Annotated in this window: 48 protein-coding genes, 1 tRNA gene and 1 pseudogene (1 of these 50 running past the window's edge); 40 read left to right on the top strand and 10 right to left on the bottom strand. The window is 28.3% G+C overall.

Annotation, left to right across the window (positions count from 1 at the left end; all coding sequences use genetic code 11):
- From selA to HMPREF9629_RS12085, 4 genes are all read right to left on the bottom strand, one after another.
- Positions 1-826 carry the 5' portion of an L-seryl-tRNA(Sec) selenium transferase gene (gene selA / locus HMPREF9629_RS02905; RefSeq protein ID WP_009524832.1) on the bottom strand. Its footprint begins 635 nt before the window's first position, so only the first 826 of its 1,461 coding nucleotides appear in the window; the start codon lies at positions 824-826; its stop codon lies off the left edge, out of view.
- 12 nt (positions 827-838) lie between these two features.
- Positions 839-1,885, bottom strand: a complete 1,047-nt coding sequence (selD, locus tag HMPREF9629_RS02900; protein WP_081466036.1) for a selenide, water dikinase SelD — start codon at positions 1,883-1,885, stop codon at positions 839-841.
- Between the two features lie 188 nt (positions 1,886-2,073).
- Positions 2,074-2,910: an aldo/keto reductase gene (locus tag HMPREF9629_RS02895; protein WP_009524830.1), complete on the bottom strand. Its 837-nt coding sequence runs from the start codon at positions 2,908-2,910 to the stop codon at positions 2,074-2,076.
- A gap of 464 nt (positions 2,911-3,374) precedes the next feature.
- The gene (locus tag HMPREF9629_RS12085) at positions 3,375-3,878 is read right to left on the bottom strand and encodes a ribonuclease H-like domain-containing protein (protein ID WP_009524828.1); all 504 of its coding nucleotides are present in this window, start codon (positions 3,876-3,878) and stop codon (positions 3,375-3,377) included.
- A gap of 582 nt (positions 3,879-4,460) precedes the next feature.
- On the opposite strand from HMPREF9629_RS12085, the gene HMPREF9629_RS02885 reads away from it, so the two are divergent.
- Complete coding sequence (locus HMPREF9629_RS02885; RefSeq protein WP_009524827.1) at positions 4,461-5,225, top strand: WecB/TagA/CpsF family glycosyltransferase; 765 nt, start codon at positions 4,461-4,463, stop codon at positions 5,223-5,225.
- Between the two features lie 86 nt (positions 5,226-5,311).
- On the opposite strand, the gene HMPREF9629_RS02880 is transcribed toward HMPREF9629_RS02885, so the two are convergent.
- The 4 genes from HMPREF9629_RS02880 to HMPREF9629_RS02865 form a co-directional block, all read right to left on the bottom strand.
- Positions 5,312-6,133 (bottom strand): SH3 domain-containing protein, encoded by an 822-nt coding sequence (locus HMPREF9629_RS02880; protein WP_009524826.1) that lies wholly within the window; start codon positions 6,131-6,133, stop codon positions 5,312-5,314.
- A 264-nt stretch (positions 6,134-6,397) separates the two neighbouring features.
- Positions 6,398-7,306 carry a VCBS repeat-containing protein gene (locus tag HMPREF9629_RS02875; RefSeq protein ID WP_009524825.1) on the bottom strand — a complete coding sequence of 303 codons (909 nt, stop codon included), beginning with the start codon at positions 7,304-7,306 and terminating at the stop codon, positions 6,398-6,400.
- 67 nt (positions 7,307-7,373) lie between these two features.
- Entirely contained in the window at positions 7,374-8,312 is a 939-nt protein-coding gene (locus HMPREF9629_RS02870; RefSeq protein ID WP_009524824.1) for a hypothetical protein, read from the bottom strand.
- Between the two features lie 115 nt (positions 8,313-8,427).
- Positions 8,428-9,204, bottom strand: coding sequence for a hypothetical protein (locus HMPREF9629_RS02865; RefSeq protein ID WP_009524823.1), 777 nt, complete (start codon positions 9,202-9,204; stop codon positions 8,428-8,430).
- A gap of 1,005 nt (positions 9,205-10,209) precedes the next feature.
- Between HMPREF9629_RS02865 and HMPREF9629_RS02860 the strand changes: the two genes are divergently transcribed.
- The 8 genes from HMPREF9629_RS02860 to HMPREF9629_RS02830 all read left to right on the top strand — a co-directional run bounded on the left by HMPREF9629_RS02860 (position 10,210) and on the right by HMPREF9629_RS02830 (position 18,894).
- Complete coding sequence (locus tag HMPREF9629_RS02860) at positions 10,210-11,376, top strand: 1-deoxy-D-xylulose-5-phosphate reductoisomerase (protein WP_009524822.1); 1,167 nt, start codon at positions 10,210-10,212, stop codon at positions 11,374-11,376.
- A 55-nt stretch (positions 11,377-11,431) separates the two neighbouring features.
- Entirely contained in the window at positions 11,432-12,430 is a 999-nt protein-coding gene (gene rseP, locus HMPREF9629_RS02855) for an RIP metalloprotease RseP (protein WP_009524821.1), read from the top strand.
- Positions 12,431-12,449: 19 nt separating this feature from the next.
- A complete protein-coding gene (ispG, locus tag HMPREF9629_RS02850; protein ID WP_009524820.1) occupies positions 12,450-13,496 on the top strand; it encodes a flavodoxin-dependent (E)-4-hydroxy-3-methylbut-2-enyl-diphosphate synthase in 1,047 nt (348 codons plus the stop codon).
- 80 nt (positions 13,497-13,576) lie between these two features.
- Positions 13,577-13,741: a hypothetical protein gene (locus HMPREF9629_RS12080; RefSeq protein WP_009524819.1), complete on the top strand. Its 165-nt coding sequence runs from the start codon at positions 13,577-13,579 to the stop codon at positions 13,739-13,741.
- Positions 13,686-15,188 (top strand): tellurium resistance protein, encoded by a 1,503-nt coding sequence (locus HMPREF9629_RS02845; protein WP_009524818.1) that lies wholly within the window; start codon positions 13,686-13,688, stop codon positions 15,186-15,188. The genes HMPREF9629_RS12080 and HMPREF9629_RS02845 overlap by 56 nt, the downstream gene beginning before the upstream one ends.
- Before the next feature lie 308 nt (positions 15,189-15,496).
- A complete protein-coding gene (locus HMPREF9629_RS02840) occupies positions 15,497-16,582 on the top strand; it encodes a toxic anion resistance protein (protein ID WP_009524817.1) in 1,086 nt (361 codons plus the stop codon).
- A 298-nt stretch (positions 16,583-16,880) separates the two neighbouring features.
- Positions 16,881-17,567: a 2,3-diphosphoglycerate-dependent phosphoglycerate mutase gene (gene gpmA / locus HMPREF9629_RS02835; RefSeq protein WP_009524816.1), complete on the top strand. Its 687-nt coding sequence runs from the start codon at positions 16,881-16,883 to the stop codon at positions 17,565-17,567.
- Positions 17,568-18,099: 532 nt separating this feature from the next.
- The gene (locus HMPREF9629_RS02830) at positions 18,100-18,894 is read left to right on the top strand and encodes a class I SAM-dependent methyltransferase (protein WP_009524814.1); all 795 of its coding nucleotides are present in this window, start codon (positions 18,100-18,102) and stop codon (positions 18,892-18,894) included.
- Between the two features lie 330 nt (positions 18,895-19,224).
- Here HMPREF9629_RS02830 and HMPREF9629_RS02825 read toward each other — a convergent pair whose 3' ends face one another.
- Positions 19,225-20,442: a carboxylate--amine ligase gene (locus HMPREF9629_RS02825; protein ID WP_009524813.1), complete on the bottom strand. Its 1,218-nt coding sequence runs from the start codon at positions 20,440-20,442 to the stop codon at positions 19,225-19,227.
- A gap of 368 nt (positions 20,443-20,810) precedes the next feature.
- Here HMPREF9629_RS02825 and tig point away from each other — a divergent pair, with 368 nt between their 5' ends.
- The 15 genes from tig to thrS all read left to right on the top strand — a co-directional run bounded on the left by tig (position 20,811) and on the right by thrS (position 38,638).
- Entirely contained in the window at positions 20,811-22,097 is a 1,287-nt protein-coding gene (gene tig, locus HMPREF9629_RS02820; protein ID WP_009524812.1) for a trigger factor, read from the top strand.
- A gap of 54 nt (positions 22,098-22,151) precedes the next feature.
- The gene (gene clpP, locus HMPREF9629_RS02815; protein ID WP_009524811.1) at positions 22,152-22,754 is read left to right on the top strand and encodes an ATP-dependent Clp endopeptidase proteolytic subunit ClpP; all 603 of its coding nucleotides are present in this window, start codon (positions 22,152-22,154) and stop codon (positions 22,752-22,754) included.
- A 14-nt stretch (positions 22,755-22,768) separates the two neighbouring features.
- On the top strand, positions 22,769-24,022 hold the full coding sequence (gene clpX / locus HMPREF9629_RS02810; protein ID WP_009524810.1) for an ATP-dependent Clp protease ATP-binding subunit ClpX: 1,254 nt from the start codon (positions 22,769-22,771) through the stop codon (positions 24,020-24,022).
- Between the two features lie 99 nt (positions 24,023-24,121).
- On the top strand, positions 24,122-24,661 hold the full coding sequence (gene hpt / locus HMPREF9629_RS02805) for a hypoxanthine phosphoribosyltransferase (RefSeq protein ID WP_009524809.1): 540 nt from the start codon (positions 24,122-24,124) through the stop codon (positions 24,659-24,661).
- A gap of 15 nt (positions 24,662-24,676) precedes the next feature.
- Positions 24,677-25,438 (top strand): class I SAM-dependent DNA methyltransferase, encoded by a 762-nt coding sequence (locus HMPREF9629_RS02800; RefSeq protein ID WP_009524808.1) that lies wholly within the window; start codon positions 24,677-24,679, stop codon positions 25,436-25,438.
- Between the two features lie 41 nt (positions 25,439-25,479).
- The gene (gene hslO / locus HMPREF9629_RS02795; protein ID WP_009524807.1) at positions 25,480-26,361 is read left to right on the top strand and encodes an Hsp33 family molecular chaperone HslO; all 882 of its coding nucleotides are present in this window, start codon (positions 25,480-25,482) and stop codon (positions 26,359-26,361) included.
- 141 nt (positions 26,362-26,502) lie between these two features.
- Positions 26,503-27,654, top strand: a complete 1,152-nt coding sequence (locus tag HMPREF9629_RS12075) for a TMEM165/GDT1 family protein (RefSeq protein WP_009524806.1) — start codon at positions 26,503-26,505, stop codon at positions 27,652-27,654.
- Between the two features lie 328 nt (positions 27,655-27,982).
- Positions 27,983-30,013, top strand: coding sequence for an NAD-dependent DNA ligase LigA (gene ligA, locus HMPREF9629_RS02780; protein ID WP_009524805.1), 2,031 nt, complete (start codon positions 27,983-27,985; stop codon positions 30,011-30,013).
- Between the two features lie 9 nt (positions 30,014-30,022).
- Entirely contained in the window at positions 30,023-31,000 is a 978-nt protein-coding gene (locus HMPREF9629_RS02775; RefSeq protein WP_009524804.1) for an AIR synthase family protein, read from the top strand.
- Between the two features lie 100 nt (positions 31,001-31,100).
- Positions 31,101-31,541 (top strand): ACT domain-containing protein, encoded by a 441-nt coding sequence (locus HMPREF9629_RS02770; protein ID WP_330364370.1) that lies wholly within the window; start codon positions 31,101-31,103, stop codon positions 31,539-31,541.
- A gap of 3 nt (positions 31,542-31,544) precedes the next feature.
- The gene (locus tag HMPREF9629_RS02765) at positions 31,545-32,456 is read left to right on the top strand and encodes a hypothetical protein (RefSeq protein WP_009524802.1); all 912 of its coding nucleotides are present in this window, start codon (positions 31,545-31,547) and stop codon (positions 32,454-32,456) included.
- Between the two features lie 43 nt (positions 32,457-32,499).
- Positions 32,500-32,958: a hypothetical protein gene (locus HMPREF9629_RS02760; protein WP_009524801.1), complete on the top strand. Its 459-nt coding sequence runs from the start codon at positions 32,500-32,502 to the stop codon at positions 32,956-32,958.
- 27 nt (positions 32,959-32,985) lie between these two features.
- The gene (ftsY, locus tag HMPREF9629_RS02755; protein WP_009524800.1) at positions 32,986-34,326 is read left to right on the top strand and encodes a signal recognition particle-docking protein FtsY; all 1,341 of its coding nucleotides are present in this window, start codon (positions 32,986-32,988) and stop codon (positions 34,324-34,326) included.
- A gap of 227 nt (positions 34,327-34,553) precedes the next feature.
- Entirely contained in the window at positions 34,554-36,536 is a 1,983-nt protein-coding gene (locus tag HMPREF9629_RS02750) for a fructose-bisphosphatase class III (RefSeq protein ID WP_009524799.1), read from the top strand.
- A 179-nt stretch (positions 36,537-36,715) separates the two neighbouring features.
- Positions 36,716-38,638 (top strand): threonine--tRNA ligase, encoded by a 1,923-nt coding sequence (gene thrS / locus HMPREF9629_RS02745; protein WP_009524798.1) that lies wholly within the window; start codon positions 36,716-36,718, stop codon positions 38,636-38,638.
- Positions 38,639-38,762: 124 nt separating this feature from the next.
- Here thrS and HMPREF9629_RS02740 read toward each other — a convergent pair whose 3' ends face one another.
- Positions 38,763-39,068, bottom strand: coding sequence for a DUF1292 domain-containing protein (locus tag HMPREF9629_RS02740; RefSeq protein WP_009524797.1), 306 nt, complete (start codon positions 39,066-39,068; stop codon positions 38,763-38,765).
- A 365-nt stretch (positions 39,069-39,433) separates the two neighbouring features.
- On the opposite strand from HMPREF9629_RS02740, the gene pfkA reads away from it, so the two are divergent.
- From pfkA to HMPREF9629_RS02660, 16 genes and pseudogenes are all read left to right on the top strand, one after another.
- Entirely contained in the window at positions 39,434-40,393 is a 960-nt protein-coding gene (gene pfkA, locus HMPREF9629_RS02735; protein WP_009524796.1) for a 6-phosphofructokinase, read from the top strand.
- A gap of 255 nt (positions 40,394-40,648) precedes the next feature.
- The gene (pyk, locus tag HMPREF9629_RS02730) at positions 40,649-42,406 is read left to right on the top strand and encodes a pyruvate kinase (RefSeq protein WP_009524795.1); all 1,758 of its coding nucleotides are present in this window, start codon (positions 40,649-40,651) and stop codon (positions 42,404-42,406) included.
- Positions 42,407-42,763: 357 nt separating this feature from the next.
- A complete protein-coding gene (locus HMPREF9629_RS02725) occupies positions 42,764-44,047 on the top strand; it encodes a methionine gamma-lyase family protein (RefSeq protein ID WP_009524794.1) in 1,284 nt (427 codons plus the stop codon).
- Between the two features lie 164 nt (positions 44,048-44,211).
- Positions 44,212-46,131 carry a type I glutamate--ammonia ligase gene (locus HMPREF9629_RS02720; protein ID WP_009524793.1) on the top strand — a complete coding sequence of 640 codons (1,920 nt, stop codon included), beginning with the start codon at positions 44,212-44,214 and terminating at the stop codon, positions 46,129-46,131.
- Positions 46,132-46,188: 57 nt separating this feature from the next.
- The gene (locus HMPREF9629_RS02715) at positions 46,189-46,626 is read left to right on the top strand and encodes a GNAT family N-acetyltransferase (RefSeq protein WP_009524792.1); all 438 of its coding nucleotides are present in this window, start codon (positions 46,189-46,191) and stop codon (positions 46,624-46,626) included.
- Positions 46,627-46,839: 213 nt separating this feature from the next.
- On the top strand, positions 46,840-47,913 hold the full coding sequence (prfA, locus tag HMPREF9629_RS02710) for a peptide chain release factor 1 (RefSeq protein WP_009524791.1): 1,074 nt from the start codon (positions 46,840-46,842) through the stop codon (positions 47,911-47,913).
- A gap of 10 nt (positions 47,914-47,923) precedes the next feature.
- The gene (locus HMPREF9629_RS02705) at positions 47,924-48,943 is read left to right on the top strand and encodes an L-threonylcarbamoyladenylate synthase (protein WP_009524790.1); all 1,020 of its coding nucleotides are present in this window, start codon (positions 47,924-47,926) and stop codon (positions 48,941-48,943) included.
- A gap of 14 nt (positions 48,944-48,957) precedes the next feature.
- Complete coding sequence (gene rpiB, locus HMPREF9629_RS02700; RefSeq protein ID WP_009524789.1) at positions 48,958-49,401, top strand: ribose 5-phosphate isomerase B; 444 nt, start codon at positions 48,958-48,960, stop codon at positions 49,399-49,401.
- Positions 49,402-49,511: 110 nt separating this feature from the next.
- Positions 49,512-50,141: a uracil phosphoribosyltransferase gene (gene upp, locus HMPREF9629_RS02695; RefSeq protein WP_009524788.1), complete on the top strand. Its 630-nt coding sequence runs from the start codon at positions 49,512-49,514 to the stop codon at positions 50,139-50,141.
- A gap of 196 nt (positions 50,142-50,337) precedes the next feature.
- Positions 50,338-51,387 (top strand): glycosyltransferase family 4 protein, encoded by a 1,050-nt coding sequence (locus tag HMPREF9629_RS02690; RefSeq protein ID WP_009524787.1) that lies wholly within the window; start codon positions 50,338-50,340, stop codon positions 51,385-51,387.
- A 4-nt stretch (positions 51,388-51,391) separates the two neighbouring features.
- Positions 51,392-52,507, top strand: coding sequence for a non-hydrolyzing UDP-N-acetylglucosamine 2-epimerase (gene wecB / locus HMPREF9629_RS02685; RefSeq protein WP_009524786.1), 1,116 nt, complete (start codon positions 51,392-51,394; stop codon positions 52,505-52,507).
- Positions 52,508-52,813: 306 nt separating this feature from the next.
- Positions 52,814-55,333: a DUF6240 domain-containing protein gene (locus HMPREF9629_RS02680; RefSeq protein ID WP_009524785.1), complete on the top strand. Its 2,520-nt coding sequence runs from the start codon at positions 52,814-52,816 to the stop codon at positions 55,331-55,333.
- Positions 55,334-55,390: 57 nt separating this feature from the next.
- On the top strand, positions 55,391-55,681 hold the full coding sequence (locus HMPREF9629_RS02675) for an EscU/YscU/HrcU family type III secretion system export apparatus switch protein (RefSeq protein ID WP_009524784.1): 291 nt from the start codon (positions 55,391-55,393) through the stop codon (positions 55,679-55,681).
- 147 nt (positions 55,682-55,828) lie between these two features.
- Complete coding sequence (locus HMPREF9629_RS02670) at positions 55,829-56,806, top strand: flagellin N-terminal helical domain-containing protein (protein ID WP_009524783.1); 978 nt, start codon at positions 55,829-55,831, stop codon at positions 56,804-56,806.
- Positions 56,807-57,076: 270 nt separating this feature from the next.
- Positions 57,077-57,163, top strand: a tRNA-Leu gene (locus HMPREF9629_RS02665).
- 207 nt (positions 57,164-57,370) lie between these two features.
- Positions 57,371-57,671 (top strand): annotated as a pseudogene (locus HMPREF9629_RS02660) (pur operon repressor); the annotation flags it as partial.

The raw sequence follows: 57,671 nt of genomic DNA, 5'->3' as shown, positions 1-57,671 counted from the left end.
ATTTTGAAAAATCTGTAAGATTGCCACTTCCTAAGTCTTCAAAGAGAATTAAATCATTTCTTTTACAGATATTTGACAATTCTTTTGTAGATACTTCGTTTGTAAAGCCTGTGATTTTATAATTGCTTTTATTTACCTTCAGTATAAGGCTTGTGTTTTCATCTATATTTTTTTCGTAATCATCCGTATAGGTTCTGTTTGTACTACCTATTTCTTTTATATTAACATCAGTGGATGAAATTATATCTAATATTCTAAAATTGTCACCGATTTCAATGAGTTCTCCTCTTGATATTAAAGCGTTTTTGTTTTTGCAAAAAGTGTCAAATACAAGCAGTAGTGCCGCAGCATTATTATTAACTACGATTGCATCTTCACAACCTGTAAGTAATTGCATAATATTTTTTATAGGTTCATTTCTGTCAAAGCGTGAAGAATTTTTTATATCATATTCTATATTCATATATAAACTTGCAATATTTACAGTTTTTTCAGATATTTGTTTATTTATTGGACTTCTGCCGAAATTTGTATGTATTGCAATACCTGTTGCATTTATTATTTTTTCATATGATTTATTTTCTAATTTATTTATTTTTTGATTTAACATATATATTATATATGAAAAAATATCTTCTTTATTTTCAAAATTTTCAAAGTAAGAAATATTAGACGAACTTATATTTTCTCTAAGTTCGTCCAATATTTGTATGATAATCTTTTTTAATATTTCTTTTTTGTATTTTTTTGTTATGTTCTTTGATTCACAAAAATTTAATATTTCGTGAACTGACGGAATATTTTTAAATAATTCTTTTTTTTGCATAATATTCTCTTTTTATTCCAAAATTATATTTTTATCTGTTTTTTCTATGGTTTTACCTATAACCGAATAAGATAGACAGCCATAATCTTTTAGTTCTGATACAAGAGATGATGTATATTTTTCATCTACACAAATCAATAAACCGCCTGATGTCTGAGGGTCGAAGAGCACATCATACAAAGGAGTTGTTTTAAGATTTTCATCCATACACTTTATATGCGGTTCTACGAATGATTTATTTTGATATGCACCACCTGGAATTATACCCATTGATGCATAATACTCTGCACCTTTAATCACAGGTATTGAAGATACATCTATTTTTATTGAAATTTCGTTTCCTTCGCTCATCTCTTTTAAATGTCCCAATAGAGAAAAACCCGTAACATCAGTCATAGTGTGTATGTCATACTTTTGCAGTATCTCTTTAGGATAAGAGTTGAGTTTGGACATAACTTTGATAGATTCTTCAATTTCTTCTTTTTTTGCCATTTCAGCTTTTACAGCTGTGTTTATTATCCCTGTTCCTATAGGTTTTGTAAGAATTATATTTTGATTTATTTTTGCAGAATTATTTTTACAAATATTTTTAGGATTGATTAAACCACATACACTTAGACCATATTTAGGTTCATCATCTTTTATGGAGTGTCCACCGACTAATACGGCACCTGATTCGATAACTTTATCCTGACCTCCACGAAGTATTTCACCTAAGATGCTCATATCAAGACAAGTTGGAAAACATACTATATTAAGAGCAAGTACAGGTTCTCCTCCCATTGCATATACATCTGAAAGTGCATTTGCAGCTGCAATTTGTCCGAATATATATGGATCATCTACAACAGGTGTGAAAAAATCAAGTGTTTGTATCATAGCTGTGTCTTCATTTATTTTATAAACAGCAGCATCATCAGATGTGTCAAAACCTACTAAAAGATTTTGATTATTTACTTGTTTTAAATTTTTAAGTGCGTTCGCCAAATCCATTGGCGATAGTTTAGCCGCTCATCCGGCAGATTTTGACATATGTGTAAGTTTTACAATATCGCTCATTTCATTTACCTCCTTTAAAAAATATGTTAGACTTGTTCTATTATTTACAGCTATAATAATAAAAAGTCAAATAATCTGATAAAGTAAATTATCTTCATTACTTATAATTGTAATATAATTTATAATTTTTTTGATAATATTATTAAACAAGTTTATATGAACTTGATTTATAAATAAGCAGCTTTTTATTAATTGCCGTATCTTAACTGTTTTAGCCAATCTTCTTCATTTGAGCTGTGGCTTATTGTCTTTTTTTCATCAAGTGATTTTATATTTTTCATATCATTATCATCTAATTCAAAATCAAATATATCTATATTTTCTTTTACTCTATGTGGAGTTTTTGTTTTTGGAATAACCACAAAACCTTGTTGTATATGCCATCTAAGAACTATTTGTGATATTGACTTATCATATTTTTTTGCAATTTCACACAAAATAGGTTCATTTAAAAGTTTGTCTGTAGCTTTTGCAAGCGGAGACCACGATACAATCTGTATATCTTTTGATTTAAAGTAGTCTGTAAGTTCTGTGGATTGATTATATGGATGTAATTCTATTTGATTTATTACAGGCTTTATATTGGCAGATATTGTCAGTTTTTCATAATGTTTAGGCAAAAAATTTGCGACAGCGAGATTTTTTATAACTTTTTCATCATACATTTTTTCAAATGCCTTCCACGATTGCTCCATATCATCTCCGGGCCAATGTATATACATTATATCAATATAATCAGTCTGTAAAGATTTTAACGAACGCTCTATAGAATACATAGTATTATCATAACCGAAGTCACTCGGCCATACCTTTGTAGCAAGAATTATATCGCTTCTTTTTTTATTTTTAATTATTTTTCCGATTATGTCTTCATTTTTATAAAAATAAGCTGTATCTATCATGGTATAGCCATATTCAAATGCAATATTCAATGCTGTATAAAGCTCATTTTCATCTGTCATCTTATAAGTTCCAAGACCAATGCACGGAATACTTTTGGAGTTGGATAATTTAAAGTTTTGCAATCTAAATCCTCCCTTTAATTTTTAGTTTTATATTATACTGAACGTCCTTTTAAACTGTTGATTGTATCTTACCCTATAAAAATAGATATACCTGAAGTCATTTGATATATTTGTGGTAAATACTTAAAATATAGTATATATTTTTATATATTATATCATTTTTTATAAAGATAGGTATATATTCGTTTTCAGTTTCATATAATATAATACTGTCATTTTGTTCATATAAAGTTTTTGTAAATATTTCCAATTGTATGTTATTTTGAAATATTATTAATTTTTCACCGTTTTGCATGAAAAAATTGGAAAATTTATATTTTTTATCTGACTTGAAGTATAATTTGGTGAGCTGCTTTGATATTTCAAAATTATATATATATAAGTGTGTATTATTTATAACAGCTTTGTTTGAATATTGAAAATCGTATATTTTTTTGTAAAGTTGCAATAGAGTATGTATCTCATCAATATTGTGATTTATAAGACTTTCGCTTGGATTTAAGGATTTTTTTTTCTATATCTTTTATCAGCAATTTCATATCATAATATCTGTCACGCTCAACATTAAAATGATTTTCAACAGCTTGCCTTGAAAAATGTTTCAGATTTATAAAATTGGAGTAATTTTTAAGTATATTTTTTATAGATATGAAATTTATATTACCTAAATCGTAATATATATCATATTTTTTCAATTTTTGATTTATAAATTTTTCCTCAAACTCATATCCGTTAAAGCTATATATTTCATATATTCCTATTATGCTTGTCAAAAACTCGATTAATATTTCTTTTTCATCATTTTGAGATATTATTTGCAGTATTTTGACTTTTTTATCATCAAAAAATTTTGCTATGGATATGATGAGAATATCATCATTTATTGGAGATAATCCACTTGTTTCAATATCAACAAAAGCAGTATTTTTCGGAATATCAAAGCTTTCAAAAAATTCTTTCTTTATCATAAATAATCTCCACTTTTTGCAAAATTAAAAAATTGTTATAATACTAAACACTATTTAAAACTTAATATAGTATTGTTTGAATGTGTTTGCTTAAGGTTGTTGCTAACAATATCGTAGATCTAAAATGCCATTAACCTTAGCATTTTTATCATACATCTAATTTAATTGGATGATAGTATAAATTTAGTTTAATATACTGTAATATATTTTAACATATATTTTAAAAATAATAGAAAGATTTTTTGCAAATATCAATAATAATTGAAAAAAAACAGTTTTTTTGTTATACTTTTAAAAAATGTAATTGCATATAATCATTTATGTATATTAATTTAAAAGCTAATGCAAGCTTATACTCAAAATCTCATAATGATATATTGACTATTTTTAATAGAATAATAGATAATTTATATTAATAAATCTGTAAATAATATTTTATTAAATTTATAAAATATTATTTTTCTATCGTTCTATTGTAACTTAGTATAAAATATAGATATTATTTTATAATGTATTGATATTATATTAAAAAATCAATAATTTTTTGAGTATATGAATTACAATAAAAATATGAGGGAAATAATGGAAAAAATAAATATACTTGGTGTAGAAGTTGATAGAGTAGATATGAAACAAGCTACTGAAAATTGTATAAATGCAATAGAAAATAATAAAAAATTATTTATAGTAACACCAAATTCAGAGATAATAGTAAATGCCGGAGAAAATAAAACTCTATTTGATATAATAAAATCGGCAGATATGGTTGTACCTGATGGAATAGGACTCGTGATAGCATCAAAGATGATGAAAAAACCTCTAAAAGAGAGAGTAACAGGTATAGATCTTATGGAAAGTCTGCTTAAATATTGTAACGAAAAAGGCAAATCAATATTTTTATTAGGAGCGAAACATGGTATTGCACAAAAAGCCGGAGAAAAAATAAAAGAAAAATATCCAAATATAAGATTGGCAGGAACATATCATGGTTATTATAAAGGGATTCACAGCGGTGCAAAAGGTAGCGAAGAAGAAAAAGAAGTAATAGATATGATAAACAAGAGCAAGCCGGATATATTATTCGTTGCGTTTGGCTCTCCAAAGCAAGAATATTTTATAGACGCATATAAAGATATTATAAATGCGAAAGTTTTTATAGGAGTAGGGGGCTCACTTGACGTATATTCAGGAACCATAGAAAGAGCGCCGAAGTTTTATCAGGAACACGGTTTGGAATGGTTGTACAGATTATCAAAAGAACCCCAAAGAATAACAAGGATGGGTGCATTACCTGTATTTTTAACAAGAGTTTTGCTTAAAAAAGATAAGAACAAATTCAGTAAATAATAATTGTACAAAAAATCACTTGTATGATTTTTTATACAAGTGATTTTTTGATATATTTTAGTATTATCTTAATAAAAATTTTAGTATTAATTGAATTGTATATTTGCAACTTCAAACGGATTGTTCTGATTATAATCCTTTTCATATTGCTTAAGTGCTTTTATTGAGCCACCGTTTATTTCTTTGTCTGTTATTACTATAGGAACATAACCTATTTTACCTGACGATGTTTTTATTTTAAAATAATCCGCTTTGGTGTTGAATGCCAATATTGTTATAATTTCGCCAGGTTTTACAGTTTCACCTGCTTTTTTCATCTTTGCATCTGAAAATGTGTTTAGAGATTTACTCATTTTGTATTTCAGTATCTTTTTAGGATGTGGTTCTGAGAATAAGTTTTTTTCATCAGGAGTTATGTTTTTTAATTTACCGTTTTCTATTGTATATTTTTCATAATATTGTACATAATCTGATGCAAAATTAGTGTATTTTTGTATTTCTACTCTGTTCAACTTTGTGTTTACCTGTAAATCTCCACCTTTTACAGAAAGATTGCCTATTTTTTCCAAATTTTTGTTTTTGTATGTGAATATATACGCATCTCCTATAGAATCTTCACCCATAGATGTGAATACAATCTCTTTTTGCTTATCTTTTGAATTTATATCCAACACACTGAATTTATTTGCATTGTATTGTGATAAATCAAAGCTTTTGCCATTTATGCTTATGCTTTTGTATAATTGTCCGAAAAAAGCATCTTTTTCAACAGTCAATACAATATTGTCTGTTTTTCCGTCCATATCCAAATCTTCTGATTTAGTTACAGTTTGGGCATTTGATGTATAAGAACTTAATCCCACAATTAAACTTACCAATAAAACTATTTTTGATAAATTTTTCTTCATTTTAAATCTCCTATTTATATTTTTATTTTCGATTCTTTATAAAAATAATATTTCTTGCTTCATATACAATACATTATTCACTCATACTGATATTCGCTTAATTAATTAAAATATATAAGCTTTTTAGTTTAAGTATGCAATTTGTTCAGTTAATAAATATATTAAACTCCCAAATATCTATATATTATATTAATTTTTAGTATTATATAAACAGTATAATTTATTTTTTGAATTAATTTTTATGTTATAGAATATTAGTATATATTAATCCCATACTTTTTCAGAATCTTTTGTATTTATTGTATAACAAGAGTTTATATTCGGATATTGTTTTAGAGCTTTGACGGCATTCCAAGAATAGCTATAGTCATAATTATTGTTTTCTTCAAGAGTTATTAAAGGTCTTGGTTCCTCGCTTAATAAAATTGGAACATATCCTATATTTCCTTTAGAGTTTTTAACTTTCAAGTATTTTCCTTTTAAATTTCCTGATAGTATAGTCAATTTTTCACCGCTTTTAGATGTGAACAATTTTTTTGTGGCTTTAGTATCTTTATACACATCTACAGGCTTTAACAATTTTACATTCCAATTTCCTTTACTGGTATTAAAATTGGTTTCATCAGGTGTTACATTTTTTAATGTATTGTTTTCTAATTTATATTTTGTGAAGGTAGTAGGCCATGATCCGAAAAATGAATTATATTCATAAGGAAAACGGACTCCCCAAGAATTTCCTGCTAACAATAAATTATTTTTTGTATCTATTTGAAAATCCATGTCATCAGATTGTATTTCTGCAATTTTTTCTATCTTATTATTTTTATATGTCAATATAATGCTGTTACGTCCAAGTCTTGTTGAACTATAAATCATTACTATTTCTTTTTGATTATCTTTTTTGTTTATGTCTATTATATCTACTGCATAAAATTTATGCATTTCAAAAAGTATATAATCAGATTGTATATCAAAAGTCTTATTGTTTATTTTTATACTGTTCGGTTTTGCCACAATTTTATCAGCTTTTCCATCCATATCCAAGTCGACAGATGTCGTAACAGTATCATTGCCAAACTCACCACTATCGTATATGGTAACCATTGCATCAGACAAAGATATACTTAGCGATAATATCAAAGCGGATAATAATATAGTTTTTAATTTAAACATAGAAATAGCCTCCTTTTTAAATAAATTTAATTACTAAATAAAAATATTATATTAAGAGCTCATATAGTTATCTTAATCTGTTGTTTATAGAATTTAATATTCTGGAATTTGATCTTCCGATAGCATTACTTTCTTGTAATAAGCTGTTATTAGCTGCATTTAATGCAAAATTAGCTACATTCAATACATTTGCAGTTCTTAATTCTTCTTTAATCTCTCTCATATTGCTAATTTGTTCATATTGATTGTATATAATAATATCTTGATTTCTTATAATTTCCTTTTGAGAATTTACCATCTGTTCTCTATAACCATGTGTATCATATAAATTTACGAGTTCTTTAATTGTATCAGCTTTTTTATTTTTTAAAGAATGTACAAAAAACTCAACAGCATGCAGACTACAGTAGTCTTGCGGGAACCATTCACCATCTATAAATTCATTTATATCTAATATTTGTTCGGATATCATTTCAGATATTTTGTTATAATTATCATATAAAGGTTTGTTTTTTTCTTCAGCTGATTTATTAAATACATTAATAAGTATTTTTAATACAATTACCTCTATTATACAAAAAATGACTGTTGCTATAAGAAATATAAAGCTTTTTGAAGAATAGGATATTAGAGAAAAAATTGCGTATAGTGGATATAATATTCTATATATTTTTGCAAATAAATTTATTTTTCTTATAAAAAAATTATTGGAATTAATTATATTTCCTTTTTTTATTGTTAAAAGTATACCTATTGCTATCAAAATAATTGGTTCCAAAAGATTTCTACTTGCGATGCCATAAATCAACAACACAGAAGATGCAACTATATTAATAATCAAAACAGGTAAATATTTTTTGTTAGCGAGAATACTTATCTTTTGTCTATATTGAGATACTGTATCAAGCTGCTCTTCCCTTAAAGATATTAGTGATACTAATTTACTTTTCAAAATATTTAATCTACTTAACAATTCTTGTTTATCCATATATTCTTGCGTGTCCATATGTTTCCCCCAAAAAAAATTTAATAATTATGTTAATTTTAGTTAAAATAAGTAATTGCTGTTTATCTTTAATTTACAAATAATTATAGTTTTATGATTGAGCATGAATTTATTATTATTTAACCATATTGAACTTTACATCAAACATTAAAGTTTTAGGTGCAATTATTTTTAATTTTTTTACTCCTTTTAAATTTACTTTTTCATGCTTGATACTATCACCATACTTGACATCATTTCTATACAGTACTTTGTCGTCTCCCATTATAGTTACTTTTCCGCTTAGTTGTCCTGAATCTTCGCTTGCAAGCATAAACTCTACAGAATTGATTTCTTTATTTATATCAATCTCAACTGAATCAGATCGAAAGCAATTTATTATATTATGTTTCTCGTTGTTTACATTTATATAATCATAACCTTCGTTTGAACTACTTTTTGGTTCATATTCATACCACTTACCCATGCTATAATATCTGCCATCATGATAAACACCCTTTAATACTCTTTTTCGATAATATTTTTCTGTAAATTCAGTGAGTTCCAATACAGAACCGCCTATATTATCAACTTCATTGCCGTTATTTTGATTTGCTTGCGGCTGTACACTTGATATATCGGTAAAATTTACAGTTTTGCTGTTATTATCATATTTTACAGAATATCTTGTAGCGGCTGATTCCACAGTGGATATAGGTAAATACAATTTACCGTCCAATATAACAGGCTGAGCTTTACCTTTTAAGTCTACATCTACTCCGTCTGAAACTACTTTGATATTATCATAAGTAGCCTTTACATTTTTTGTAGTTGCTGCAAACGATGTACCGCCACTTATGATTGTACTTCCCACAACTGCCAAACTTAATGCTTTTACTAACTTTCTTTTCATAAAATACCTCCATATTATTTTTGATATGGCAAAATATAAAAAATAAAAATTTATGTATTTTTCACAAGTTTCAATGCAAATATATTTACTGTTTTAATACTGAACACTACTACAAATCATAATATTTATATTTTCTGAGTCATTATTTTTTTATTGAGTGCTGCACTTATATTGTAAACCTAAAATTATATATATTATTTTGAAAAAGCATAACTTTTTGATGATATCATTATATTATATTTTCAATTAGTGTTTAGTATAAATTGGTTGTGTAAATTTATTTGTACCTATACTTTCTATATCTTGCCGCGTTAATAAAAATAAGAAACATTAAATACAAGAAAATATTAGTGCTTTTATACTAATATTTTTAAATTTGTAAAATATCTTATAAGTCTGATTATATCAAAAAAAAAAAAAACAAGTCTTTTTTCGTATTTTTTAAAAAATATTATATTCAAAAATTGACAAAAAATAGGAAAATATAATTTATATAGATTTTTTTAAAAAATTATTTAGTTATGTAAATAAGTCATTATTTTTTTTTATTTAGTGATTGTAAATTTGAAAATTAAATCAGTTTTTTCTTATATATATTTTAAATTTTAAATTTTTATGTTAAAATTATATGGAATTTATTATTTAATGGATAAAAAATGATTACTAAAATTTAATAGAATTATAGGTGTATTTAATAAAAATTGATATGCTCATACAAATTATAAAAATATGCATTGACACTGAAAGTATAAATTAAAGCACTTAGGTAAAATAAATAGTTTAAAATATGGTTTAGTAAATCACTAAACAAATAAAATTTTTTATAAAAATAATTATGTTTATTTTATTTTATATAAACACTTATACTAATAACCGTTTATAATGCTAAGTAATTTATATTTGATGGAATTATATATTTATAATTATAATAATTTTGTTGTAATGCAATTATATGGCTATTTAATAGGCTTTTAATATTAAATCGATTTGAAGAAAAGGAATGTTATGAAAAATATATCTATATTGGGTTCTACAGGTTCGATAGGTACTCAAGCATTGGATGTTATAAGGCATCATAAAGAAAAATTTAATGTGATTGCATTAAGTGCAAATAACAATATAGATTTGTTGTTGGAGCAGATAAAAGAGTTTAAACCTGCTCTTGTTTGTGTATATAATGAAAAATCATATGAATTTCTTGGAAAAAAGCTTATTGAAGAGAATATAAAAGATGTCGAGCTGTGTACAAAAATGGATGGGCTTGTAAAAGTTGCTACTTGCAAAGGAATAGATTTGCTTTTGACTTGTGTTGTAGGAATGATAGGGCTGATACCTACTGTAAAAGCTATAGAAACTAAGATAGATATTGCACTTGCAAATAAGGAGACTTTAGTAGTTGCAGGCGATATTGTTATTAGCAAGGCAAGAGAATATGGCGTAAAAATATTGCCGGTTGATTCTGAGCATAGTGCTATATTTCAGTGCCTGGTAGGAGAAAAAAACAGCGAGATAAAAAATATAATGCTCACAGCGTCAGGAGGAGCATTCAGAGGTATGGAAAAATCTCAAATAATGAATAAAAAGGCAAGAGAGGCATTGAAACATCCTAATTGGTCTATGGGGGCAAAAATTACCATAGACTCTGCAACTCTTATGAATAAGGGACTTGAGATAATAGAGGCATATCATCTTTTCAATACGCCGCTTGAAAAAATAAAAGTGTATGTACACAAACAAAGTTTAATACATTCTATGGTAGAATTTGTGGATAACTCTATAAAAGCACAAATTGCGGTACCTGATATGAGAGGGGCAATATCTTACGCATTTTTTTATCCGAATAGGACACCGAGTGTTATGAATGAGCTTGATTTGTTTGGAAAAAATATGACCTTTGATATGGTAGACGAAGATACTTTTCCTTGCATAAAATTGGCTAAGGAGTCTTTGAAACAGGGAGGCACATCTACTTGTGTATTGAATTCTGCAAATGAAGAGCTTGTTTATGCATATCTTGCAGATAAGATTAAGTTTTATGATATTAATGAAATAATTGAAAAAGCTCTTGAACAACATAAGTTTATAAATAATCCTACATTGGAAGAAATATTGGTTACAGATTTGAAGACGAGGTTGTTTGTAAAAGAGTATTTAAAAGAAAAATTTGTATAAAATAAAAATGATGATTAGAAAGGAGAGTATGATATATACTGTCATACGATATTAGATGAATATAATATTAGCTTTATTGGTTTTTGGAATAGTTGTTGCAATTCATGAGCTTGGACATTTTACGGTTGCAAAGTTAAACGGTATAACTGTTCATGAATTTGCTATAGGTATGGGACCTGCAATATTTCAAAAAGAGCATAACTGTACAAAATATAGTCTTAGGCTTGTGCCTATGGGAGGATATGTCAGCATGGAAGGTGAAGATGATGAAAGTGATGATCCGAATGCTTTTTGCAAAAAAACTCCTTTACAAAGAATGGCTGTAGTATTTGCAGGTCCATTTATGAATTTTGTATTGACAATAGTTGTATTTATAGGTTTGTTTTCAGTAAGTGGTGTGCCTGTAAATAAAGTAGGAGGAGTAGTAGAAAATTCTCCTGCAAGCGAGATAAATTTGGAAATTGATGATGAAATAGTGTCTATAAATGAAGTGAAAATAACATCTTGGGGAGAAATAACAAAAACTCTTGGAAAAACAAGCGGAGAGGTTACGCTTGGAGTTAAAAGAAATGGTGAATTATCTGAATTAAAAGTTATGCCTGATGAAAAAAGTGGTAGAAGGACCATAGGTATATATCCTAAATATGAAAAACACTTTGTAAATGCAATTCCATATGCTTTTAATCAGACAGCATCTATGACTGCTCAAATGTTGGATTTTGTTTCAAAATTATTTACAGGCAAAGTTGATTTTAACTATGTGAGCGGACCTGTGGGAATAGTAAGAGAAATGGGAAATTCTACAAGTTCAGGTTTTTCTACGTTTTTCAGTTATATAGCTTTTATTTCGTTGAACTTGGGTGTAATGAATTTACTTCCTATACCTGCTCTTGACGGTTTTAGAATATTGACAGCATTTTGTGAATTTGTTACAAAGAAGAAACTTAATAAAAAAATGGAGTATGTGGTAAATTTTGCAGGAATGATATTTTTAATAGGTCTTATGATAATTGTAACGTACAAAGACGTTTTAAATATATTTAAAAAAGGTTAGAAATTTATAGGAGAAACCTATGTTTGATAGAAAAAAAACTGTAGAAGTAAAATGCGGAAATGTAAAAATAGGTGGAAATAATCCTATTGTTATACAGTCTATGACAAATACAAAGACGAGCGATTTTATTTCTACAATAAATCAGATACATTCTTTAGAAAAAGCCGGTTGTGAACTTGTGAGAGTATCTGTGCCTGACGAAGAATCAGCAAAAGCAATATCAAAGATAAGAGAGAATATAAATATACCTCTTATTGCAGATATACACTTTGATTACAGACTTGCTTTGATGGCTATAGAAAATGGTGTTGATGGACTTAGAATAAACCCTGGGAATATAGGTAGCGATGAAAGAGTAAGAGAAGTAGTAAAAAAAGCGAAACAATACGGCATAAAAATAAGAATCGGTGTGAACTTGGGTTCGTTGGAAAAAAATATTCAAAGAGAATATGGACGTACACCTAAAGCTATGGTTGAATCAGCTTTGTACAATATAGAGTTATTGGAAGAAAACGACTTTTACAACACGGTTGTATCATTAAAGGCATCGGATATAAAAACTACAATACAAGCATATGAAGAGTTTTCAAAAATAAGTAATTATCCGCTTCATTTAGGTGTTACAGAAGCCGGAACAGCAAGAGCAGGCACAGTCAAATCTTCTATGGGAATAGGATATTTATTGTTAAATGGAATAGGAGATACTATAAGAGTATCACTTACCGCAGATCCGGTGGAAGAAATAGATGTAGCAAAAATGATATTACAAAACATAGGATATAATTTCGGTGTGCAGGTCATCTCTTGTCCTACTTGCGCAAGAACCGATATAGATATAATAAATCTTGCAAATAATGTTGAAAGTGCAACAAGAGGAATAAAAAAAGATATAAAAGTTGCTGTTATGGGATGCGTAGTAAATGGACCTGGAGAAGCAAAAGATGCTGATATAGGCATAGCAGGAGGAAAAGGAGAGGCATTGTTTTTCAAAGACGGAAAAACATTAAAAAAAGTTAAAGAAGATATGATAATATCAGAATTACTAAAAATTATAGATGAATTTTAAATAAAACTTTTATGAAAATAAAAACTTACTTATACCAAATAATATTAAAAGAAAATAATAGCTAAGAAAGGAGGGAAGGTATGTATTTAAGAGAACAATATCGACATATAATAGCATTAAATGCAAAATCGGACAATATATTTGAAGATGTATTCAAATATCCGAGCCTAAGAAAAGGGTACGCACAAAATGAAAATATACTTTCCGTTCCTACTTTTTTTTATTCATATACAAGGCACATTTGATGATTATGAAAAAAAATTGCTTGATTTTGATGAAAAACTGTCAAAAAACAGAGGATATATAAACCTATACAATTTCAATCATCAGATAGATAACAATTTTATAGAAAAATTCAATCAAGATTGGATTGACATAAAAGTTGCAGATATTCCGTTTATTATGAAAAATTTGAGCAATATATTTGTATCGGTTTGTGGTGATATTGTACTTAGAAAAATTTTTATAGAAAAGTTTGAAATTATGCTTACTGCCTATTTGAAACAACAGCTTAATATGAGTATAGCAAAAAATTCCATAATAAAAATATTATTTTTGAGTAAGAAATATTACAGTGAATTGATGAATGATTATTACATAGGGGAAGAAAATCCCAAAATAATGTGTTACGGACAAATATACAGAGATGACTTGTATTTTTTATTGCTTATGTTTTTATGCTCTATAGATATAATTTATTTCAATCCTACAAGACAGGAAAAATTTCCTTTTCCAAGAGATGTTGTGACTTATATACAAAATGTCAAATATGATAGAACATCTAATGTCACAAATATTTTTGTCAAAAAAAATGTTGAAGAAAAAAGTGATAGACAAGAAACTGTAGCATACAGAGCAACTCAAGAAATAAGAAGTATATTACACGATGAGCAGGGCGGAATATATTCTAACTGGCAATTTGAAAATTATATTGTAAATGCAAATACAATCAAAGCCACATATGATGAAGTGCTCCAGTTAAATGCAGTTGATGCAAGATTCAGACAAGGATTTGAAGTTGAAAACGGTCAAATATATATTCCGAATATTTTTGCAAAAATAAGCGGAGTAAACACAGATAGATATGAATATTTTAATTTTTTTGACTTAGCATCACAAAATGCACTTTTGATAGAAACCGTACCGTTCAGCGTGCAAAGAGGCTATTATAAAGCGCCAGGTTTAGTATCAAAGGATGGCTTGATAGACAAAGAGCGCATAAAAAAATTATCAGAATACAAATTCAAACATTTAAGAGAAAGCGTTCAAGATTATATACTTGATACCATTCAAGATATGATAAATAAAAAAGAAGCTTTATTCAAGTTTTGCCATGATAAAGATATTGATACTGATATAATATATGAAATACTGATGCTTGAAAGGCGATACCTTGATTTACTGCAAAATTTCGATTATCCTTATAAAATTCCAAGAATAGTGATATTTCATGATAATGAAACACCTTTTAATAAAAATGACGGGATAAGAGTAGGTTTTTTCTTATTGGCAGGTCTTGATATAGTCATATTTACACCAAGTGGCTACAACGATGTAGAATTAGTGATAAATGAGTTCAATTATGACACACATAAATTGGATACTTATGATTCCAATTTAAGATTAAAAGATAAAAGTAAATATGTAAAAGTTCAAAAAAAAGGATTTTGGGCAAGTCTTTTCGGAAATTAATATAATTATCTAATTAGACATAAATATTTTTTATATCAGGCTCAAATATATTTTGCTTATAGCACTTTTTTATAAATGTTTTTAAATCAGATATTTATGAGAGTGTTAGTAATTTTGCCTGTAAAATAATTTGAAAATATCTTAAATTAAAATAGTGTTGATATAAGATTTTATTATTTCTAACCTTGATTTTAGAAATGTTTGGGAAATTATTAAAAAATATTTTTAACTTTTAGATTTATAAAAAAGTTTATATTGCAGATTTAAAGATAAAAAATAAATAAACTAATACATTTTGGAGGTTCAATATGAGCGAAGATTTTGTAAGACAAGAAGAAGATTATAACACACAGTTGCAAACTATAAGTAATCAAGTAAAAGCATCTCCTGAAGTACAACAGATTGCAAGAAATCTTGATGTAAGAGATGTTAAAAATATAATGAGCTTCGGGCAGGAAACAGCGACAGAAATTTCAAAGTTCAGTGATAAGATACTATCATCAATAAACAATTCACAGATAGAAGACAGCGGTAGAATGATGAAACAATTATCCGATATAATGGATAAATTTGATGTAAAAGATTTTGAGGATAAAAGCTCAAAAGGATTTTTGTCAAATATATTCGGCAAGGCAAAAGACAATATACAAAGCCTACTTAAAAAATATGAGACTATGGACAGCGAAGTATCTAAAATATATGTAGAAATAAAAAAATACGAAGCTGAAATAGGAAAAACAAATGATATGCTTGACAATATGTATGCTAAAAACATAGAGTATTATCAAGAATTGGAAAAATATATAATGGCTGGAAATTTAGCCATAGAAAATTTGAGAAACACATTGATACCACAATATGAGCAAAAAGCACTTGAAACAGGTAATGAGCTGGATAATTTGAATGTACAAAATGCAAGAGCATCTCTTGAAATGTTGGAGCAAAGAGTGTACGACTTGGAGCTTGCCAAGATGGTGGCAGTACAATCAGCACCACAAATAAAATTAATTCAAAGAGGTAATTATAATTTACTTAGAAAAATAGGAAGTGCATTTGTAGTAACAATACCGGTGTTTAAAACAGGTATAATACAAGCCGTTACTATAAAAAGACAAAAAGTACAAGCAGATTCTATGAAAGCATTGGATGAAAGAACAAACGAGATGCTTATTAGAAACGCAAAAAATATATCAGCACAATCAGTTGATATAGCCAAGTTATCAGGTTCATCAAGTATAAAGATAGAAACATTGGAAAATACATTTAATACAATAATGCAAGGGATAGAAGAGACTATTAGAATAGAAGAAGAAAACAGATCTGCAAGAGAGCAAGGAAAACAGAGAATACTTCAATTACAAACAGATATGAAAAACAAAATAAAAAGTATGTAAATTAAAATATTTTTTTAAAATCACAATATTATATTTTTACTTATACCTTTATTTAATTAAATAATCCGTATAATAAAAAATATTATGAACAATTATTAATTAGCCTATTGTTAATTTACAATATTTTTTATATATCGCTTTTTCTTTTAAATAGGTTTTAATATTAAATCTGATATATATTTTGAAAAAATTTATGGATGAACATAATTATAAATAAATTTATTTTATATAGTAAAAATTGTAATAAAATTTTAATATTGTGGTATAATAATAAAAAATAAGATTTGGAGGATGATATATGAAATTAGTAATGATAAGACATGGTCAAAGTCAGTGGAATTTGGAAAACAGATTTACAGGTTGGAAAGACGTTGATTTATCTGAGCAAGGAATAGAAGAAGCGAAAAAAGCAGGAGAACAATTAAAAAAAGACGGATTTACATTTGACATAGCCTATACTTCTTATCAAAAAAGAGCTATAAAGACATTGAATATAGTTCTTGAAGAAATAGATGAGCTTTATATACCTGTGAAAAAATCATGGAGATTAAATGAACGCCATTATGGAGCATTGCAAGGATTAAATAAAGCTGAAACTGCAAAAAAATATGGAGATGAGCAAGTGCATATATGGAGAAGAAGCTTTGATGTACCTCCTCCTCCGTTAGATGACGATGATGAAAGAAATGTAAAATTCGATCCTAAATATAAAAACTTAAACCCTTCAGATTTACCAAAAGGAGAAAGCTTAAAAGATACAATAAACAGAGTTATACCTTTTTGGGACAGCGATATATCAAAAGATATAAAAGAAGGTAAAAATGTAATAATAGCAGCACACGGGAATTCATTAAGAGCACTTATAAAATATCTCTTAAATATAGATAATCAGCGTATATTGGATCTTAATCTTCCAACAGGTGTTCCGCTTATATTTGAAATAGACAAAGATTTAAAAATAACAAAATCACCTGAACTATTTTAATTAAGTGGATAGAGTTTATACTAATCTCTTTTTGAAAAAATTGGCATTGTTATTATTTATAAAAATGTCTTAATTTATTTGATATTAAAAAATATATAGTAATTATCCATTGGTAATTAAGCAATGGTATTAGTTTTATTAGAGAGGGACTAATGAAAATATTATCATCTGTTTTTATAATAACGGCAGTTTTGCTTGAAATTACAAGTATGATTTTATTGTTGTTGAAAGTTGTATATAGATTTTAACCAAGCGGTATATACTGTCTTTCGTTCTAATTTATTTATTATGCCGATATGAAATTGAATATTTTATATTGAAATATTTATAATTTTTGAGTATTTTCGGTAAATATGATTTGTTATATTAAATCAGCATTAAGAGACTGTGTGTTTAAAAGCATATAGTCTTTTTTTATACAATATATAAATTAAAAATTGTATACATATATTGATAAAGATAGTATAATAGTATAGAAATTTATTATTATTTAATAATCTTTATAAATTTGGACACATATGGAGGTTTTGTTATGGAAATTAAATTTGACGGTGTAATGGAAACATTACTTATAACACTTTATATAAGGGCAAAAGATGCAAATAGCAAAGAACCTATTATAAATGATAAGAAAGCGGCTCAAATCATATCGAAAATAGATTATGATTTTTCAAAGTTTGAAAATGCGTGGGGTTCTTATTATGGAACACTTGCAAGGGTTAAGGTTATGGACGAGGAAACAAGAAAATTTATAGCAAAAAATCCTGATTGTGTAATTGTATCTGTCGGTTGCGGCCTTGATACAAGATTTGAAAGAGTTGATAACGGAAAAATAACTTGGTATAATTTGGATTTTCCTGAGGTTATTGAAAAGAGAAATTTGCTTTTTGAAAAAAATTCAAGAGTTATAGATATACCTAAGTCTGCACTTGATGAAAGCTGGGGAAAAGACATAAAAACAAATGGAAAGCCTCTTTTAATATTATCAGAAGGAGTACTTATGTATCTCAAAGAGGATGAAGTAAAGAAATTTTTGAATATATTGACTGATTCATTTGACAGTTTCGAGGCTCATTTTGATCTTTTGTATAAAGGTTTGGTCAAGAGATCCAAAGAACACGATACTTTAAAGCATATGAAAGTAAATTTTGAATATGGAGTGAAAGACGGCAGTGAGCTTGTTAAACTTAATCCCAAGTTAAAACAAATCGGTCTTATAAATTTTACAAGAGAAATGAAAAAATTTCCGCTCGGTATTAAAAAGATATTTTTGCCGTTAATGTATATTGCAAACGATAGATTAGGAATGTACACTTATAATAAATAAAGTTAATTATATATAATTATACAAAAATCTTATAGAATAATGGAAAAATCATAATAATTAATTTTTCAAATAAACTATTTATATGAATGTTATATAATTATACAAGTTATCCATAATTTTATTAGAAAACAGTATTATACTGAAAACTTATTAAATAACAATGTGATTGTATTACAACAAAATTATTTATAATCCGTAAAATATATAATTTCTTCAAATATAAAATACTTGGTATCTTAAATGGTGATTTGTATTGATTTACTTCACAATAATATAAAACAGTAGAGAACTAAAAAGTAATATTAGTTGCCTACTGTTTTGTTGTTATAATTATTGCATATATTGTATATATTTTTTAATGTGGTTTAACTTGTAAAGCATTATATATATACTTCTTTTCAGGTTGTTTTTGAGGTCATAAGGATAATCGAAAGTATTTACTTCCTTGCCTTCTTTTATCAATTCTTTAACTCTATTTTTTAAGTTTTCGTCTTTTACATATTTGAAAACTATTGAATTAGGTATTAAATGCCAATATAATTCTTTTGTTTGTTTTATAAGTGGAAGGTCTTTTTTTTGTACTCTGTCTTCCACGAGTAGCTTCGCTATATTAACGCAGGCCGCTGTTACAGAGTAGTTACTTCTTCCTTGACGTATATTTACTTCAAACAACTTATATTTCCCATCACGATAATCATATTTGCAATCACAGTTACAAAAACCTGTGAACTCTATTTTTTCTAAAAATGATTTTATCTTTTCCATAGGTTCTTCTACATATTGCATTATTATAGCTGCATCGTTACCTATTGCAGTAGGAACGTGCTCTTCCAAAAGTACATGACCTAATGCCATCATCTTGACTTTTTTGTTTCTGTCGCAATAAAACGATGGTGTCCATATACTACTGTCATCACCGGGTATATACTCTTGTATTATGAGTGTATCATCATAATAAGTTGAATATATCAGTCTTACTATTCTTATAAAATCTTTTTTATTTTGTGCTATATAAACTTTTTCCATTCCTTCAAATCTGTCACTCCAAAAAAGCACAGGGTTTGAAGGTTTTATTACAATTGGATACATAATTCCAAAATCGGTTATTTCCATATCTTTTGACAATATTTTTGTCTTAGGAATGTCTACATTCATTTCTTCGCACAGTTTATAAAAATTTTCTTTATTAATAAGACTGTTTTTTAAAGTTTCATCAATATATGGAATTATAAATAAATCTTTCAGCTCTTCTTTTGATTTTATTATAAGATCTACATAATCATCTTTTGTGCCTATAAGTATAGCTGTCTTGCCTTCTTCTTTTAAATCATTGCCTAATTCTATCATAGACTCTATAAAATGATTGATATCTGTCAAATTTTCATCAACATAAAAATCTATTATTTTAGAATTATCAGTTGCACCGAGTACATCTTTTGCAATAGCTATGCTTATTATACCGTATTGTTCATGAAATGCTCTTGCAACAGAGTATGCGTTTATATCTCCTCCTATTAAAACAGGTTGTACAGTATTTGATATATCCATAGTTTTATTGTATGATAAGAGTTTATCATACTCTCCTTTCTCGTAAAAGATTTAATGTTATATATGAATTGATTTAAAAATTAGCATCTTAAATTAGTGCTTTTAGCAATATTATAATATTTTCATAAATATTAGGCATAATTGATTCAAATTTCAGACTATAATAATTTTATAATACACCTTTATAAAGCAAAATACATTACGAAAATTATAGCATAAAACAATTTTTTTTTAAATCATTAATATTAAACATTATACAAATATGCTAAAATATGTTAAAATATATTTCAAAATAAAAATTTATTATAGAAATATCTTAAACTTATGATATAATATGTAAGTTAGATTGAAAAAAATGGGAGGCTAAAATGTCATTAGAATTATTAAAAAAAGAAGGATATAATGCTGAATTAAAAATGGTAATAAACTCAGCTGATTTTGAAAAATACTGTACAAAAGCTTATAATAAAAATAAAGGTAAAATAAGCATACCTGGATTTAGAAAAGGTAAAGTGCCTAAACAAATAATAGAAAAATATTATGGAGTAGGTTTTTTCTATGAAGATGCTTTAAATGACGCTTTTTCTGAAGAATTTTCAAAAGGTGTTGAACAAATAGGTATAGAACCTGTTGCAAGACCTGTTATAGATGTAGAAGAAATAGAAACTGGAAAAGATGTTGTTATAGACGTAAAAGTAGTAATAAAACCTGATATAGAAATAGGACAGTACAAAGGGATTGAAGTAAAATTTGGTGATACTACTCCAACTGATGAAGAAGTTGAAAGAGAACTTGAAAATAGAAGAAATCAAAACGCAAGATTTGTAACTATTGAAGATAGAGCAGTTAAAGATGGAGATATTGTTAAACTTGATTTTGAAGGCAAAAAAGATGGAGTTCCTTTTGAAGGTGGAAAAGGAGAAAATTATTCGCTTACAATAGGTTCAAAATCATTCATAGATGGATTTGAAGAACAGCTTATAGGTATGAACATAGGAGAAGAAAAAGTAATTGAAGTGACTTTCCCACAAGAATATATGGAGAAATCTTTAGCAGGTCAAAAAGCAACTTTTGATGTAAAGATTAATGAAATCAAAGAAAAACAATTACCTGAGCTTGATGATGAATTTGTAAAAGATATAAGTGAATTTGATACATTAGATCAATTAAAAGAAGACATAAAAAAGACTATATCACAAAGAAAAGAAAAAGATGCTACAAGAGAATTTGAAAATGATATAATTGAACAAATAGTGAAAAATTCAAAAATTGATTTACCTCAAGAGATGATAGACACAGAGGCTGATCATATGTTTAATGAATTTGCACAAGGACTTTCATATCAAGGTATGAACGTTGATATGTATTCAAAATACATCAATAAATCAATAGATGAATTAAAAAATGAAATGAAACCTGAAGCAGAAAAAAGAGTAAAAGGTTCATTGGTGTTAGAAAAAGTAAAAAAACTTGAAAATGTAGGTTACAGTGAAGATCAAGTTGAAAGAGAACTTGAACAAATGGCACAAATGTATGGAATGGAAGTAGACAAATTAAAAGATATATTCAAAGGCGAACAAAGAGAATATATGATTGACAATATAATACTTAGAAATACAATAGAGTTCTTAAAAGCTGAAACAAAGAGAATATAATTTTATTACAACAAATATTTTTTTGCTGTAAACAGTTTATGAGGAGGTACGATAATGGCATATGTTCCTGTAGTCGTTGAGCAGACAAGCAGAGGAGAAAGAAGCTATGACATATATTCAAGACTTTTAAAAGACAGAATAATATTTCTTGGAGATGAAGTAAATGATCAAACAGCTTCGCTTGTAGTAGCTCAATTACTTTTCTTAGAATCTGAAGATCCTGATAAGGATATATCCCTATATATAAATTCTCCCGGAGGAAGTATAACAGCAGGTATGGCTATATATGACACAATTCAATATATAAAACCTGATGTGTCAACAATATGCATAGGCATGGCAGCATCAATGGGAGCATTTCTTCTTAATTGTGGAACTAAAGGCAAAAGATTTGCACTTCCTAATAGTGAAATCATGATACATCAACCGCTTGGTGGAACAAGAGGACAAGCGACAGACATAAAAATACACGCTGAGAGAATTATAAAAATGAGAGAAAATCTCAATCAAATAATGGCTGAAAGAACAGGACAGCCTATAGAAGTAATAAACAGAGATACAGAAAGAGACTTTTTTATGTCTGCAGAAGAGGCAAAACAATACGGTCTCATAGATGATGTTATTACAAACAGAAATAAAGTTGAAAATAAAAATTAATTTAGGAGAAATTGATGGCAAGTAAAAATGATAAAATAGTAAGATGTTCATTTTGCGGAAAAACTCAAAATGAAGTAAAAAAACTTATCTACGGAAAAGGCGTATATATATGCAATGAGTGTATAGATCTTGCCCAAAATATGATAAATGAAGAAATAGACAGAAACATATCTTTATCTTCAACTTCAAATGATCTTCCTAAACCAAAAGAAATAAAAGATTTTCTTGATGACTATATAATAGGGCAGGAAGCTGCGAAAAAAGTTTTGTCAGTATCTTTATATAATCATTATAAGAGAATATATCACGTTGATAAAAAAGGAAATAAAACAGAATTGCAAAAGAGTAATATACTGCTTCTTGGACCTACAGGCTCAGGTAAGACGCTTTTGGCTCAAACTCTTGCTAAAATTATGGATGTTCCTTTTGCTATAGCTGATGCAACTACCCTTACAGAAGCAGGCTATGTTGGAGAAGATGTTGAGAATATACTTTTAAAATTAATACAAGCAGCGGATTTCAACATAGAAAAGGCACAAAAAGGTATAGTTTATATTGATGAGATTGACAAAATAACACGAAAATCTGAAAATGTATCAATAACAAGAGATGTAAGCGGTGAAGGAGTGCAACAAGCTCTTTTAAAAATAATAGAAGGAACTTTAGCAAATGTTCCTCCTCAAGGAGGAAGAAAACATCCTAATCAAGAACTTATTCAAATAGATACAACCAACATTATGTTTATAGTTGGTGGCGCATTTGAAGGAATAGATGAGATAGTCAGAAAGAGATTAGGGAAAAATGTAGTCGGTTTCGGCTCTAAAGTAGTTTCAAAAGATACTATGAAAATAGGGGAGATATACAAAAATGTCCAAACTGAGGATTTATTGAAATATGGACTTATACCTGAATTTGTAGGAAGACTTCCAATCGTTGTATCTCTTGATCCTTTAGATGAAGAGGCTCTCGTTAAAATATTAAAAGAACCTAAAAATTCTCTTGTAAAACAATTTAAAAAATTGTTTGAACTTGATAATGTAATATTGGAGATAGACGATGAAGCACTGACAGAAGTGGCAAAAAAAGCAATAGAACGTAAAACCGGAGCAAGAGGATTGAGAAGTATATTGGAAGAAACAATGATGGATATAATGTATGATATTCCGTCAAGAGATGACGTAGAAAAAGTGCTTATCAATAAAGATTGTATAGACAAGAAGGCACAACCAATACTGACATTATATAAAAAACCTAAAGAATTGGCATAAATTCAACTAAGGCACTTCTATTTGTTAATGGGAGTGCCTTAGTTTAGTATAGTATCAAAATATGAATAAAATGATTAAATTAACTAAGGAGCAAATTCAATGGACATAGAAAAGAAAAAATGGGAAGTACTTTGTACTGCTGAAAAACTTGATGATATAGCAAAAAAATTAGGTCAAAAAATTTCAGAAGATTATAAAAATAAAAATCTTCTAATAGTATCCATACTTAAAGGTAGCTTATTTTTTACATCAGACTTATCCAAAAATATAAAACCTGTCACTAAAATAGATTTTATGATGACTTCAAGTTATGGAGATGGAGAAATAAATTTAGGAAAAGTAAAGATACTCAAAGATATAGATTATGATTTGAATGGATATGATGTTTTAATAGTAGATGATATATTGGACACAGGTATAACAATGGAGTTTTTAATAAAACATATTGGAGAAAAAAATCCTAACTCTTTAAAAACTTGTGTGCTGTTTAATAAGCAAGAAAGAAGAAAAGTTGATTTAAAAGCTGATTATATAGGAATGGAAATAGAAGATAAATTTTTGGTAGGATATGGTTTGGATTTTAAAGACAGATACAGAAATATACCATATGTATTTTGTGTATTAGACGAAGATAGATAAATAAAAGGAACAATTATGTGTGAATATAAATATCTCAGCAATATATATGATAAATCTATGAATATATCAGGTATTGATTATGACAAGTGGTTCAAAAAAATATCATCCCTTATGGGAAATGAGAAAAAAAATATAAAAAATATATTGGAATTAGGCTGTGGAACGGGTAATTTAACAAAGAAATTTTTATCTGAAGGATATGAAGTTGTAGGTATTGATAAAAGTTTTGAAATGCTTGAAATAGCTAAGCAAAAGACAAGTGAATACGGTGATAAAATAATTTTAATACAACAAGATGTATGTGATATAGATTTTGATATATATGAAATAGATATGATATTGTCTGCAAATGATTTAATCAATTATATAACAAATGAGTATGATTTACAAAATCTGTTTGATTTTTGCTATGAGCACCTCAGAAAAGACGGACTTTTTATATTTGATATAAGCTCTGAGTATAAAATTTCCAATATACTTTCTAACAATACATTTTTTGAAGAAGATGATGAGTATTGTATGGTATGGCAAAATGTTTATGATAAGGAAGATGGCATTATAGATATGTATATTGACATATTCAGAGAAAATGAACAAGGCTTGTATGAAAGATTTCAGGAAGAACACCAGCAAAAAGCCTATACAGAAAAAGAAATAGACAACATATTAAAAAAATCAGGGTTCAAAAATATAAAAAAAGAATATTTTGTTAATAAAGACAGTGAAGAACTGTATAAAAATCAATATGAAAGAATATTTTATTCTGTAAGTAAATAATAAAAAACAGTATTGATTATTTTTAATTTTTAGGAGAAAAAATGGATTATATAATAAGTGCTACAGACTTTTGTAAAGAGGTGTCCGTATATGTCGCCAAGACAACTGATATGGTAGAAACCGTGAGAGATATACACAATCCCACACCGGTAGTATGTGCCGCTATTGGTAGAGCTGTAACAGCCACTTCAATTATGGGGTTTATGATGAAAGGCGAAAAAAATAAAATATCTCTAATAATAAAAGGAGACGGATTGATTGGCAACATAACTTGCACAGGAAATTCTAAAGGATATGTAAAAGCTTGTGCTACTAATTATGATGTTGATATACCTATACGAGAAACTGACGGAAAATTAGATGTAGGTAGAGCAGTAGGAAGTAATGGAATACTTACAGTAATAAGAGATTTAGGATTGAAAGAGCCATATGTCGGACACAATTCTCTTGTAAATGGAGAAATTGCACAAGATTTGACAAGCTATTTTGTAAATTCTGAGCAAATTGCATCAAGCGTAGGACTTGGAGTATTGGTAGATACAGATTATACTGTAAAACATGCAGGAGGATTTATAGTGTCATTGATGCCTTTTGCAAAAGAAGAAACTATATCAAAACTTGAAGACAATATAAAAAATATAAGATCAATAACTTCTTTGATGGAGGACGATTTAACACCTGAAGATATAGCGCAATTAATCTTAAAAGATTTAGGTTGCGTTATATTGTCTAAAAATGAAGTTAAATATGAATGTGATTGCAGTAGAAAAAGAATAGAAGAAGCACTTATTTCTATAGGTAAAAAAGAGCTGCAAAAAATATATGAAGAAGATAAAAAAGCAGAAATATGTTGTCATTTTTGTAATAAAAAATATTATTTTGATGAGGAAGAATTAAAATCTTTAATTGACCACATTAAATAGACAATGTTGAAAATCATATATTTCTAAAAATATTTACAGCTCGAATTTCTAAATTGTAAAAAATCTTATTTGAATATGTTAAATAATCGCTCACCAATTAAAAATATTGAAACTGTATAACTAAAAGGAGTTGCGTATTTTTTGGAAACTTTAATATCATCGTTTCTACTCATTTTTTTCGCCGAAATGGGTGATAAAACTCAATTTTTAGCATTAATATTTGCCACTCAATATAAGTTGTATCAAGTAATACTCGGGATATCATTGGGGATTTTGTTTAATCACGGTTTAGCTGTACTTGTTGCTACATTTTTATCATCTTTTATAAATATAGGTATATTAAAAATAATAGCAGGACTTATGTTTCTATTATTTGGTTTCGAGTCTTTCATACTTAGAATAGAGAATGATGATAAAGAGGATATAAGAGCAAAATTTGGAGCTATATTTACAGTTGCTCTATGCTTTTTTATAGGTGAACTTGGCGATAAAACCCAAATAACTGCCATGTCTATAGTGTTTACAGGGAAAAATCCTATACTTGTTTTAATAGGTACTACACTTGGTATGATATTTGTCAGTTTGTTTGGAATAATCGTAGGAAAAATAATAAAAGGGAAGATACCGAAAAATTTGATGAAAAAAATATCCGGAGTCTGTTTTATCACATTCGGTATAGAAGCATTATCAAAATCTGTTCCGTCTCAATATCTAACATTTATAAATACAACTGCATTCTCTATTATATGTATGATGACAATGCTTTTAATTTATTTTAAAAATAAAAGTGTGAAAAAAATCTTTAAAATCAATATGTATTTAAAAAACAAAGATAATAATTTAGAGGTAAAGATGATAAATATAGATTTGATATGTGTTGGAGCCTTAAAATCAGATATTTTTAAACAAGCAGAAAAAAATATATTGAAAAAAACAGATAATAACTATAATATAAAAATAATAGAGATAGAAGATGAAAAAAACCAAAATATTAATAGAAGTTCAGAAATAGAAAAGATAAAGGAAAAAGAGGGTGCAAAGATACTTTCAAAGATAAAAAAAGGCAATTATGTCATAACACTTGAAATAGATGCAAAGCAAAGTAAAAATTTGAGTATTTGTAATATTATAAATGAAACTGGCAGAGAAAATATCAGCATAATAATAGGCGGCTCTGTTGGCCTTAGTAAAAAAGTGAGTGATATTTCAAATAAGAAAATATCTATATCAAAGATGACATTTCCTCATCAGTTGATGAGACTTGTGATGTTAGAGCAGTTTATAATATGCTGAAAATAAAATTTTTATAAAAATAAATTTATACTAAACTATTATATTTTATACTATTATCTATTTAAACGTAGATATTTTTCAATATCTTTGAGCATATCTTAATTTAAATAGTTTTTAGTATGAAATATATACCATAAATTATTGAAAGATATAAAATCAATTATAAAATATATTTAGTATTTTAATTAACATTGATTTACATAATTTTTTAAATATATATAACTTATTATTTAAAATATTACATAGATATATTTGTCAGATTAAGATAGTTTTAAGAACACAATAGTATCATAAACTCCATTATCAGATATTTTTAAAAGGAGAAAAAATGTTAGATATAAATACAGCAAAGGACAGGATTGATGAATTAAAAAAAGAAATTGAAAAAAACAACAAACTTTATTATGAAGATGACAGTCCTACAATAAGCGATTATGATTATGATATGATGATGAACGAGTTAATATCTCTTGAAAATAAATATCCTAATTTAAGAACAGAAGATTCTCCAAGTGTACGAGTCGGTGGAAAAGTCCTTGAAAAATTTGAGCAAGTTGTACATGAAAAACAGATGATGTCTCTTACAAACGCATACTCTCTTGGAGAGCTCAGAGATTTTGACAATAGAATTAAAGAATATACTCTTACTCCCAGATATGTTGTTGAATTTAAAATAGACGGTTTATCACTTCTCTTAAAATACAAAAACGGTATGCTTATATCTGCTGCTACAAGAGGTGACGGTTTTGTTGGTGAGGATGTAACAGAAAATGCAAAAACCATAAAATCCATACCTATAAGGCTGAAAGAAAATGTTGATATAAATGTAAGGGGAGAAGTGTTTATTCCTAAGGATATCTTTTATAAATTGAATGAAATACAGATAGAAAATGAAGAAAGACCCTTTGCAAATCCAAGAAATATGGCGGCAGGTTCTTTAAGGCAATTAAATTCAAAAATAGCTGCAAAAAGACAATTGGATATTTTTATATTCAATATAGAAAGCGAAAATATAGATATACATTCTCATTTTAAAGCACTTGATTATGTAAAAGATTTGGGAATGAAAATTTCTCCTGAAAAAAAATTATGCAATAATATAGATGAAGTGATTGCAGAGATAGAAAAATGGTCAGAAAAAAGATTTGAACTGCCATTTGAAATAGACGGAATGGTTGTTAAATTAGATGATATTGATTTAAGAGAAGAAGTTGGAAACACATCAAAAGCACCTAAATGGGCAATAGCATATAAATTTCCGCCGGAAAGAGTGAAAACAAAAGTAAAAGATATAATTGTACAAGTCGGCAGAACAGGCGTTATAACACCGACTGCAATATTGGAACCTGTAAAAATATCAGGCAGTATAGTTTCCAGAGCTACGCTTCATAATGAAGATTATATAATTCAAAAAGATATAAGAATAGGTGACTATGCTTATATTCAAAAAGCAGGTGAAATAATACCTGAGGTTTATGAAGTAGATGTGCAAAGCAGAACCGGAGAAGAAAAGCAGTTTTCTATGCCACATATCTGCCCTGAATGTGGAGCGAAAACTGTCAGATTTGAAGGAGAAGCATCTTGGAAATGTACGAACATATCCTGTCCGGCTCAAATAAAACGCAGAATCATACATTTTGTATCAAAAGGTGCTATGGATATAGACGGATTTGGAGAAAAATTGGTAGTACAATTTTATGATGAAGGACTGATAAAAGATATATCGGATATATACTCATTAAAACCTGAAGTTTTGAAAATGTTGCCGAGATTAGGAGAAAAATCTGTAAATAATCTTATGATGTCTATTGAAGAGTCAAAAAATACACCTTTAGAAAAATTTATTTTTGCACTCGGAATAAAATTCATAGGTGCAAATGCCGGAAAAGTACTTGCCAAGAATTTTGCCAATATAAAAGAAATAATGGACACAAATGTAGAAAGATTGACATCAATTGATGAAATAGGCGATAAAATGGCACAAAGCTTGGTAGAATTTTTTGAAATAGATGAAAATAGAGCCTTGATTGAAAAATTAATGTCATATGGAATAAATCCTCAATCAGACATAAATATAGATACAAAAACAGCTATATTTTCTTCTTTAAAAATTGTTGCTACAGGTACGCTTATAAAGTTTAAAAGAGATGATATACAAAAAACAGTTGAAGAAAATGGAGGCAAATTGTCAAGTTCTGTAAGCAAAAATACAAACTTTGTGGTGGCAGGAGAAAATGCAGGCTCAAAATTGGAAAAGGCAAATTCACTTGGTGTAAAAGTAATAACGGAAGAACAATTTGAAAAAATATTAACGCTTAAAAATGTTCAAGAAGTGCTTGATTTTATTAAAAATGTATAGGTGAACAAAGTGAGTATCATAAAAAATGGAAAACTAACAGTCAATCAATTAAAAAAACTCATATACTCAAATTTAGGTAAAAGGAGAAAAGAAGTTATTACAATGCCTCTTGTAGGTCAAGATTGCGGATATTTTTACACAGAGGATAATATAATCTCCATAACAACTGATCCTATAACTGCAACAGATACAAATATAGGTAAATTATCCGTAATAATAAACCTTAATGATATTGCAACATCATTTGCAGAGCCATTTGCAATAACAGTAACACTTCTTTGCCCTGAAAACACGACAGAAGAAAAAATATATCAGATAATGAAGGACATATCTGATGAGTGTATTAAAAATGATGTACAAATAGTAGGAGGACATACAGAGGTTACAACTGCTGTAAATCAAATATTAGTATGTGTGACTGCACTTGGAAAACTTGACAAAAAAAGATATGAGGAAACAGAACCTATAAAATCAGGCGACAACATATATATGAGTAAAGAAATTTCTCTTGAAGGAAGTATGATAATCGCTTGTGAAAAAAGAGAAGAATTAAAAGAGGTTTTAACAGATGAAGAATTTGAAACTGCAAAGTTATTTTTGGAAAAATTGAGTGTAGTAAAAGAATCAAAACTACTTAAAAATAAAAAAATTTCACTTATGCATGATGTGACTGAAGGCGGAATACTGGGTGCATTATATGAAATATGCAGTTATGCACAAAAAGGTTGTATGATAGACTATGACAAAATAAAAATAAACAGTATAACTAAAAAAATAAGCAAATTTTACAATATAGATCCGCTCAGATTAATTTCAAGCGGTTGTATGTTAATAATAACAAATGAAGAAATATCTGAAAAAATCGCTGATATAAGTTTTACAAAGATTGGTAAAATTACTGATGATAATAAATTATTGATGAAAAAAGATGGCTATTTGATAGAAATTGAAGAACCTGATTCTGATGAAATATACAAAGTTATTTGATAGCACTTGTTTTTTGTGATATAATCTAAATATATGATTTTATAAAAATAATTAAAATCAGTCAAAGAATAACTCTTTTATGGAGGTGTGTTTGAGTATAATGGAGACAAAAAAACTTTTGTTGGTGGATAGTGAAGTTTTACCGGAAGTATTTTCAAAAGTTGTAATGGCAAAACAATTACTTATTTCAGGAAAAGCAAAAGGAGTAAGTGATGCTGTAAAAAAAGCCAATATAAGCAGAAGCTCATATTATAAATATAAAGATTATGTTTTTAATGCATCCGGAAGTGTAAACGGAAATAAGGCAACAATAGAGTTTTCGCTCGAGCACATATCAGGTATATTATCTGAAATTTTAGATATATTGGCAAAGGAAAAAGCAAATATACTGACAATAAATCAGACTATACCTATAAATAATGTGGCAACTATAACAATAACCCTCGATATGTCACAAATGGATATAACTATATACAAATTAGTAAATAAAATTAAGGACAAAAGTAGAGTATTGGAAGTAAAACTTTTGGCAATGGAGTAGACAATGTTGGAAGAAAAAAAATTTAGACGTTTGATATTAGTGATAACAATAATAGTTATTGTATCAGTAGTAGGAATATATCTGCTGTATTATAGCAAACAGCCGGATTTAAAAGCTGATAATGTAAAAACAACCGATGTGGCATTGGATATGCCTATCCTACCTTTTGATGCGTTTTCTATGCTTAAAGAAGATTTAATAATAAAATTCGGCGAAGGAGAAGAAGGAAATGGACAGGATTACGACAATCAGTATGTAGATTATAATCAAAAATGGTTTGGAAAGATGTTTAAAGCAAGATATTACTATGGTCTGTATACAAGAATTTATCAAATAAACCTAAAGGTTGAAAAAAATGATATACAAAGTGTATATGATGAGATGAAAAAGCAGTTGGGAACACCTGTTCAAGATACATTATTGAATAAAGAAAAAAGCCTTGATGAAAGAAAAACTTATTGGGTAAAAGATTCCGTCAGATACAGCATATTTTACGAAGACAGCGGACAGTGTATGGCTAAGATGTGGTTAGAGTATTACCCTAATCCAGATGGACACAATTTAGGAGAAAGACCTACTATAATACAAAGACAAGATGGTGTAGAAGGTATAATCGATGGTGAAAAAGTAAGTATATTATTAGTTGGAGATAAACCTAAATACACAAGCAGGTATTATAAAAATCTGTATTTGATAATTGGAAGCAAATCAGGAAGTTATTTAGGAAGAATGCCTAAAGATGGAGATGGCGGATTTTATCCTAAATTTACACTTACCAATATAGCAAATTCTAAAAATAAAAACATATTGATTGAAACAGATAATGAATATACAAAATGGTATATAGGTTTTGAATTTAAAAACAATCAATTAAATGTAATATATTCATCTGAAAAAGAACCGTCAGAACAATAAAATAAAAACATAAAATTTTTTATATTGTTTAAGGGGGATATAATTGAAAGAATCACACAATAAATTAGAAAGTAATCAATTATTAAAAGATATAAGAGAAAATATAAAGATAATAAATTGTATAGATATAACAGATGAATTTGGATATGAGGATTTATTTGTATATGATTGTATGCTTGAAACTTCAAGAGTGCATTTAGCTACTATAGATTTTTCAGGCAACGTATCATATATGACTATGAATGATTATCCTATGTTTGAAAATGATATAAGAGACTTTATAGGTAGTATTATAAGTACTTTAGATTCTGAAATAAGAATAAAATATTCAATAGATACAGTAAAAGTAGACTATGATATATATACATTTTTCGATTACAAAGAAAATATAAAATTTATATTGACAGTAGATGTATCAGGACAAAACAGAAGATATTTAAAACTTAAGACAAAAAATATTATAAGCACTCAATTAAGAGGAAAATCTAAATATTTGAATTAAATTTATATCATATTTTAAGGAGTAGATATGGGTTTAAAAAATTTTTTTGAAAATATATTTAAAAAAGATGAAGTAAAAGAAGAAGATATTCAAAAAATTGATGAAGAAGTAATAGAAGATGAAGAAAAATTGGAAGAAGACCTATTATCTTCAGAAATTGATGAAGTATTTCCTGAAAAGATAGAAGAAATTAAAAATACAGATAATAATAACAGCTTTAAGAAAATATTAGACTCAAAAGAAAAAAATATAAATATACAAGAAGATTTTAAAGAAAGCTTTAAATCAGATAATGAAACTCAAGATTTAGAAATACACTCACAAGATAATATCGAAGATAAACAAGAGCTTCAAGAAGATACAAATAATGAAGAAGTTAGTGAAACTTTAGAAAATGAAAAAACGGTAGCGGTTGAAGAAACTGCAGTAGTTGAACAAGAAAAAAAAGGATTATTTGCAAGATTAAAAGAAGGCTTAAAAAAGACAAGTAATTCTTTTACATCAAAATTTGACAATCTGTTTAAAGGTTATATAAAAATAGATGATGAATTATATGAAGAAATAGAAGAAATACTTATAACAAGTGATATAAGTTTTGAAACTACAATAAAGATTGTGGAAAATTTAAAATCCAATATAAAAAAGAAGAATATAAACGACATAAACCTTGTAAAACCTGAACTTAAAGAAGTAGTAAGTGAATTGTTAAAAGATAACAACAGCAAGTTAGATGTATATGATGAACAGAGCATTATAATAATAGTTGGAGTTAATGGTGTTGGTAAAACTACTACAATAGGAAAGCTTGCATCAAAATTTAAAAAAGAAGGGAAATCCGTATTACTTGCTGCAGGAGATACATTCAGAGCTGCAGCGGAAGAACAGCTTGAAATATGGTCTAAAAGAGCAGATGTGGATATAGTAAGACATAAAGAAAGTGGTAGCGATCCTTCTGCAGTAATATTTGATGCAATGCAAAAAGCTAAATCAAAAAATATTGATATACTTATTTGTGATACTGCCGGAAGATTGCACAACAAAGTAAATCTTATGAATGAGCTTGGAAAAATAATGAGAACTGTAAATAAAGAATATCCTGATGCAAAAAAAGAAATATTGCTTGTAATAGATGCAACAACAGGACAAAATGCACTTAATCAAGTAAAAACTTTCAATGAAGCCGTAAATTTGACAGGGGTAATATTGACAAAATTAGACGGAACTGCAAAGGGCGGAGTTGTATTGTCTATAATAGATGAATACAAAATACCTATTAAATTTATAGGAGTTGGAGAAAAAGTAGATGATTTGCAAGAATTTGATTACAATAACTTTGTAGAGGCATTGTTTGACAATTCAAAAGAGTAGTGTACCAAAAATATAGTCTTATACTATTACCTAATTAAACAATATATAATAAAAATGCTGAATTGAATGTATTTGATTAGTAATGCTTTTAGCTATACAGTCAATAGATAACCTCAATCAAACACATTCAAACGCATTTTTTATATTGTAACATTAAATGCTATTTTAAATAGTATTTAGTATTATCTTGCTATTTATGGTTAATTTTTTTAAAGAGGTGTTATTAAATGATAACTATATCAAATGAAGAGTTACGACAAAATATCAAGTATTTAGAATTATTATCAACTTCCTATCCTAACATAACAAGTGCTGTTGAAGAAGTGGTAAATTTAAAAGCAATTTTGAATTTACCCAAGGGTACTGAGCATTTTTTGACAGACATACATGGTGAAGCTGAAGCATTTAACCACGTTATGCAAAACGCATCCGGAGCCATAAGGAGAAAAGTATATGAAGAGCTTGGTTCGACTGTCAGTATAGAAGACTTGGAAGAGCTTACAACATTGATATATTATCCAAAAGAAAAATTGGAGCTTATAAAAAAGAAAAAAGATGAAAGACTTTTGGATAATTGGTATGAACTTACCATATACAGATTGGTGAGAGTAACAAGAGCCGCTTCATCAAAATACACGAGATCGAAGGTCAGAAAGACGTTACCTAAAGATTTTGCATACATAATGGAAGAGCTTTTACAAGAAGATGAACACAGATTTAATAAAAAAGAATATTATACACAGATAATAAAAAGTCTTGTAGAATATGAAAGAGCAGATTTATTTATAATACAAATTTCGCAAGTTATAAAAAACCTTACGATAGACCATTTACATATAATAGGAGATATATACGACAGAGGACCTGCTCCGCATGAAGTAATGGATACTTTAATGAGCCAAAAAAACCTTGATATACAATGGGGAAACCATGATATATTATGGATGGGTGCAGCTGCAGGAAGTCAAGTGTGTGTTGCAAATGCAGTTAGGATAGCACTCAGATATGCAAATAATGATGTTATCGAAGAAGGCTATGGTATAAATTTACTACCACTTGCAACCTTTGCAAGCAAAGTTTACAAGGATGATGAATGTGCTAAATTTATGCCGAAAGAATCTGTTCAAAAACCTTTTGACATAGATGAAAAATTGCTTGCAAAAATGCACAAGGCAATATCAATAATACAATTTAAACTTGAAGAAGATGTAATAAGAAAAAATCCTTTATATGAGATGAAGAAGAGAAAAATATTAAATACTATAGATTTAAAAGATTGCACTATAGAAATAGAAGGTGTCAGATATAAGCTGAATGACAACAGTTTTCCAACCATAGATCCCAAAAATCCTATAAAATTGACAAATGAAGAAAAAAATGTAATAGAGGCAATAACGAATAATTTTATTCACAGTGAAAAGCTTACAAGGCATATAAGATTTTTGTATGCAAAAGGAAGCATGTATTGTACATACAACAATAATTTATTGTTCCATGCATGCATATTATTAAATGAAGACGGCAGTTTTAAAAAGAAAAAGATAAACGGAGAATATTATAAAGGCAAAACACTAATGGATAAATATGATCAAATGGCAAGAGAGGCATACTTTTCAAAAGACAGCTCAAAAACGAGCCCGGATTTCTTGTGGTTTTTGTGGTGCAATGAAGACTCTACACTTTTTGGAAAAGATAAGATGACAACATTTGAAAGATATTTTATAGACGATAAAGCAACACATAAAGAAACATTATCACCGTATTACAAGCTTATGGGAAAAGATGACGGTACTCTTGCGGTACAAATATTGGAAGAATTCGGTTTGGACTCAAAAGATTCTCATATAATAAATGGACACACCCCTGTTAAGTTAAGTAAAGGTGAAAGCCCGATAAAAGCCGGAGGCAGACAATTAGTAATAGACGGAGGCTTTTCAAAAGCATATCAAAAAACCACAGGTATAGCAGGATACACATTGACATATAACTCCTACGGTTTGACACTTATAAGTCATAATCCATTTGAATCTGTAGAAAAAGTGTTAAAAGAAGGATTTGATATAAAATCTACAAAACAAGTAATAGAAACAGTTACAGAAAGAAAAAGAGTAGGGGATACAGACACAGGCAAAACTATAATGGATAAAATCTATAATCTTGAAATGCTTATATCTTCCTACAAAAAAGGTATAATAAAACAAAAAGATTAAAATATAAGCAAAATCATTAAAAATAGTGTTAAATTTAGTAAAAATGGATATAAATATTGTCAAACTCATACTAATTTCACTTGGAAAAATTTAATAAAAAGTATATTTTAACAAGTTGTTGTAATTTTATATATTTTACATGAAATTAGTATTAATAACATACAGAAGGAGAAATTTCTATGATAAAAATTACACTGCAAGGTAAAGACGAAAAAACATATCAAGAAGGGGTAATTGCCTTAGATATAGCAAAGGATATAAGTGAAGGCTTTGCGAGAAGTTTAGTAGGTGCAAAAATAAACGGAAAAGTTTATGATTTGATGACACCTATCAAAGAAGATTGTGACATAGAATTTTTAAAATTTGCCGATAAAGACGGTAAGATGGTATTTTGGCACACATCTACTCACATTATGGCACAGGCGGTAAAAAGATTGTATCCGAATGCAAAATTAGGAACAGGGCCTGCGCTTGACAACGGATTTTATTATGATATAGATTTAGATGAAAAACTTACACAAGATGATTTAGAAAAAATAGAATCTGAAATGAAAAAAATAGTTTCAGAAAGCTTAGATATAATTAGGAAAGAAGTATCAAAACAAGAAGCTGTTGATATAATGAAAAAAAGAGGCGAAGATTATAAACTGCAAATAATAGAATCTCTTGATGAAAATGCTGTTATATCACTTTATGAACAAGGCGAATTTGTAGACCTTTGTGCAGGTCCGCACCTTCCAAATACAAAATTTGTAAAAGCTGTAAAACTTACATCAATAGCAGGTGCATATTGGAGAGCTGACGCTAATAATAAGCAATTACAAAGATTGTACGGAATTTCATTTGAAAAGAAAAAAGAGCTTGATGATTATTTAAAATTGCTTGAAGAAGCAAAATTAAGAGACCATAGAAAACTTGGAAAAGAGCTTGATTTATTTTCGATGCATGAAGAAGGACCCGGATTTCCGTTTTTCCATCCAAAGGGCATGATTCTTAGAAATAGACTTGAAAGCTTTTGGAGGCAAGAACATGAAAAAAGAGGATATGATGAGATAAAGACTCCTATAATTTTGAACGAAGGGTTATGGCATCAATCAGGACACTGGGATCATTATAAAGAAAATATGTACTTTACAAAAATAGATGATGAAGATTACGCTATTAAACCTATGAATTGCCCAGGTTCTATATTGACTTATAAATCATATATGTTCAGTTATAGAGATTTACCTCTTCGTTGGGCAGAAATGGGACTTGTTCACAGACATGAACTCTCCGGAGCTTTGCATGGACTTATGAGAGTTAGAGCATTTACACAAGATGATGCGCATTTATATGTATTACCTTCACAAGTTAAAGATGAGCTGATAGGAGTAATAGAACTTGCAGATTATGTTTACAGCATATTTAATTTTAAATATCATGTTGAATTATCTACAAGACCTGAAAATTCTATGGGAACAGAGGAGCAATGGAATATAGCTACAAATGGACTTATAGATGCTTTAAAAGAAAAAAATATAGATTATATAGTAAATGAAGGTGATGGAGCTTTTTACGGACCTAAAATAGATTTCCACCTACAAGATGCAATAGGAAGAACTTGGCAATGCGGTACAATACAATTGGATTTCCAAATGCCTGAAAGATTTGATATTCACTATATAGACAGCAACAATGAGAAAAAACGTCCTGTAATGTTGCACAGAACTATATTTGGAAGTATAGAAAGATTTATAGGAATATTAATAGAGCATTTTGCAGGTAAATTCCCATTATGGTTATCACCTGTACAAGTAAAAATACTTCCTATTTCCGACAAATTTAACGATTACGCTTATGAAGTACAAAAAGAATTAAAATCTTTAGGATTTAGAGTAGAAGTGGATTCAAGAGCAGAGAAGATAGGTTTTAAAATAAGAGAATCACAACTTGAAAAAGTACCGTATATGTTGGTAGTAGGGGAAAAAGAAGAGCAAACAAACAGTGTAGCTGTTCGTTCAAGAGATTTAGGAGATTTAGGTCAAATATCAAGACAGGATTTAATATCTAAATTACAAAAAGAAAATGATGAAAAAATAATATTAAAAGCAGAACAGTAAATATAAAAATATAATATAGAAATTGAATTATAAAAAACCACTAATCTTCAAAAAAAGAAAATTAGCGGTTTTTAATTTTTTTAAACATAAATATTATTTAATATAATGCTAAAATATATTATAATTATTCTTCATCTTCAAATAAGTCGCTGAAAAGTTCCATAAACTCTTCAGATATAGCTTGATACTCGTCTTCATTTTCTATATTTTTAAGGCTGATTTCATCACCTATTTCTTCATATATATATAACAATATATTATCTGATTCGGGCTCAGCTAATGCTATATATTCAACGTCGTCAACTTCAAAAAGACCTATGACATCACAAGTCATAGAAGTTCCGTCATCTAATACTAAGTCAATAGTCTGGTCTTCTTCGAAAAATTCTATATTTTCTTCAAATCCTTCTTTTTTTTCTTTATCGCTCATTAAAATACCTCCTGTTATTTTGTTTATGCAAAAACATAAACATTTTTTAATTACATATAAATAAGTAATTATTATATATTTATATTAAAACAGCTAAATAGAAAAAAGTCAATTAAATTTTTTATTTAACTGATAAATTTATAGATAGTAAAATTAAATATGTCTATAAATATTTTGAGTGAAATGCCTTATAATTCAGTAGAAAATTCTTTAATGAGTTGAGTAAAAATTTATTGTATATTTTTTATAGAAAAATAAAATTTTAACAAAAATATATAATAAATTAGAAAAAATAATTTTGAAATTAAGAAAATTAGTGTATAATATATAAGTATTTTATTTTATTGTGTTTAAGGAGAAATATTATGAGAAGAATAGCCGTACTTACAAGTGGTGGTGACGCTCCGGGAATGAACGCCGCTATAAGAGCAGTAGTTAGATATTCTATATACAAAGGTCTTCAAATTTTTGGGATAGAAAGAGGGTATAAAGGACTTATAGAAGGTGACTTGAAAGAAATGCTCATTCCATCTGTTGGAGATATAATACACAGGGGCGGAACTATACTCAGATCTGCAAGATGCTTGGAGTTTATGGAAGAAGAAGGTAAAAAAAGAGCACTTAATATACTTGACGTTTTTAAAATAGACGGGCTTGTTGTAATAGGCGGTGACGGTACTTTTAGAGGTGCTAAGACCTTATGTGATGCCGGATTTCCTGTTATAGGTGTTCCCGGTACTATAGATAATGACCTTGCATATACAGATTATACAATAGGTTTTGACACCGCCTTAAATACAGTTCTTGATGCAGTGTCAAAATTAAGAGACACAACTTCATCTCATGAAAGGGTAAGTATAATAGAAGTTATGGGAAGAAATTGCGGAGATATAGCGCTTTATACAGGGCTTGGCGGTGGAGCTGAAGAAATTCTCGTTCCTGAAACAAAACATGATATTGACAATATTTGTAAGAAAATATTATTATCTGCAAACAGAGGTAAAACTCAAAGTATAATAATGGTTGCTGAAGGTGTGGGTTCAGCTAATGACATATGTGTACAGATACACGAAAAAACAGGTTTAGATGTAAGAGCTACAATACTCGGACATATACAAAGAGGCGGTTCACCTACTGCAAAAGACAGAATTCTTGCAAGTCAATTTGCAGCACATGCAGTGCAATGTTTGTTGGACGGTAAGTCATCAAGGGTTGTAGGCATTAGAGAAAATAAAATTATAGATATGGATATTACTGAAGCTTTGAGTATAAAATCAAAATTTAATGAAGAAATGTATGAACTTACTAAAATACTCTCCATATAAATAATACTGATTTTCCAATAGAATGATAGATAATTTATATCGGAAAGTCAATAAACGGTGCTATATTTTATTAAATTTACAAAACATTATTTTTTTACAATTCTATTAAATTTTAGCATAACACAATTAGTTATTATCAATTATTTTTATTTTGCTAATAAATTTATAATCAGCATAGAAAATATTAATATATTTTTAAGGGTGTAAATATAAAATTTTATATATTAAAAATAATTTATTTGGAAAGGCAAAAAAATGTTAAAAAACTATAAAAAAACTAAAATCGTTTGTACTATAGGACCTGCATCAGAAAGTGCTGAAACATTAAAACAACTTATTGATGAAGGAATGAATGTTTGTAGACTTAACTTTTCACATGGCTCATATGATGAGCATCAAGCAAGAATTGATACAATAAAAAAAGTGAGAAACGAAGTTAAAAAACCTATTGCCATATTACTTGACACAAAAGGTCCTGAAATAAGAACGGGAAACTTCAATAAAGATGAAGTGACTCTTAATGTAGGACAAAAATTTACTATTACAATGGATGACGTTGTAGGAGATGAAACAAAATGTACAGTTTCTTACAAAGAACTTGTTGATGACGTAAATGTAAATGACAGAATACTTATAGATGACGGACTTATAGAACTCGTTGTATTATCAAAAGACAAAAAAGATATATTGTGCGAAGTAAAAAATACAGGAATAGTAAAGAATAAAAAAGGCGTAAATGTACCTAATGTAAAGATAAATCTTCCTGCTATAACACAAAAAGATAAAGAAGATATAATATTCGGTATAAAAAATGATATAGATTATATAGCGGCATCATTTGTAAGAAAAGCATCCGATGTTCTTGCCATAAGAGAAGTGCTTGAAAATAACGGCGGACAAAGTATAAAAATAATTTCAAAAATCGAAAGCCAAGAAGGTGTAGATAACATAGATGAAATTCTTGAAGTATCTGACGGTATAATGGTAGCAAGAGGGGATCTTGGCGTAGAAATACCTACAGAAGAAATACCTATGGTACAAAAAGAGATAATAAAAAAATGTAATTCTCTTTCAAAATATGTAATTACAGCAACTCAAATGCTTGATTCAATGATAAGAAATCCAAGACCTACAAGAGCAGAGGTAACAGATGTTGCCAATGCTATATTTGACGGAACTGATGCAATAATGCTTTCAGGAGAAACAGCAGCAGGAAAATATCCTGTTGAAGCAGTAAAAACTATGGCAAAAATAGCAAGAGCTACTGAAGAAAGCTTTGACTATGAACTTATATTAAGACAGAAAAAAGCATTTATGCAACCTACTATAACAAACGCAATAAGCCATGCCACTTGTACAACTGCTATGGATTTAAAAGCAAAAGCAATTATAACAGCAACATCAGGAGGATATACTGCAAGGATGGTGTCAAGTTACAGACCTTTTGCACCGATAATAGCATCTACAAATGACGAAAAAACATATAGACAAATGTCGCTTTATTGGGGAGTGTTTGCTATATTAAATACAGAATCAGGTTCAGCTGAAGATGTAATTGATTCATCAGTTCAATTATCATTGGAGAAAAACGCAATAGAACCAGGAGATCTTGTCGTAATAACAGCAGGAGTGCCTGTAGGAAAATCAGGAACTACAAATCTGCTTAGAGTTCATATAGCTGCACAAAACTTGGTAAAAGGTATTGGTGTAGGAAGTTCAAATGTATCAGGAACAGCAAGAGTTATAAATAACTCATCACAAGAAATAAATGAAAATGATATAATCATAACTTCATCTACAGATGTGGATATGATGCCTCAAATCAAAAAAGCAAGTGCAATAGTAACAGAGTTTGGCGGTCTTACATCTCATGCTGCTATAGTTGGATTAAATCTTGGTATACCTGTAATAGTATCTGCTGACAAAGCGACTCAAGAAATAACAGATGGAGAAACTATAACAGTAGACGCAGCTACAGGAATAGTATACAAAGGAACTGTGAAAACTCTATAATTAAATAAAATTAAATTATATCGCATATTATTTTAATGATACTATTGAAATTAATAAGCGAAATTTATAAATATAATTAAGTTAAAAAAATATTTGTTATAAAAAGTTGTCTTTCATTATTTTTATAGTGAAAGACCTTTTTGATTTTTATATAGCATTTTATACTAAAAATCATTAAAAAACATATGGAATATAAAATTCAAAAGTGTATGTAATTTTAAATTAAGAATAGTATTATACTAAAAATCATTTAAAATAAAAATGAAAATATTTAATTAGGTAACATTTTTTATATTTTAATGTTACATGGTTATTGAAATAAGTTTTAGTATAAAATTAGTTAATGAATGGAGTATTATGTACGAAAAAAATATTTTACAAATGTATGATTTCTTCAAGATAAGTGAAGAAGATTTTAAATATTCAAATAAAATAGAAGAACAACTTAAGCAAGAATTTGAAGAGCTTGATAAAATAAAACAATTTAATCAATTAAAAGTTCTAAAAGCTATGCAAATGGCAAAATTAAGCGATACACATTTTAACTCATCAACTGGATATGGATATAACGACGTCGGTAGAGAAAAAGTTGAAGAAATATATAGTAATGTCTTCAATACTCAAGATGCACTTGTAAGACCGTCTATCGCAAATGGAACGCACGCTTTGTCAATATGTCTCAATGCCTTACTTATGCCAAAAGATACAATGCTTTCTATATCAGGTAAACCTTATGACACGCTTGACGGAGTAATCGGTATAAAAGAGCAGGAAATGTCATTAAAAGAATATAATATACATTATAAGCAGATTGATTTGATAAATGATGGAGATTTTGACGTAGAAAAAATAAAAACTGAGCTTGCAAAAGATAAATCAATAAAACTTGTATATATACAAAGGTCAAAAGGTTATTCAACAAGAAAGTCAATAATGATACAAGATATAAAAGAGATAGTTGAGGTAGTAAAGGGTATAAGAAGTGACGTAAACATAATGGTTGATAACTGCTATGGTGAGTTTTTGGACTATTTGGAACCTACTGATGTCGGTGTAGATATAATGGCAGGCTCACTTATAAAAAATCCCGGTGGTGGCTTGGCAATAACAGGTGGATATATAGTTGGAAAAGAAAAATTGGTAGATAGGTGTGCAAAAAAATTGACATCAAACAGCATAGGCAAAGAATGTGGCTTGACATTCAATACCAACAGAATCACATTGCAAGGCTTGTTTATGGCACCTAATGTGGTAAACGGAGCTTTAAAAGGAGCAGTTTTCACAGCAAAATTATTCGAAAAAGATAATTATAAAGTATTTCCTAAAAGCAATGATAAACGAAGTGACATAATACAAGCCATAACCTTTGATACAAAACAGGAAGTCATAGAGTTTTGCAAAGCTATACAAAAATCCGCACCGGTAGATTTTTATGTGACACCTGAGCCATGGGATATGCCGGGATATGATTGTGAAGTTATAATGGCTGCAGGAGCATTTGTTCAAGGCTCATCAATAGAATTAAGTGCAGATTCACCTATAAGACATCCATATACGGTATATTTTCAAGGAGGACTTACTTATGAACACTCAAAAATCGGTGCAATAATGGCATATAATGCTGTAAAAGATATTAAATAGTATAAACAAAAAACTTTTTTTGAAAGAAAAATATTTTAAATTGCAAAAAAAATAAAAAAATATGCTTTTCTTTCAATAAAAAACTTAAAATTATATATTTTTTGTGATATAATTTTTAACATATTTTAAATTTGAAAATATATATCAATTTTGGAGGGCTTTGTATGAATGCCATTAATCTACTAAAAGAAAATAATCTTTTATTCACATTAAAAAAAGATTACCATTCAATAGAAGACTTGAAAAAAATCTTTGAAGAACATAAAGAAATAAAATTTGTATCGCTTGCAGGTTATGACCTTAGAGGAAACTATACAGATGCAAGAATACCTATAAGTATAATAATAGACGATTTAGAAGATTTTTTGAAACAAGGGGTTCAAACAGATGGTTCAAGTGTTGAATTAAGGCAAATTGCATCATTAAATGATGCAAAAGTAATTATTGTACCTGATATGGATTGCGATTGGCATATAGATTATAATTTTTCGTTTGTAGATGAAAATACAAAACTTCCTATAGGAACACTAAGAATACCGTCATTTTTGATACACAATGATAAAATAGTATGTTCAAGAGGCGTTTTAAAAAGAGCTGTTAAAAATTTGCAAAGTAACGTAAAAAAAATAGTAGAAGAAAATGAAAGCATACAAGAAGAATTAGGAATAAAAGATAAAAAAATAAAATCTATTGAAATATCAGCAGCAACAGAATTGGAATTTTGGGTAAAAACACCTGAAGAAATAAGAGATGTAGAAGAACTGTCAACTTCACAAGTTTTAAAAGAGCAGTACTGGAAAAGAACAGAAGGAAATGTAAGGACAGCAATGGAATATTGTCTATTGCTTATGGATAAATACGGTTTTGAACCTGAAATGGGACATAAAGAAGTAGGTGGAGTTCATTCAAAATTGACTGAGAACGGAGATCACAGTCATATAATGGAACAATTGGAAATAGATTGGAAATATTCTGATCCTATACAAACTGCTGACAATTTATATATAATAAAAAATTTGGTATCGGATATATTCAACAGCTTCGGCTTGGAAGTAACATTTGATGCAAAACCTATGGATAAAGTTGCAGGAAGTGGAGAGCATACACATATAGGACTTATCGCAAAATTAGATGACGGTAAAGCAATAAATATATTCAATCATGTTGAAAAAGAGAAATATTATATGAGTAGTATCGGTTTTTCATCACTTGCAGGCATACTTAGAAATTATGAAGTTATAAATCCTTTTGTTACGGCAACAACAGATGCATTTAACAGATTAAGACCAGGATTTGAAGCACCTGTGTGTATAGTTACATCACTTGGAAAATCTCCGCAAATACCTTCAAGAAACCGCTCAATATTAATAGGTCTTATAAAAGATAGCGACAATCCTAAACAAACAAGATTTGAGCTTAGAGCAACTAATCCCAATTCTAATCTATATTTAGTTTTATCAGCAGTTTATCAATGTATGCTTGACGCAATAAACTTTTATATACCTAAATATGATGTGGCATTCATACAAAATGAAATGTCAAAAAAAGCCGGAGAAGACAGTGTATATTTAGAAAAAGACAGACTTTATCGCTCGGAAGAAAATGTATTTGAAGCATATACACAGGAAGAAAGAAACGCAATATTTTCCGTACCGCCTGCAACAGTATATGAAAATATACAAGCTTTGGATATATATAAAGAAAAACTGGAAATACTCAAAAAAGACGGTGTATTTACAGACGAAATAATAAACTCGTACAAAATATCAACTTTAGAGTTTTGGGCAAAAGAGCTGAAAGGCAGAATAGTTGAAAACAGTAGAGATAGAGTAAGAGAATCCATAAAATTACACTATGACACTGAAGATATATCAGATCTTGATATAGTAAACTGGACAAAAGTAGAAAGCATAAGATGGGAGCTTATGAAAGATACAGTAGAAAAAAAATCATTATTTACACAAATAGACAATGCAATTGACGAAAAAGATTATAAAAAAGCATCTACATTGCAAATCGAGATGTCAAAAAAAGTTAATGAATTAGCAGAAATTTACAAAAAATACAAAAAAAATATATTTTAGTCAAAAAATATTATAATAGACTTATTCAATTAATTTAAAGTTGCGGATGTGATGATTATGGTAAGAGAAGCGATTAAAGAAGATTTATATGAATTATTGAGCTTATATCTGTTTTTACACGAAAAAGATATTCCAAAAGATACAGAACATCTGGAGAATACTTGGAATACAATCATTGCAGATGTGAACCATCATATTATTGTCAACGAGATAAATGGTAAGATACTTTCATCTTGTGTTTGTGTTGTCATTCCAAATCTTACGAGAAATATACGCCCATATGCGTTTATTGAAAATGTAGTTACTAATGAAGAGTATCGCGGAAAAGGATACGCAACAGAATGTCTTAATTATGCTAAAGAAGTAGCGATAAAAAATAATTGCTATAAGATGATGCTTTTAACAGGTACAAAAAATGAAAATACATTAGATTTTTATAAAAATGCCGGATATAACAGTGAAGATAAAACTGCATTTATACAGTGGCTTGAATAGAGCTTAATTAAACAGTAAGTCGCAATGATTTACTGTTTTTTATATGCTTAAGAACAAAAAACAGTAATAACAGAATAAATATATAATATATTTTATGTCAAAAATGTTTGACTTTTTTACAAAACAGCAAATCATATGATGAAATTAAATCTTGTAATAATAGTAAAACTCTGATACAATAATGATTTGAAATAATATAAAAGGGAGATTGTAATGTTTGAAAATTTGAGCTCATTAAAAGATAAATATGCGGATTTGGAAATAAAAATATCAGACCCTGAAATCATTAATAATCAAGAACAATGGCAAAAACTGATGAAAGAGCACGCAGAGTTATCTCCTGTTGTTTCAAAATATAATGAATATGTGAAAGCAACAGAAGATATAAAAGGTGCTAAAGATATAATTGCTAATGAAACAGATGAGGATTTGAGAGATTTGGCAAAAGAAGAATTATCAGATTTGGAAGAAAATTTGGAAAAAGTAATAGAAGAATTAAAGATTTTGTTACTTCCAAAAGATCCTAATGATGATAAAAACGTAATCGTTGAAATAAGAGGCGGTGCCGGTGGAGAAGAAGCAGCACTTTTTGCCGGAGTACTGTTTAGGATGTATTCTATGTATGCTTCAAATAGAAGATGGAAAGTTGAGCTTATGTCATCAAATGAGACAGGAATAGGCGGATATAAAGAAGTAATATTTATGATTAGCGGAAAAGGTGCATATTCAAGACTCAAATTTGAATCGGGAGTTCATAGAGTGCAAAGAGTGCCTGAAACAGAGTCTCAAGGAAGAATACATACATCTACAGTAACTGTAGCGGTGCTTCCTGAAGCAGAAGATGTTGAAGTAAATTTAGATTTAAATGATGTAAGAGTAGATGTATTCCGTTCATCAGGTAATGGAGGTCAGTCTGTAAACACAACAGATTCCGCTGTAAGACTTACACACATACCAACAGGAATAGTAATATCTATGCAGGATGAAAAATCACAGCTGAAAAATAAAGAAAAAGCGTTCAAGATATTAAAAGCCAAATTATATGATATAGAATTGGAAAAAGCGCAAAAAGAAATGGCAAGCCAGAGAAAATCTCAAGTAGGTACAGGAGATAGGGCAGAAAGAATAAGAACATATAATTATCCTCAAGGTAGGGTATCCGACCATAGAATCGGTCTGAATTTGTATAAATTGGAAGCATTTTTAAATGGCGATTTGGACGAAGTTATAGATGCATTAATCACAACTGCTCAAGCAGAAAATTTGAATTCATTGGAAAATATATAAAGAGAAAAAAATGTTTACACAAATAATAAAAATAGACAAATATAATACTGACATAACTGTAAAAAAGGCTGGCGAAATAATAAGAGCAGGAGGGCTTGTTATATTTCCTACAGAAACTGTGTACGGAATAGGAGCAAATGCTTTAAATGAAAATTCTGCAAGTAAGATATATAATGCCAAAGGCAGACCTTCAGATAATCCTCTTATAGTTCATATATCAGATGAAAAAGATATATACACTTTAGGTGTAAATATTGATAACAGGATAGAAAAAATAATATCTGCATTTTGGCCCGGTCCATTGACATTAATTTTAAACAAATCGTCAAATGTGCCGTATAGAACTACAGGCGGATTAGATACTGTGGCTGTTAGAATGCCTTCAAATATTATTGCAAATAAAATTATAAAAGAAAGTGGCGTTCCTATAGCGGCTCCATCAGCCAATATATCAGGACGCCCATCAATAACATCAGAAGAATTTATAAAAGAAGAATTTGAAGGAAAGGTTGACATGATAATACTTGACAATAATTCTTCAATCGGTATAGAATCTACTGTTATAGACACAACAGGTGATAATATAATCATATTAAGGCCAGGATTTGTAACAAAGTCAGACATAGAACGAGTTATAAATGAAGAGGTATATATTGATACAAATCTTAAAGACAATACAACGAAACCAAAATCACCGGGTATGAAATATAAACATTATAGTCCTAATTGTGAAGTCTATATAGTAGATGGAGATAATAAAATAGAAAAAATATATGATCTTATAAAAAAAGATAATTTATCTAATAAAAAAAGCGTTGTAATAGCAAAGGAAGAATATCAAAGTTTATTTAACAATTTTATCTCACTTGGAAAAGATGATGTTACAGTAGCAAAGAATATATTTAAGGTGTTAAGACAACTTGATAAAGAAAATTTTGACAAAGCGTATTTTATAAATATGTCTGATACGGAGTTGGAGTTTTCAATAATGGACAGAATGAAAAAGGCATCCGGATATAAAATAATTTAGAAAAGAGGTTATATATGAAAATAGGATTTGGCTGTGATCATGGTGGTTTTGAACTAAAAAAACAGGTTTTAAAATATCTTCAGGATAAAGGATATGAATGTATTGATTATGGGATATATGAAAATCAATCTGTAGATTATCCGGATTATGCAAAGATAGTGGCTAAAGCCGTTTTGAATAAAGAAATAGACAAAGGTATTTTATTTTGTGGTACAGGTATAGGTATATCAATAGCTGCCAACAAGATAAAAGGTATAAGATGCGCAAATTTATCTGATACATACAGTGCAAGTAAATGTGTAGAACACAACAACTGTAATATGATTTCTTTAGGTGGCAGAACTGTCGGCGTGGAAATAGCATTTGAAATAGTAGATAGATTTTTAAGCGCAAAGTTTGAAGGCGACAGACATGAAAGACGTGTTAATAAATTGATGTCTTTTGAAGATGAAATATAAATTTTATCCAAACAGAATAAAATACTATAAAAAATAAAAATATTTAAAAAATATTATAATTTATAAAGAAAATAATTGACTATAAAAATACATAAACAAGGAGTAATTATATGTCTAAATTAACTATATTAGATCATCCTTTAATACAGCATAAGATTGCAATAGCAAGAAATAAAAACACAGGTTCAGGTCTTTTCAGACAGCTTGTAAAAGAAATAGGAATGTTAATGGTATATGAAGTTACAAGAGATCTGACGCTTGAAGATGTAGAAATAGAAACACCTATTTGCAAAACAAAAGCAAAGATGTTACGAGGCAAAAAAATGGCTGTAGTTCCTATATTGAGAGCAGGTATAGGTATGGTTGACGGAATATTGGAACTTGTACCACAAGCAAAAGTAGGGCATATAGGACTTTATCGTGATCCTGTTACAAAAGAACCGGTGGAATATTTTTGCAAATTACCACAAGATGTTGCACAAAGAGATTTTATATTGGTAGATCCTATGCTTGCAACAGGAGGTTCAGCAAGTGCCGCTATAACATTGTTGAAAAACAGAAATATAAAATCTATAAGACTTGTATGTCTTGTCGGTTGTCCTGAAGGTGTAAAAAGAGTTCAGACCGATCATCCTGATATAGATATATATTTGGCATCACTTGATGAAAAATTGAATGAAGATTGTTATATAGTTCCAGGCTTGGGAGATGCCGGAGATAGAATATTTGGAACAAAATAGTTATTATAAATAAATTATAACAATTTTATTATAATATGCTGTGATCCATTAAAATATTCTATAAATATATAATTCATTATTAAAGATTTACAATGTTTTATATTTACTTTAATAAATATAAATAAAAAAGATTTGATATACACTACAAAATTTAATCAAAATATTTGATTAAATCAATAAATATTAGGAGGAGTGTATGTTCGGGCTTAAATATGTGTTGTCAACAACACAATTATTTATAATATCATTTATATTTTCTATTGTACTTTCATACTTTGCAACTCCATTTGTAATAAAATTGGCACATAAGATTGGTGCAATAGATGTTCCAAAAGATAATAGAAGAGTGCATAAAGTTCCAATTCCAAGACTTGGAGGAATATCAATAGCATTTTCATTTTTTGTTACTACACTTTTTTTCAATTCTATGAACAAAGAGCTGATAGTATTGTTTGTTGCACTTTTTATAATTTTAGTTATGGGCGTTGTAGATGATATTAAAGATTTGAATGCAAAACTTAAATTTTTTATTCAAATAATCGCTGCTTCGATTGTTGCAGTTTTTGCTATAAGAATTGAATATCTTGCAAACCCTATGATGCCGATGCATTATCTGTTTTTAAGATATATGAGCATACCTATAACTGTATTTTGGATAGTAGGTATAACTAATACAGTTAATCTAATAGATGGTCTTGACGGTTTAGCTGCAGGAATATCTGCAATATCATCCACTACGCTTGCATTGATACTTTTTAAAAATGGAGATTATTTCCATACATTGTTGTTAATCTCATTAATAGGAAGTATTTTAGGATTTTTGCCATTTAATTTCAATCCTGCCAAAATATTTATGGGTGATACCGGAGCATTATTTTTAGGATTTACTCTTGCAGTTATATCAATGACTGCAACAATAAAGTCCGCTGCAACACTTGCAGTATTTATACCTATATTGACATTAGGCATACCTATATTTGATACGGCATTTGCAATATTAAGACGTGCAAAGAATAAACAGCCTATAATGCAGGCTGACAAAGGACATCTTCATCATAGACTATTGAATAACGGATTATCACAAAAACAAACAGTACTGATATTGTATATGATGAGTGTTATATTAGGTCTTAGTGCATATTTTATATCAGAAACAGGAAGAAGATTTTCTCTGTTCATTTTGGCAGTTGATATAATACTTATAGTTTTTGTTACTCTTAAATTTAAAATTCTAAAAAAAGGTTAATCTTATGAATAAAATAAAAATTATGTCGGTTTTCGGTACAAGACCAGAAGCTATAAAAATGGCACCTCTTGTAAAAAAATTGTACAACAATGATAACTTTGAGTCAAAAGTTTTAGTAACAGGTCAACATAGGCAAATGCTTGACAGCGTCTTAGAAATATTCGATATCAAGCCTGACTACGATTTGAATATAATGAAACATGGACAAACAATACAAGATATAACATCAAAAGTAATATACGGAACTTGCGAAATAATACAAAATAAGTTCCGACCTGATCTATTACTTGTACACGGCGATACTTCTACAAGTTTTTCTGCTGCACTTGGAGCATTTTATGAAAAAGTTACTGTAGGACATATAGAAGCAGGGCTTAGAACAGGCAATATATATTCGCCTTATCCGGAAGAAATGAACCGAAAATTGATAGGCTCTATTGCCACATACCATTTCGCACCTACAAAAAACAATAAATACAATCTGTTAAGAGAATATATTTCAGAAAAAAATATAATTACAACAGGTAATACGGTTATAGATGCGCTTCATAGTGTAATAAAAGATGATTTTGATTTTTCAAAAGAAGACTTTAAAAATATAGATTTTTCAAAAAAAATAATTTTACTTACTTGTCATAGGAGAGAAAACTGGGGTAAACCTATGGAAGATATATTCTTTGCCCTAAATAAAATCGCTGAGGAAAATAATGATATTCAGATAGTATATCCTGTGCATATGAATCCTAATATAGTAAAATTAGCAAATGAAAAATTTACTGCAAGCAATGTTGCACTTATAAAACCGCTTGAATATGAAGAATTTGCCAATCTAATGAATAAATCATATTTTATTATGACAGATTCAGGAGGATTACAAGAAGAAGCGCCTTCACTTGGAAAACCTGTATTGGTTCTAAGAACTGAAACTGAACGTCCCGAAGCAGTTAAAGCGGGTACTGTAAAAGTTGTAGGAGTTGACAAAGATGATATATATAAAGAAGCAAATATATTGCTTAAAGATAAAAAATCATACAAACAAATGGCAAATGCAGTAAATCCTTATGGTGACGGAAAAGCTTGTGACAGGATAATAGAATTTATAGAAAACATATATAGATAAATCAAAATATACGTTTTATAAAATTTCTTTAAAATTTATTCAACTTATATTTAAGATAAAAAATAGTTTTTAAATAAAAATAATCGATTATTAAGAAGATGGTCGATTATTTTTATTTGCATAAGACTTTAAAATTTTGTTTGTTATTCCGATAGATATGTAAAAGAGTTTTTATATCCCATTAACAAAACAATATGATAAAAAGATAATTATTTTTAAATAGACATTAAAATAAAATCAAGAAATAAACAAATTATTTTATATATGATTATTGTATTATGGAATATTAAGAAAAGAGGTCAGTAAATGATTAATACGCTATATAACAATAAGGCAAATTTAGACAAAAAAATAACATCCAATCCATACGAAGATATTGCCTCATCAAACACGATAATAAAAGGCTCAATAATAAAAAAAGACGGCAAAAACATAAGAATACAATTATGGGATAATAAGACAAAAGAAATATTTGACGTAGTGACAAAAAATAATCTTAGTGTAAAACAAGGAGAAATGCTTACTATAAAAAAATCCGAAATAGAAACTATCACAAAAATAAGCAATGAATCTTTGGAAAAAGAAAAAGAAAGAGAAAAAAAAGAAATAGAAGAGTTAAAAAAAGAAGATTTACAACCTACAAAAGAAAACATAGATGCACTTAAAAATCTAAAAAACAGTGAAATACCTGCTACAAAAGAAAATATATTAAGATTTGTAACCATAAAAAACAGCTTAACAAATTTCACTCAAAACATAAATCTTAACACACTTGCAATGCTTATGAATAAAGGATATGACATAGAAAATATTCCTTTATCCCAATTAGATAAAATAGCAAAAGATGAGTTTATATTGCAAGATAAGAAAGTGTCGGCATTGGAAAATAAAGTAAATAAACCTATATCTTACGATGAAGCACGAGATATTTCAACAAAGCTGTACAGCTCACAAATGGGTAAAGACATCCAAGACATAATAATAAGCCTAAAGAAAAATGACATCGAAATAACAAAAGAAAATGTAGATAAGATATACGATACATTTTCCAAGTTATATGATTTAAAAGATATAAATAACGAAAACATAATAAAAACATTAGAAGTAGACGATACCAATATATCTATAGACTTACTTTATAAAGTAAAAAATTATATAACTACATCATCTGTATCAGTCTCATCTGTAAAATATACAGAAAATATTACAAATAATCTTACAGACGAAGATATAGAAAAAATGACACCTGATATAGAAAATTTATTGGAAAAAATAGGAATAGACAAAAAAGATATAGATATTGCAAAAGCTATACTAAAAAATAATTCTCAGATAAATAAAGAAAATGTTGAAGAAATAAAAGAAATAAAAGAAGTATTATCGCAAATACAAGAATTGATGGACAAAAATGTGGCAGGTATGCTCATAAAATCAGGTGTAGATATATCATCTATGGATATAAAACAATTACTAAAAGAAATAACATCTATAATAAACGAATTGCAAAATGTTGACAATTTACAACTCACAGACGAGCAAATGGATTTGACAAAAAATCTTATAGATGCAATCAAACAGATAAATTCAAATACAATATTAAAAAACATATCTGTAAAATCAATTTTATATTCAAGTAAAGTTGGAAAAGATTTATACGACAAATTATTTTCAAACCAAACAAGTTTTTTTAACTACGAAAATAAAATATCTATAAAAGCGTCCATAGTGCTAAACAATGTTGAAAACATAGATTTTAACAGCATAGATTATAAACACAACAATATATCTTTGCAATATTTAGCACAAAAACATTCTATATTTAACGATAACTCAAATTCTAAATTGCAATCATTAGAATATGAAGTGAAATATGAAAGCAAAACGGAAGTTCAAAATGGCATAATAAAGCATTACGAATATATGCGAATGAATTTAAGAGCTACTCATATAAATCAGATGATAACAAACGGAATAGATCCATATACAAGCGATATAAGACAAGTAAGCGCTTTAATTCAAAGTCAAACGATAAAACAATCCAAAACATTTGAAAAATTATCACATTTAAACGATTATACAATCAATAACATATCATCAAATATAGTAGCTGCTCAAAGTGAATTTACACTGAAAAATATAAAAAAATCATTTGATTTAGAAAATAATACAGGTAATTATATTGACAGTATAAAATCTATGTTAAATGAAATCAAAGAAAAAGATTTTAAAGAATTAAAACAAATTTCAAAAAAAATAGAAAATATATTAAAAGAAAATCATACATTTACAAAAGATGATTTTAGAAAAAACATAGAGCAAATATATAAACAACTTAAAGAAGTGGAGCAAATAGTATTAAAATCACAAAGCAAGGACAAAGAAGTATTCAATAAATATCTAAATGAAATAAAAGAGAACATAAGAGAAACTTACAAAATGTCGTCAAAAAATGAAATGATACAAATACCGTTTTATATGAACGGTGAATCATCAAATGCCAATGTCTATGCAAAAACCAAAAAGAATAAAAAAGGCAATATAGACCCTAATGATATGAGCGTGCTAATAGATTTAAACACAAAAAATTTAGGGAAAATGGGATTTTATATAAAAGTAGACAACAAAAAATTATCAATAAAAATATCAGGAAATGATGGGTCCATATCAGCTATAAAATCTAATTTGCAATCATTGGACAATAGTTTGAACTCATTGGGATATGATATAGATTTTATAGATCTCATATCACCTGAAAATAAGGCAAAAATTTCATTTGTAAACGAAAATACGAGAGATATAAATAGTAAAGTAGACTTTTTTATATAATTTTTTATCATTAAACTAAAATATATAGAAAAATTAACGATATATTAAAGGAAGATTATGGATAAAAAAGAAGAAAAAGAAATATTGAACAAAAAAGCAGTTGCATTGGAATACAATGAAACTATGAATGCACCTATAGTAAATGCTAAAGGTAGAGGATATGTAGCACAAAATATGCTTGAAAAAGCAAAAATAGACGGCATAGATACATATTTTGATGAAGAATTACTAGAAAATCTTATGGCTTTAAGCATAGGTGATGAAATACCACAAGAATTATATGAAATAGTATCAAAAGTGCTACAATATATAGACAGTCTTGAAAAAAACATAAAAAGTGATAAATAATGTTAAAAATAATAAAAAATCAGAATTATAATAATTATTTTTAAAATTTACAAAAAACTAAAATATAAAATTATACAATAGTTATATTCTGAAAATTAATTATATAAGCTAAAATGATATAAAATATCGTATGAAAGGACTATAAATATGAAATTAAATACAAATATTTTAGCAATGAATTCCGTAAGAAATCTTATGGCAACAGGTTTAAAACAAAAAACAGCATTAGAAAGATTATCGTCAGGTAAAAAAATAAATAGGGCGGCTGACAATGCGGCAGGATATGCTATAGCAAAAAAGATGGCATTACAATCATCAGGACTTAAAATGGCATCAAAAAATTCGTTAGACGGAATATCTCTTATACAAACAGCTGAAGGCGCATTGGATGAAGTTCACTCTATGTTACAAAGAATGAGAGAACTATCCGTACAGGCATCGAATGGCACTAATAATATAGAAGATAGGGAAGCTATACAAAAGGAAATAAATCAGCTCACATCTGAAATAAGTCGTATAGGCAAAACTACAGAATTTAATCAAATGAAAATGTTTTCTTCAAAGAATGAAGATGGTACGTATAAACCTACAATGAATATTCCTGTACAAGCGGGAGCTAATGCAAAACAAATGGTGGACATAGAATTTCAAGAAATGGCGGCATTTACTCTTAAAATATCAGGACAAGTCGCCGGTGGACAGGTAGAAGATCTATCAAATCCGTCAGTACCTCCTGCACCTCCAAACCATATTACAGATGCAAAATATACAACAGTGGATAATGTTGTTCCTCGCTATGATGACACAAAACCTGAATATTCATTGGATGTAACTTCACAAAAAACAGCTAATGCCGCAATAGCTGTGTATAGTAACGCGATATCAAAAATATCTGAAATACGCTCTATATTGGGAGCTGCACAAAATAGATTTGAACATAACATTAAGAGCCTTAATGCTGCAGAAGAAAATGTGACGTCATCAATGTCAAGAATAGAAGATGCCGATATGGCTGAAGAAATGACAGAATTTACTAAGTACAATATATTACAACAAGCAGGAACATCAATGCTTGCTCAAGCAAATCAACTGCCTCAAACGGTTTTAAAACTTTTAGAATCATAATATAAGAAAAAAATAGATAAATTTTCGGCATATGCTGGTAGTTTATCTATTTTTTTCTCAATAGGTTATATTATAAACCTATCTTTTATATCTGTTTTAACTCAATAACTTAACACATATAATTCATAGAATATTTAAGTATTTAAATACAACTTAAATTTCTAATTTCTGCCATTTATAGTGCCAGATGATACAAAAATAAAATTTCTAAAATTTTTATAAAAAGTATTGACGTATTCACCATAAAATAATATAATATACAAGTAACTTGCCGAAATGGCGGAATTGGCAGACGCACTGGACTCAAAATCCAGCGGTAGCAATATCGTGCGGGTTCGACTCCCGCTTTCGGCACCATTTATAAGTATTGACAATAGAGATAGTTGCTTTTTGTGGCTTTCTCTTTTTTTATTAAAAATAATAAAAAAATCGATAACCTCTTGAAATATATATTTTTTTTGTTATAATTAAATCATAGAACGTTTGTAATTATACTCGTTTTAGAAAAAATGAAATATTGAGAATATATATTCTTTTGATGATATTTAAAGAAAGGCTCAGTTTATGAAACTAAAAAAAGCTCATAGATTAGCAGCGATAGCTAAAATTTTATCTGATAATCCTAATAAAATTTTGACATTTAATTATTTTGCCGAACGTTTCTTTTCCGCAAAATCAACTATAAGTTCAGATATATCATCTATAAAAGCTATATTTGATGAGCAGAAATTAGGCAGAGTCGTAACTATACCGGGAGCTGCCGGTGGTGTAAAATACATACCGACTATATATAAAGATGAGTGTATTACATTTTTAAATTCGCTTTGTGAAAGATTATCATCTAAAGAAAGAATTTTGCCGGGGA

Source organism: Peptoanaerobacter stomatis (assembly GCF_000238115.1).
GTDB classification, from domain to species: Bacteria; Bacillota; Clostridia; order Peptostreptococcales; family Filifactoraceae; genus Peptoanaerobacter; species Peptoanaerobacter stomatis.
Note: the sequence above shows the minus strand (reverse complement) of the source record. Positions and strands in the feature narration are given on the sequence as shown.

Excerpts from the sequence above, each read along its gene's own strand:
- HMPREF9629_RS12085 (WP_009524828.1), bottom strand. The coding sequence starts at position 3,878 with ATGATAAAGAAAGAATTTTTTGAAAGCTTTGATATTCCGAAAAATACT.
- HMPREF9629_RS02885 (WP_009524827.1), top strand. The coding sequence starts at position 4,461 with ATGGAAAAAATAAATATACTTGGTGTAGAAGTTGATAGAGTAGATATG.
- HMPREF9629_RS02880 (WP_009524826.1), bottom strand. The coding sequence starts at position 6,133 with ATGAAGAAAAATTTATCAAAAATAGTTTTATTGGTAAGTTTAATTGTG.
- HMPREF9629_RS02875 (WP_009524825.1), bottom strand. The coding sequence starts at position 7,306 with ATGTTTAAATTAAAAACTATATTATTATCCGCTTTGATATTATCGCTA.
- HMPREF9629_RS02870 (WP_009524824.1), bottom strand. The coding sequence starts at position 8,312 with ATGGACACGCAAGAATATATGGATAAACAAGAATTGTTAAGTAGATTA.
- HMPREF9629_RS02865 (WP_009524823.1), bottom strand. The coding sequence starts at position 9,204 with ATGAAAAGAAAGTTAGTAAAAGCATTAAGTTTGGCAGTTGTGGGAAGT.
- HMPREF9629_RS02860 (WP_009524822.1), top strand. The coding sequence starts at position 10,210 with ATGAAAAATATATCTATATTGGGTTCTACAGGTTCGATAGGTACTCAA.
- rseP (WP_009524821.1), top strand. The coding sequence starts at position 11,432 with ATGAATATAATATTAGCTTTATTGGTTTTTGGAATAGTTGTTGCAATT.
- ispG (WP_009524820.1), top strand. The coding sequence starts at position 12,450 with ATGTTTGATAGAAAAAAAACTGTAGAAGTAAAATGCGGAAATGTAAAA.
- HMPREF9629_RS12080 (WP_009524819.1), top strand. The coding sequence starts at position 13,577 with ATGTATTTAAGAGAACAATATCGACATATAATAGCATTAAATGCAAAA.
- HMPREF9629_RS02845 (WP_009524818.1), top strand. The coding sequence starts at position 13,686 with ATGAAAATATACTTTCCGTTCCTACTTTTTTTTATTCATATACAAGGC.
- HMPREF9629_RS02840 (WP_009524817.1), top strand. The coding sequence starts at position 15,497 with ATGAGCGAAGATTTTGTAAGACAAGAAGAAGATTATAACACACAGTTG.
- gpmA (WP_009524816.1), top strand. The coding sequence starts at position 16,881 with ATGAAATTAGTAATGATAAGACATGGTCAAAGTCAGTGGAATTTGGAA.
- HMPREF9629_RS02830 (WP_009524814.1), top strand. The coding sequence starts at position 18,100 with ATGGAAATTAAATTTGACGGTGTAATGGAAACATTACTTATAACACTT.
- HMPREF9629_RS02825 (WP_009524813.1), bottom strand. The coding sequence starts at position 20,442 with ATGGATATATCAAATACTGTACAACCTGTTTTAATAGGAGGAGATATA.
- tig (WP_009524812.1), top strand. The coding sequence starts at position 20,811 with ATGTCATTAGAATTATTAAAAAAAGAAGGATATAATGCTGAATTAAAA.
- clpP (WP_009524811.1), top strand. The coding sequence starts at position 22,152 with ATGGCATATGTTCCTGTAGTCGTTGAGCAGACAAGCAGAGGAGAAAGA.
- clpX (WP_009524810.1), top strand. The coding sequence starts at position 22,769 with ATGGCAAGTAAAAATGATAAAATAGTAAGATGTTCATTTTGCGGAAAA.
- hpt (WP_009524809.1), top strand. The coding sequence starts at position 24,122 with ATGGACATAGAAAAGAAAAAATGGGAAGTACTTTGTACTGCTGAAAAA.
- HMPREF9629_RS02800 (WP_009524808.1), top strand. The coding sequence starts at position 24,677 with ATGTGTGAATATAAATATCTCAGCAATATATATGATAAATCTATGAAT.
- hslO (WP_009524807.1), top strand. The coding sequence starts at position 25,480 with ATGGATTATATAATAAGTGCTACAGACTTTTGTAAAGAGGTGTCCGTA.
- ligA (WP_009524805.1), top strand. The coding sequence starts at position 27,983 with ATGTTAGATATAAATACAGCAAAGGACAGGATTGATGAATTAAAAAAA.
- HMPREF9629_RS02770 (WP_330364370.1), top strand. The coding sequence starts at position 31,101 with ATGGAGACAAAAAAACTTTTGTTGGTGGATAGTGAAGTTTTACCGGAA.
- HMPREF9629_RS02765 (WP_009524802.1), top strand. The coding sequence starts at position 31,545 with ATGTTGGAAGAAAAAAAATTTAGACGTTTGATATTAGTGATAACAATA.
- ftsY (WP_009524800.1), top strand. The coding sequence starts at position 32,986 with ATGGGTTTAAAAAATTTTTTTGAAAATATATTTAAAAAAGATGAAGTA.
- HMPREF9629_RS02750 (WP_009524799.1), top strand. The coding sequence starts at position 34,554 with ATGATAACTATATCAAATGAAGAGTTACGACAAAATATCAAGTATTTA.
- thrS (WP_009524798.1), top strand. The coding sequence starts at position 36,716 with ATGATAAAAATTACACTGCAAGGTAAAGACGAAAAAACATATCAAGAA.
- HMPREF9629_RS02740 (WP_009524797.1), bottom strand. The coding sequence starts at position 39,068 with ATGAGCGATAAAGAAAAAAAAGAAGGATTTGAAGAAAATATAGAATTT.
- pfkA (WP_009524796.1), top strand. The coding sequence starts at position 39,434 with ATGAGAAGAATAGCCGTACTTACAAGTGGTGGTGACGCTCCGGGAATG.
- pyk (WP_009524795.1), top strand. The coding sequence starts at position 40,649 with ATGTTAAAAAACTATAAAAAAACTAAAATCGTTTGTACTATAGGACCT.
- HMPREF9629_RS02725 (WP_009524794.1), top strand. The coding sequence starts at position 42,764 with ATGTACGAAAAAAATATTTTACAAATGTATGATTTCTTCAAGATAAGT.
- HMPREF9629_RS02720 (WP_009524793.1), top strand. The coding sequence starts at position 44,212 with ATGAATGCCATTAATCTACTAAAAGAAAATAATCTTTTATTCACATTA.
- HMPREF9629_RS02715 (WP_009524792.1), top strand. The coding sequence starts at position 46,189 with ATGGTAAGAGAAGCGATTAAAGAAGATTTATATGAATTATTGAGCTTA.
- prfA (WP_009524791.1), top strand. The coding sequence starts at position 46,840 with ATGTTTGAAAATTTGAGCTCATTAAAAGATAAATATGCGGATTTGGAA.
- HMPREF9629_RS02705 (WP_009524790.1), top strand. The coding sequence starts at position 47,924 with ATGTTTACACAAATAATAAAAATAGACAAATATAATACTGACATAACT.
- rpiB (WP_009524789.1), top strand. The coding sequence starts at position 48,958 with ATGAAAATAGGATTTGGCTGTGATCATGGTGGTTTTGAACTAAAAAAA.
- upp (WP_009524788.1), top strand. The coding sequence starts at position 49,512 with ATGTCTAAATTAACTATATTAGATCATCCTTTAATACAGCATAAGATT.
- HMPREF9629_RS02690 (WP_009524787.1), top strand. The coding sequence starts at position 50,338 with ATGTTCGGGCTTAAATATGTGTTGTCAACAACACAATTATTTATAATA.
- wecB (WP_009524786.1), top strand. The coding sequence starts at position 51,392 with ATGAATAAAATAAAAATTATGTCGGTTTTCGGTACAAGACCAGAAGCT.
- HMPREF9629_RS02680 (WP_009524785.1), top strand. The coding sequence starts at position 52,814 with ATGATTAATACGCTATATAACAATAAGGCAAATTTAGACAAAAAAATA.
- HMPREF9629_RS02675 (WP_009524784.1), top strand. The coding sequence starts at position 55,391 with ATGGATAAAAAAGAAGAAAAAGAAATATTGAACAAAAAAGCAGTTGCA.
- HMPREF9629_RS02670 (WP_009524783.1), top strand. The coding sequence starts at position 55,829 with ATGAAATTAAATACAAATATTTTAGCAATGAATTCCGTAAGAAATCTT.